A 57,671-nucleotide genomic window follows, 5' to 3' on the forward strand; every position below is an offset into this window, starting at 1 on the left:
CCACGCCGCGGTGGCCGGAGCACCCGTCACCGACCAGCTGCTCTACAGCAGCCATTGGCAGGAGCGCACGCTGGGCCTACCCCATGAAAACCCTGCGGGGTACGCGCAAGGCTCCCTGATCGCCGACGCCCCGAACCTGAGCCGCCCCCTGATGCTGATCCACGGTCTCCTCGACGACAACGTCCTCCCCGTCCACACGATGAAGTTGTCGGCGGCCCTGTTCGCGGCGGGCCGCCCGCACACGGTCCTCCCGCTTCCCGGAGCCACCCACATGGGTAACACCGCCGACCGCATGTGGGAGATGGAGCTGGCTTTCCTCCGCAACGCGCTCACCCACCCCGCCGCCGGTCCCGGCGTCCGCTGACCGGGTCGCTCACCCAGTCACGCCCAAGGTGGTGCACCCATCCCGCCGCCGGTCCCGGCGTTCACTGACCGCGGACCGGGTCGCTCATCCGGTCACACTCAAGGTGCGCCCACCCCGCGGCCGGTGCCGGCGTCCGCTGAATGCCCTCCGATCAACCGGTCGGGAGCTCCCACCCGAGGCGCGCAACACGTCCGTGCCCGCCTCGCCCAAGGTCCGGCAGACGTACCCAGTCGCATGATCGGGTGCGCCGGCAGCCCTCAGCCGCCGGTGGCCGCACCCGTCCAAAGGATTGGGTGCGCCCATCCGACCCGTCCCATCCCGAACGGTTGGCAGCCGCACCCAAGCCGGTCATCGGGTGCGCCGGCATCTCCAGTAAGCGGTGGCCGCACCCAACCAGGTGGCCGGGTGCGCCCGCCCGTCCCGGACGGGTGGCAGGAGCGCCCAGTCGCATGATCGGGTGCGTTGGCAGCTCACAGCCGCCGGTGGCTGCACCCGATCATGGGTTCGGGGGCGCTCACCTGTCTTGAATGGGTGGTAGGCATGCCCAGTCGCATGATCGGGTGCGCTGGCAACCTCAGCGGGTGGTGGCCGCACCCACTTACTTGATCGGGTGCGTCGGCAGCTCCAGAGGGCGGTGTGCGTCCCCGATCAGAGCTCGGGTGCGCTGACCGCTCCCGGGGGAGGCAGGCGTACCCAAGCTGGTTGTCGGGTGCGCTGACCGCTCCCGGGGGAGGCGGGCGTACCCAAGCTGGTTGTCGGGTGCGCTGACAGCTCCAGCGGGCGGTGAGTGCACCCGATCAAGAGATCGGGAGCGCGGGCCTGTCTTGAACGGGTGGCTGACGTACCCGGTCGCTTGATCGGGTGCGTCGGCAGCTCCAGCGGGCGGTGAACGTTCCCGATCAAGGGGTTGGGGGTGCTCACCTGTCTTGAATGGGTGGTGGGCGAACCCAGTTACGTGATCGGGTGCGCTGGCAGCTCCTCGCAGGCGGTGAGTGCACCCGATCAAGGGTGTGGGTTCGTTGGCCCGGCCTTGGCGGGCGGTGGGCGCACCCGATGATTGATCGGGCTACGTCACCGTCGTAGGCGCCCGCGATGACGCGCGTTTGGCCAGTGCTGGTGAGCGCATGGTTGACGGTGACGACGCGTATATGGCCAATGGTGGTGAGCGGATGGCTGACGGTGGTGACGCGCGTAGGTCCAGTGCTGGTGGTGAGCGGATGGCTGACGGTGGTGACGATCGCATACGCGCTGTTCGGTGCACTGAACGGGATGCGGTGGTGGCGTCGGCGGGGGAGGGCTGTGCGGCGCCGGGTTGTTGATGTCCGCTGTTCGCGGGTGAGACCGAGAGCGGGAACCGGACACGTTCAGTAATGGTGGCGCCCTGGGAGGAAGTCTTGTTCAGCGGTGGTGGCGGCCTGCGGGTGGTCGGGCTGGATGGGGCCTGTTCGGTAGTGGCGGCGGGTTCTGGTGGCGGCCTGCCGGTGGTCGGGCGGGGAGTGGGGCCTGTTCAGCGGTGGTGGCGGGTTCCGGTGCCGGCCAACGGGCGTTCGGCCCGGACGGTGGCCGGCACCATGGCGGCGGGGGTTGCCAGGATGGGCCGTAGGGCGGGTACCGCGCGCAGGAACGTCACCGCTCGGGTTGCGGGGCGCAGCACCAGCAGGGTGACCAGGGCTGTCAGGGTGGCGCCCAGGAAGAAGCCGGTCAGCACGTCGTGCGGGTAGTGCACGCCTACGAAGACGCGCGAGAACGCGGCCGACGTCCCCACGATCATCGCGGCGATGCCTAGGCGCCATGAGACGAGGAAGACGGCGATGAACAGTGCGCCGGCGATTGTCGAGTGGTTGCTGGGGAAGGACCAGTCGCCGACCGGTGGGCATTCGGCGGCGACGATCGGTAGGCCTACCGCGCGGCAGGGGCGTTCTTCGGTGAGGAAGGTTTTGGCGACTTCGCTGGTCAGGTAGGCGGTTACGCCGGCGGCCGGGCCGACCAGGGCCAGCGCCATCGTCGTCGCGGGGGCGCTGCGGGCGCGCCACCAGGCGGCGAGCCACAGCAGCATCAGCAGGATGATCGACAGTTCGGTGAAGTGGCGCATGAAGTCCTGCACCCAGGCTGGTGAGGCGGTTGCCACGCCGACGACGTCGCGGTAGAGCTCGGTGGAGAACGCCGGTGGCAGCAGACCCATGTCAGCCTTTCGTCCCAGGGGGCGATTTGCCTGGATCTTAATTGCTGTTCACCTGTGAGACACCTGGGGGTCGGCCCGGGGCGTCAACGAAAAATTGACAATGTGCGCGAGGATCCGCGGCTAGTTTGAGTATTCATGACTCAACTCCTGCGTAACAGGAATGCTGCCGTGTACCTCGGGGCTGTTCTCGTCTCCGGATTCGGCAGCACCGCGATGATCCTTGTCGCCGGAGTCTGGGTGATGTCACTGACCGGCTCCAGCAGCCTGGCCGCCGCCGTGGGCTTCCTGATGTACTCCCCGACACTGGTCGCACCCCTGCTCGGCGCCCTCGTCGACCGGACCCCGCACCGCCGGGCGGTGCTGGTCGGCGTCAACCTGGCGATGGGGCTGATCCTGTTCGGTCTTCTGCTGGTCCGCAGCGCCGACCAGGTCTGGCTGATCTTCGTGGTGATGCTGCTCTACGGCGTCAGCTTCGTCGTCCTCGACGCCGCCGAGACCGCGGTCCTGCCCGCCGCGGTCGACCGCGAGCTGCTCGGTGACGTCAACGGCCTGCGGATGTCGATCTCCGAGGGGGTGAAGCTGGTTGCGCCGCTGGTCGGCGCCGGTCTCTTCACGATCGCCGGCGGTGCCGGTGTCGCCGTCCTCGACGCGGTCACCTTCCTCTCTGCCGCGGCCCTGTGCCTCATGTTGCGCTTTCATCCTCGGGGGTACGACCGGAGCGTGCCGCAGTCCGCCGGCGGGCTTCGCGACTACCCGGCTCTGCACCGTCTCGTCCTCTGTGGGGCGGCGGTGACGTTCACCAGTGGCGTCAGCGGCGCGATGCTGTTCGCCGTGATCAAGGACGGTCTCGGGTACGCGCCGGCGTACGCCGGGGTGCTCTCCGCCGTGCAGGGGGCCGGTGCGATCGCGGGTGGCCTGCTCGCCGGTCCGCTGCAGCGCCGGTTCCGGGCGCAGGTGTTCGTCGGCGCGGCGATCGCCGTGTTCGCCCTGAGCCTGGGTCTGCGGGCGGTGCCGGCGACGGTCCCGGTGCTGGCGTCCGCCCTGCTGGCCGGGGTGTCCCTGCCGTGTGTGCTGATCGCGATCGCGACGACGGTGCAACGGGAGGTGCCCACCGAGCGTCTCGGACGGGTCGCCGGCGCCGTCAACCTGTTCACCTTCGTCCCGATCGCCGCCGGTCAGGCTCTCGGTGCCGTGCTGCTGTCCACGGTCGACCGGCGGATCGTGCTCGCCGCGGTGGCCGTCGTCGCCGCGTCTGCCGCCGCCGTCTGTCTGCGGCCCGTGCGTGCCACGGTTCCATCGGGGACGTGAACGTCCCCGATGGGCGGATGCGTGCCGGTGGCGTGACAGGCGCGCGGGTGACACCCCGGGGTGGACGGTCGTCCGGTCCGGCGCCCCGCTGAGCGTACGAATGGCGGGATCCGGTTCGAGGGCGACGGAAGGGTAATGCACGCCCGGCACCGCCCGGGACGTTTTCCGAATAATGTCGCGCATATCATCCGGTGTCCGCGGTGACCCCTGAAGTGTGGCCCACGGGCAATTTCGGAGTTGTCACGGCACACTGTGTTCCGAATGTCCTAGCATCGCGATCGGCCGGGCAAAGTCCGCCGTCTCGAGAAGCGGGGACGGCAGGGGTCAGAAAATCAGTCAAGGTCGACGGATTCCGCCCGTTCGGACATCGTGTTCAACCAGGCGCCGCGAGGCTTTCTGGGATTCATGACAAGGCGGGGGAACCGTGTCGGCTCCGACAGTTGCGCCCAGCACCGAGATGGTGACCGTTGCGGAGCGAAAGCTGCTCACCCATCACCAGATCTTCCCCGACGACTCTTCGTACAATCTCGCATTCGCCTACCGGGTGCGGGGCGCGGATCTGCCCCGTCTCACCGCCACCGCGGTCCGTCTTCTGGAATGTGTCGCCGCGTTCAACACCACCTTTCCTCTGCATCGGGGGCGGCTGGTGCGGCGGAGGCACGGGCCGGGCGGGCACCACGTCCAGGTGCGTCCGTTGCCCCCGGGTGGCGAGGCGGAGCTGCTGCGCCGGGTCTCCGCCCAGGTGGACGCTCCGATGCCACCGGACACGTTCCCGCTCGCGGCCGTCGAGTTGTACGGCGACGGCGGTGACCTGGTCTACCTGGTGATCCGGGCGGCGCACGTGGTGGCCGACGCGTACACGTACTACAACGTGTTCCGGCTGGCGTCGCGGCTCTACGACGACCTGGACGCCGACGTCAGCGACGCGCTGCTGGAGCCGCTGTCGTTCCCCGGCGTGCCGCGGAGCGACGTGGCGGAGGCGGTCGCGTTCTTCCGGGAGAACCTGCACGCGATCACCTCGCTCACGCCCGAGCAGCTGGCCGACCACCGGGGTCCGGACGGCACGATCCGGGGCCGCCGCCGTCAAATCCTGCTCGACAGCGCGCGTTCCGGCCGGCTGATCGGGTGGATGCAGGAGAACGGCATCGCCCGTTTCCCGTTCTTCCTGGCCGCGCAGGCGTTGTTGCAGGGTGCGCTGACGGGGCGTGACGACGTGGTGGTGGGTGTTCCGCTGGCGAATCGGCGTGGAAAGCGGCAGCGTGAGGCGTACGGGTATTTCGTGAACACGTTGCCGGTGGCGATCGACCTGAGTGTGTATCCGGATTTTCCGTCGCTGTGCCGGGCGCTCGCCGTGCACACGTCGCGGATGCTGCGGTACCAGGATTTCGACCTGACGGCGCATGCGGCTGAGGTGTTCGACAATCCGCCGGCACGGTTGACGGTGGCCAGCACGTTCACGTATTACAAGGAGGCGCTGGAGGTCCCGCTGACCGGTTGCACGGTGGAGCCGTTGTCACTGGACCGCAGCCAGGTGATGTTCCCGTTGACGGTGAATGTCGAGGAGCATGACGAGCGGATCTGGCTGCACGTCGAACACTCGCATCAGCTCGAGGCGGCCCGGCCGGTCGACCTGTACACGGCGGTGCTGGATGCGGTGACGGCCGGCCCTGCGGTGCCGTTGTCCGAGGTCTGTGCGGTGGGACCGGCGGAACTCGCCCGGATCGACGGGCTGTCCGGCGTGGCCGAGTTCGCGACCCCGCCGTCGCTGGCGGACGCCTTCGCCGCGGTGGTGCGCGAACATCCGGACCGTCCCGCGGTCGGCGACTGGACGTACCGCGAGCTGGACGACGCCTCGGACCGGATCGGGCACGAGCTCGTGCGTACCGTGACGGGGGAGTACATCGCGGTTCGGATGCAGCCGTCGCCGGAGTTGATCGCGACGCTGCTCGGGGTGTTGAAGGCCGGCAAGTGCTATGTGCCGCTGGACCCGCAGGCACCGTCGGCGCGGCTGGCCCACATCACCGCGCAGTTCGCCGACCTGCCGGTGGTGACCGGGGCGGATGCCGACCGGATGCTGGCGGTTCCGTCTCCGGGGCCGTTGTCGGTGGCGCCGTCCCGGCACGCTTATGTCATCTTCACGTCGGGGTCGACGGGTGTTCCCAAGGGTGTTCAGGTCACGCAGCGGAATGTGTTGCGGTTGTTCGCGGCGTCGGCGGAGCATTTCACGTTCGGTCCGGATGATGTGTGGTGTCTTTTTCATTCTTACGCGTTCGATTTCTCGGTGTGGGAGATGTACGGCGCGTTGTTGCATGGTGGTCGTCTGGAGATCGTGGGGGATCGGGTCCGGCGTAATCCGGCTGATTTCGCGGAGTTCCTGGTCAAGCGTGGTGTCACCGTCCTGAACCAGACCCCGTCGGCGTTCCGGCAGCTCCTGGGTGTGTTGACTCCGCAGCAGGCGGCCCGGTTGAAGGTCCGTGAGGTGGTCTTCGGTGGTGAGGCGCTGCCGTTCGGGTCGACGCGTCGCTGGTACGAGTTGATGGGTGATCGTGCCCGTCTGGTGAACATGTACGGCATCACGGAGACGACCGTCCACGTGACGTTCCAGGAGCTCACGCTGTCGTCGGTGGAGGAGACGCGGAGTCTGATCGGGCGTCCGCTGGCTGATTTGCGGGTGCGGATCGTCGACCGGCATCTGCGACCCTGCCCGATCGGCGTCGCCGGTGAACTGCTGGTCGCCGGGGACGGTGTCTCGGACGGTTATCTGGGTGATCCGGAGAAGACGGCGCAGCGGTTCCTGCCGGGTGGCTGGTATCGGACCGGTGACCTGGGAAGTCTGCTGCCGGACGGAACTCTGGTCTATCTGGGCCGGGCGGATCGCCAGGTTCAGTTGAAGGGATATCGGATCGAGCTGGGTGAAGTCGAGGCCGCGCTGCACGCCGTCCCTGGAGTGTCGGAATGCGTGGTGCGACTCGACGAGAAAGGCGCCGAACCGCGACTCGTCGCGTGGCTGGTGACCGGCGAACGGGACGACCGGGCGATCCGGGCGGCACTCAAGCCGCTGCTTCCCGCGTACATGATCCCCTCGCTCTTCTGCCGTGTGGAACGCCTCCCGCTGACCGCCAACGGCAAAGTCGACGACGCCGCACTGACCGTGTCCGTCCCGGAGGAGACGCGGGCGCCGTCCACCGGTGTGCCGCACGCCGACGAGATCGCCGAGATCTGGCGGCAGGTCATCGGGATCGAATCACTCTCCTACGACGACAACTTCTTCGACATCGGCGGCACGTCCATGCACGTCGCCGAGATCCACCGCCGCCTCGTCGACCGGTTCGTCGTGGACGACATCAAGATGGTGGACCTGTTCGAGTACCCGACCGTGAACTCCCTCGCCGGTTATCTCACGGATCTGCGGAACATCTGATTCCTCTCCTCTTCCACCGGAGAGAGAATTCCGCCGGGATATGTAATCCGCCCGGGGTAAACGCCGGAATGTCGAAATGCGCCGGACGGCGGGCGCGTGCGAATGTCTACCTGCAGTCGTGAGCCGGAAACCGGTCAGGGTCGACCGGATTTTCCCACTCGTTCCTCACGACCGCATTCCCCAGATGCCGAAGGGGCCCTGAGAGTTTGTATGTGACAAAAAGCGGGGGAACTGTGTCGACCTCAACAGTCGTGTCCAGCAACGACACTCTCACTGTTGCGCAACGAAAGCTTCTCACCCACCACCAGATCTTTCCCAAGGATTCCTCCTACAATCTCGCATTCGCCTACCGGGTGCGGGGCGCGGACCTGGCACGGCTGCGGAGGACCGCCGTGCGACTGCTCGAATGCGTGCAGGCGTTCAACACCACCTTTCCTCTGCACCGGGGGCAGCCGGTGCTGCTCCGGCACGGATCCGGCGAGCACCACGTCCCGGTCCGCCCGCTTCCCCCGGGTGGCGAGGCGGAACTGCTGCGCCGGGTCGCCGAGCAGGTGGACACCCCGATGCCGCCGGACATCTTCCCGCTGGCCGGGGTGGACCTGTACAGCGACGGCGGTGACCTGGTCTACCTGGTGATCCGGGCGGCGCACGTGGTGGCCGACGCGTACACGTACTACAACGTGTTCCGGCTGGCGTCGCGGCTCTACGACGACCTGGACGCCGACGTGCCGGAGACCAGGCTCGACCCGGCGTCCTTCCCGGCGCAGCCGTGCGACGACGCGGACGCCATCGCCTTCTTCCGCGACAATCTGCACGCGGTCACCTCGCTCACCCCCGAGCAGTTGGCCGGCCACCGCGGTCCGGACGGAACCATCCGCGGGCACCGGCGGCACGTGCTGCTGGAACCGGACCGGATGCGCCGGGTGACCGCGTGGATGGACGAGGCCGGGATCGGGCGTTTCCCGTTCTTCCTGGCCGCGCAGGCGTTGTTGCAGGGTGCGCTGACGGGGCGCGACGACGTGGTGGTGGGTGTCCCGCTGGCGAATCGGCGTGGAAAGCGGCAGCGTGAGGCGTACGGGTATTTCGTGAACACGCTGCCGGTGGCGATCGACCTGAGTGCGTATCCGGACTTCCCGTCGCTGTGCCGGGCGCTCGCGCTGCACACCTCGCGGATGCTGCGGTACCAGAACTTCGACCTGACCGCCCACGCCGCCGAGGTGTTCGACAACCCGCCGGCACGGCTGACGGTGGCTAGCACGTTCACGTACTACAAGGAGGCGCTGGAGGTCCCGCTGACCGGTTGCACGGTGGAGCCGTTGTCACTGGACCGCAGCCAGGTGATGTTCCCGCTCACCGTCAACGTCGAGGAGCACGACGAGCGGATCTGGCTGCACGTCGAACACTCGCACCAACTCGAGGCGGCCCGGCCGGTCGACCTGTACACGGCGGTGCTGGACGCGGTGACGGCCGGCCCCGCGGTGCCGTTGTCCGAGGTCTGTGCGGTGGGTCCGGCGGAACTCGCCCGGATCGACGGGCTGTCCGGCGTGGCCGAGTTCGCGACCCCGCCGTCGCTGGCGGACGCCTTCGCCGCGGTGGTGCGCGAACATCCGGACCGTCCCGCGGTCGGGGAATGGACGTACCGCGAGCTGGACGACGCCTCGGACCGGATCGGGCACGAGCTCGTGCGTACCGTGAAAGGGGAGTACGTCGCGGTTCGGATGCAGCCGTCGCCGGAGTTGATCGCGACGCTGCTCGGGGTGCTGAAAGCCGGCAAGTGTTATGTGCCGCTCGACCCGAACACGCCACCGCAGCGATTCGCCCACATCACCGCGCAGTTCGCCGAGCTGCCCGTGGTGACCCGCGAGGACACGGACCGGATGCTGGCCCTGCCGGACGCCGGGCCGTTGTCGGTGGCGCCGTCCCGGCACGCTTATGTCATCTTCACGTCGGGGTCGACGGGTGTTCCCAAGGGTGTTCAGGTCACGCAGCGGAATGTGTTGCGGTTGTTCGCGGCGTCGGCGGAGCATTTCACGTTCGGTCCGGATGATGTGTGGTGTCTTTTTCATTCTTACGCGTTCGATTTCTCGGTGTGGGAGATGTACGGCGCGTTGTTGCATGGTGGTCGTCTGGAGATCGTGGGGGATCGGGTCCGTCGTAATCCGGCTGATTTCGCGGAGTTCCTGGTCAAGCGTGGTGTCACCGTCCTGAACCAGACCCCGTCGGCGTTCCGGCAGCTCCTGGGCGTGTTGACTCCGCAGCAGGCGGCCCGGTTGAAGGTCCGTGAGGTGGTCTTCGGTGGTGAGGCGCTGCCGTTCGGTTCCACGCGTCGCTGGTACGAGTTGATGGGTGATCGTGCCCGTCTGGTGAACATGTACGGCATCACGGAGACGACCGTCCACGTGACGTTCCAGGAGCTCACGCCGTCGTCGGTGGAGGAGACCCGGAGTCTGATCGGTCGTCCGCTCGCTGATTTGCGGGTGCGGATCGTCGACCGGCATCTGCGACCCTGCCCGATCGGGGTTACCGGTGAACTGCTCGTCGCCGGGGACGGTGTCTCGGACGGTTATCTGGGGGATCCGGAGAAGACGGCGCAGCGGTTCCTGCCGGGTGGCTGGTATCGGACCGGTGACCTGGGAACCCTGCTGCCCGACGGCACCCTCGTCTACCTCGGACGTGCGGACCGCCAGGTGCAACTCAAGGGATACCGGATCGAACTCGGCGAGGTCGAAGCCGCGCTGCACGCCGTCCCTGGAGTGTCGGAATGCGTGGTGCGGCTCGACGAGAAAGGCGCCGAACCGCGACTCGTCGCCTGGCTCGTCGGCGACGAACTCGACGACCGGACCGTCCGGACAGCGCTGAAACCGCTGCTTCCCCCGTACATGATCCCCTCGCTCTTCTGCCGTCTCGATCGTCTCCCGCTGACCCTCAACGGCAAAGTCGACGACGCGGCCCTGACGATCCCCACCCAGACCATGCGCGCGGTGCCCGCATCCGTGGTGCCGCACGCCGACGAGATCGCCGAGATCTGGCGGCAGGTCATCGGCATCGACACCCTCTCCTACGACGACAACTTCTTCGACATCGGCGGCACCTCCATGCACGTCGCCGAGATCCACCGCCGCCTCGTCGACCGGTTCGTCATGGACGACATCTCGATGGTCGACCTGTTCGAGTACTCGACCATCAACGCGCTGGCCCGTTACCTGGCCGATCTGAAGGAGTCCCGGTGAACCGCATCGACATCGCCCTGGTCGGCATGGCCGGCCGCTTCCCCGGCGCTGCCGACGTCGCGGAGCTCTGGTCCACGGTCGTCGGCGGCCGGGAGACCATCCGGGACCTGACCGAGGACGAACTGCGCGCCGCCGGCGTCGACCCGGACGAGGCCGCCGAGCCCGGCTTCGTGCCGCGCGTCGCCGACCTCGCCGAACCCGACCGGTTCGACGCCGGGTTCTTCGGGATGTCCGCCCAGGAGGCGCGCCTGACGGACCCACAGCACCGGGTGTTCCTGGAATGTGCCTGGAGCGCACTGGAGAACGCCGCCCTCAACCCGGCCGACCTGGACGGCAACATCGGAGTCTGGGCCAGCACCAGCATGAGCAGCTACCTGATGAACCACCTGCTCGACGGGACCGAGAGTGAACTCGCGTACCCGATGCTGGTCGGCAACGACAAGGACTTCCTCGCCTCGCGGGTGGCGTACAAACTGGACCTGACCGGGCCCACCGTCGGCGTGCAGACCGCCTGCTCCAGCTCCCTGGTCGGGGTGCACCTGGCCGCGCAGGCGCTGCGGTCCGGCGACTGCGACGCGGCCCTGGCCGGCGGCGTCAGCATCACCCTGCCGCAGAACGCCGGGTACCGGCACAAGACCGGCGGCATCCTGTCACCGGACGGCCGGTGCCGCCCGTTCGACGCCGACTCGGCCGGCACGGTCAAGGGCAACGGCTGCGCGGTGGTCGTGCTGATGCGCCTCGACGACGCCATCGCCGGGCGGTACCCGATCCGTGCCGTGCTGCGCGGCAGCGCCGTCGGCAACGACGGAGCCCGCCGGGCCGGCTTCCCCGCGCCCAGCCCCCGCGGACAGAGCCGGATCATCGCGGAAGCCCTGGACCGGTCCGGGCTGCGGGCCGCCGACGTCGGCTACATCGAGGCACACGGCACCGGCACCGCCCTCGGCGACCCGATCGAGATCCGGGCGCTGACCCGGGCCTACGACGACGGCTCCGACCCGCGCGAACCCACCGCACTGGGCAGCATCAAAGCCAACGTCGGCCACCTCGACGCGGCGGCCGGAGTCACCGGGCTGATCAAGACGGTGCTGGTGCTGGAACACCAGACCATCCCGCCGCAGGTCAACCTGACCAGCCTGAACCCGGCGATCGAACTGGACGAGGAGCGGTACCGCATCCCGCTGCAGGCCACCGAACCGGAGACGCCGATCGAAGCGGCGGCGGTCAGCTCGTTCGGGCTCGGCGGCACCAACGTGCACTGTGTGCTCGCCGTCGCGCCGCCCGGACGGCCGGTCGTGCCGGACCACGAGCCGCGGCTGATCGTCCTCTCCGCCCGGGACCGGGCCGGCCTGGAACGCACCGCGGGCACCCTGCTCGAACACCTCGCCCGGCACACCGGCGTGCGGTTCGCCGACCTGTCGTACACCCTGCTGCGGGGCCGGGCCCGGCTGGCCCACCGTCTGGCGTTCGTCGCCCGCGACGTCGCGCACACCCGGCAGATCCTGACCGCGTTCGTCGCGGCCGGTGAGATCCCGGCAGCCCACCCGGACGCCGAACGGTGGCTCGCCGACGGGACCCTGCCGGAGGCGGCCCCGGACGCCCGGCGGATCCCGGTTCCGGGGTACGCGTTCCTGCGCGAACGCCACTGGGCGGAGGCGCAGGTCAAGGGCGGCGCCGGCGGACCGGCCGTGCCCGGCGACGTGGCCGCCACGGTGACCGAGGTGATGAGCCGCCACCTGGGCGTGCCCGGCCTGGACCCGGAAGGGGACTTCTACGACCTGGGCGGCGACTCGATGACCGCCGTGGAGATCGTGGCCGAACTGCGGGAACGACTCGACCGGGACATGTCGCTGCAGGACTTCGAGAACCTGCGCAGCCCGGCGTCGGTGATCCGGTTCCTGACCGCGCCCGCCGACCCGTCCGCCGAGCCGATCGAGGTCACCGCGATGCCGCGCCGGCGCCCGCTGGCCGTCGCCGAACGACTCCGGGTCGGCAGCGGCACGCCGATCTTCTTCTTCCCCCCGGCCGGCGGTACGAACTTCTGCTACTACCAGCTCGCCCGGCACCTCGACGGCACCGATCCGCTGTACACCCTGTCGTTCCCGATGGAACGGCTCGAAGAGGTGGCGAGCATCCGCGTCCTGGCCGAGCATTTCATCGACGCGATCCGGGCCGTTCAGCCCGAGGGCCCGTACCGGCTGGCCGGATATTCTTTCGGGGGGAACGTCGCGGTCGAGGTGGCGCTGCGGCTGCGGGCCTTCGGACAGAAGACGGAGGACCTGATCATGTTCGACGCGCACCCGCCGGAGGCGTACGTCGGTGGACGCATCGACGAGAGTGATGTGCTGGCCGCCTTCCCGCTGCTCATGCAGCAGATCTTCGGCATCACCGTGGACCCGGCGGCGGACCCGCCGGCGAGCGTGGACGAGGCGCTGAGCCTGCTCCGGCTGCCCGGGGCGGCATCACAGGTCCTCGGCGACTACCGGCGGTTCATGCGGGTGTGGCAGCACAACCACAGTGTCCTCAAGCGGTGGTACCCCGACGAGACGTACGACGGACCGGTCACCATCTTCGAGGCCAGCGACGCGGAGGACGCCGAACTGCTCGACCGGCTGCGCATCAAACGGGTCGGCAAGGGGCCGTGGCGTACCCACCTGACCGGCACCCTGCGCATCGAACCGGTGCCGGGTGACCACTACACGATGTTCGCCGACCCGTCGAACGTGAAAGCACTCGGCGAGGCCTGGAACCGGGTGCTGGAGGTCTGATGTCGATGGTCACCGCGAACCCCACCCGTACCGACCGGATGCCGCTGCTGGTGACCGCCGGCCTGTTCCTGGCGTGGTGCGTGCACGACGCCGAGGAACTGGCCACCGTCGGCGCCACCACCTCCGAGGTGAGCGACCGGCTGCCGTCCGCGGTGGCCGAACGGCTGGCGTCGACGACGCCGGGGGAGTTCGCGGTGGCCGTCGCCCTGGTCGGCGTGGTCATGGCGGTCGCTGCCGCCGACGGCATCCGCACCCGGGGCCGCGGATTCCTGTTCCAGCTGGGCGTCCTCGGCTTCGGCGTGCACGGCGTGGGCCACATCGCCTCGGCGGTGCTGCTCGGGGCGTACACGCCGGGGGTGGTGACGTCGGTCGTGGTGGTCGTGCCGTACAGCGTGGCGGCGGTGCTCTGGCTCCGCCGCCGCGGCCTCACCGACGGCCGTCGCCTGCTCACGGCGGCCGTCGCCGGCGCGCTGCTGTTCGTGCCGGTGGTCGCCCTCGCCCGCCTGGCCGCCTCCTACCTGGTAGGCCAGTAGTCCCCGTGGGATCGCGTCCGCTGATCTTGGGGCGCCACGCTCTTCGGCGTCCCAAGATCAGCATCATGGGCGCGATCCCCGCCGAGCGGAGCGAGGCCAGGCGACTCAGCGTAGAGGGCGAGCAGGCGCAGGTTGTCGTCCGACGGGCTGCCCGGGTCGGTGGTGTAGATGAACAGGGTCTGGTCCTCGTCACCGGGCAGGGTCAGGGCCTCGTAGCGGATGGTGATCGGGCCGACCGCGGGGTGCAGCATCCGCTTGGTGCCGTGCGTACGCTCGTGCACCGCCCGCCCGTTCCACCAGGTCCGGAACTCCGGGCTCTTGATGGTCAGCTCGCCGACCAGTTCGCTGAGCCGCGGGTCGTCCGGATACCGCCCGGCGTACAGCCGCAGTGTGCCCACCACGTCGGCGGCCACCGCCGGCCAGTCCGGGTACGCCGCGCGGGCCGCCGGGTCGAGGAACACCCAGCGGGTGTAGTTGCGGTGTTTCGGCGGGAGTGTCGTCCAGTCGGTGAGCAGCGCCTTGGCCAGGGTGTTCGCGTAGAGCACGTCGGTGCGCCGGCCGATGACGAACGCCGGGTGCCCGGTCATCGACGCGATCATCTGTTGCATCGCCGGGCGGACCCGCTGGGCCGGCGGGGTGGTGTCGCGGTGGCGCGGCGGGTGGGCCAGGTCGGCGAGGTGCGCCCGGCCGGCCTGGTCCAGGCCGAAGACCCGGCTCAGCGCTTCCAGCACCGCCTCCGACGGGCTGCTGTGCCGGCCCTGCTCGAGCCGGGTGTAGTAGTCGACGCTCACGCCGGCGAGTTGGGCCACCTCCTCGCGGCGCAGGCCGCGGACCCGGCGGGTGGCGAGCGTGCCGCCCACCGGGATGCCGGCCTGGTCGGGGGCGGTGTCGGCCCGGCATCGGCGCAGGAAGTCGCCCAGGTCCGCGTGCGTCATGCCTCCATCGTGACGCCGCCGGAGCCCGGTGGACAGGGCCTGGGTGGGCATGGCGTTCCCCGGCACGGCTGGGCCGGTCCGGCGGTGTCCGCGGGCCCCGGCCCGGACGCAGGATTCCCGGCATGAACTGGTTTGTCACTGGAACGTCCCGCGGTCTCGGCCTGGAGCTCGTCACGCAGCTCCTGGACCGGGGCGACAGCGTCACCGCCACCACCCGCTCGGCGCCCCGCCTGCTCGGGGCGCTGGGTGTCGAGAACCACGAGCGGCTGCTGCCGATCGAGCTGAATCTCGCCGACGAGCGGGCTGTCGCCGCCGCCGTCGCCGCGGCCGGCGAGCGTTTCGGCCCGGTCGACGTGGTGGTCAACAACGCCGGCTACGGCTTCCTCGGTGCTGTCGAGGAGGTCACCGACGCCGAGGCGCGGGCCATGTTTGACGTGCAGGTCTTCGGGGTCTGGAACGTGTTGCGCGCCGTCCTGCCCGGGTTCCGGGAGCGCCGGGCCGGGCACGTCGTCAACGTCTCGTCGATTCTCGGGCTGACCGCCTTCCCCGGCTGGGGTCTCTACTGCGCCGGCAAATACGCCCTGGAGGGCCTGACCGAGTCGCTGGCCGCCGAGGTGGCGGAGTTCGGCATCGAGGTCAACCTGGTGGAGCCGGGTTACACCCGGACCGACTTCCTGCGGGCCCACTCGCTGGGGTTGCCGGCGAGCACGGTCGAGGGGTACGCGGCGATCCGCGAGATGACCACCGCGCACCTGGCCATGCCGGGCACCCAGCTGGGCGACCCGGTCAAGGTGGCCGCCGCGATCATCGCGGTCGGCAGCGGGGGAGGCGCCCCGCTGCACCAGCTGCTCGGTTCGGACTCCCACGGCCTGGCCCAGGCCCGGATCAAGGCTCTCACCGAGGATGTCGAGGCGGGCCGGGCGCTGGCGCTGGGCACCGACGTCGGATAGGCGGAAGGCGCGGCCGGGCTCTCCCGGCCGCGCCTTCGGCGAAGGATCAGATGCGGTCAGCGACGATCATCAGGTAGTGGAAGCTGCCTTCCTTGTACGCGGTGAGGAACGGCTCCTCGATGCCGGTGGCGACCGACGACTTCGCGCGCAGCTCCCAGTACGGGATGGTGGCCGCGGTCAGGTCGATCACGTTGATCGGGACCAGTCCGTTGTCGGCCAGCGCCCTGAAGTACGCGCTGCGCGGGTGGATGTCGCAGGTGTAGTGCTCGTTGATCCGGCTGACCGACTTGGACCGCAGGCCGGTCACGTCGTTGGCGCATCCGGTGATGCACACGTACCGGCCGCCGAAGGTGAGCAGCCGGGCGAACTCGCGGTACAGGTCCTGCAGGTCGACGTACATGGTGGTCTCGTTGGTCCAGATCGCCTGCCGGGAGCCGGTCTCCAGCTTGCTCTCCAGCATGTTCCGGAAGTGGAAGCGGACCTTGTCGGCCACCTTCCGTTTCGCGGCCTGCTCGTTGGCGAACCCGACCTGGTACTCCGAGATGGACACGCCGTCCACCTCGCAGCCGAACCGCCGGTTGGCCATGATGCTGGTGCCGCCCCGGCCGGAGCCGCCGTCCAGGAGTTTGTGGTGCGGCTGGATCGGGCCGAGATGGTCGAGCAGCAGGTCGGCCTGGGCGCTCTCCAGCCGGTGCAGCTCGGCGATGATCCGCTCGTCGCGGGTGTCCGCCGGGCCCTCCAGCACGCTCAGGTCGGGCTCGCCGACGCCGTAGTGGTGGTGGTAGAGGTCGTCGACCTCGCCGAGGCGCAGGTTGACCGGGTCGATGCGGTTGGTGTTCCAGTACTCGGCGACGGACTTCTCGAAGTTCGTCCGCAGGACCGGGCTCTCAATCGTGCTGGTCATGGTCAGCTCCCGTCGTTGGTGGAGGAAGAAGCGGTGTTGTAGCGGCCGGTGGTGGCGTGCCACCGCCGGCTGCCGCCCAGCCAGGCCCAGGTGTCGGCCAGGAAGCGCCGCAGGTTCGGCGATCCGGTCGCGCTGAGCTGGGCGGCGAGCGAGACGAACGTCTGCATCAGCTCGTTGTGGATCTCGACCGTGCGCAGGACGGCCTCCCGCCTGCTCAGGCCCTCGTTGGCGATCAGGACCGTGGGCAGGTTGAAGTCGGTGTCCGACTCGCTCGATCCCGAGTACAGGTCGTTGACGAGCACCGCGGCGTTGCCGGCCGTGGTGAACGCCTTGCGGACCTGTGGGTGGTAGAACTCGTGCGCGGGCAGCTCGTAGCCGGCCAGCACGTCGATCAGGATCATCGGCGGCAGGTAGCTGTTGAGATGCCGTTGGACGAGGTACTCCCAGACCTCCGGCGTCCGGCGGTTGACGTGCCAGTCCGCCTCCTGGGTCCAGGCCAGGAAGAGGGTGGCCATCTGGTGCTGGAAACGGCCCAGCTGGGCCGTCGACGCGTACCGGGACAGGTGCTCGACGGCACTGCGGAAGGCCTCCGAGATCGGCTGCATCCGGTGGTACTCGTCCAGGTCCATGCCGTATCGCGGCACGAGCTGGGCCGGGTCGATCACCGTCAGCAGGTTGGCCAGGCGTGAGCCGACCACTGCCGGGTCGGCGCCCAACTCCACCTCGTCGATGTAGTAGTCGTCGGTGGCCCATTCGGCGACCAGGCATTTGGTGGCCGCGAGCAGCCGGTCCGGGTCGTTGACCGCCGGGTGGGCGAGGGTCATGTAGCGGCCGAACTGGCACGACCGCAGCTTGTCCAGCCGTCCGGGATAGATGCCGACCTGCTCGGCCCACGCCACCACCTGGTCGTCGACCAGGTCGGCGAGGAGCGGGTCCTCGCGCAGCGCGCCGGGGCAGAACAGTTCGCCCGGGACCGGGCCGGCCGCCAACGGCCCGAGGAAGGCCCGGGCCGCCGACGTGCCGACCCCGCCGGGCCGGCTCCATCCGGGCGGAACGAGCAGGCTCAGATCCCCTGGCGGAGCGCTGTCCAGGTTGGTGAGGATGGCGGACGCGAGTTCCTCGGTGCTGGACGGCGCGGCGCTCAGCGTCGCGGTGGACACGGCGTCAGTGGGAGAGCTCGACGTGTTCGAGCACCCCGACCGCGTCCGGCACCAGGATCGCCGCCGAGAAGTAGGCGCTCACCAGGTACGACATGATCGCCTCCTCGCTGATGCCCATGAAGCGGACGTTGAGGCCGGGCTGGTACTCGTCGGGCAGGCCGGTCTGGTGCAGGCCGATGACGCCCTGGTCCTGCTCGCCGACCCGCATGGCGAGGATGGACGTGGTGTGCGTGTCGCTGACCGGGATCTTGGAGCTGGGCAGGATCGGCACGCCGCGCCAGGACACCGGGACGGTGTGCCCGTCCATCTCCACCGGCGGCGCGTAGATGCCCCGGCTGTTGCACTCCCGCCCGAACGCGGCGATCGCCTTCGGGTGTGCCAGGAAGAACTTGGTCGAGCGGCGCATGCTGAGCAGCTCGTCGAAGTCGTCCGGGGTGGGCGGGCCGCCCCGGGTATGGATGCGCTGCCGCAGGTCGGCGTTGTGCAGCAGGCCGAACTCGCGGTTGTTGATCAGCTCGTGTTCCTGGCGCTCGCGCAGCGCCTCGACGGTCAGCCGCAGCTGCTGCTCGAGCTGGTTCATCGGCTCGTTGTAGAGGTCGGCGACCCGGGTGTGGACCCGCAGGACGGTCTGCGCGACGCTCAGTTCGTACTCGCGCGGGGCGAGCTCGTAGTCGACGTAGGTGCCGTCGAGGGGGTGCTCGCCCTTGTGGCCGGCGGCGACCGCGATCTCGGCCTCGCCGTGCTTGTTCTGCGGTCGGCGGGCCTTGTTGCGGAAGTTCTCGACGTGGTTGCGCAGCAGGTCGCTGTTCGCGGTCAGCTCGCGGAACGCGGTCCGCGGCATGACCAGCAGGGTCACCGCGGTCATCGCCCGGGCGGTGTAGTCCCAGATCGACTCGTCCTCGATCAGGATCTGCTCGCCGAACGTCTGGCCGTCGGCCAGCACTCCCAGGCTGACCGGGTCGCCGTACGCGCCGACACCGATCTTGTCGACCTTGCCGTGCGCGATCAGGTAGAGGTTGTCGGCCATCGAACCGAACTCGACGATCGACTGGCCGGGCTCGAACTCCTGCTGGACGAAGCGGCCGGCGATCGCGCCGAGCAGTTCCTCGTCCTCGATCGCGGTGAGCAGCGCCAGTTCACGCAGCTCGACCGGGACGACCTGCACGGTGGCGCCGGTGTTGGTGAAGGTGATGCGCCCGTCGCCGAGTTGATATGTCATTCGCCGGTTCACCCGGTAGGTACCGCCGTTGACCTCCACCCAGGGCAGCTTGCGCAGCAGCCACCGGGAGGTGATCTCCTGCATCTGCGGCACCGATTTGGTGGTGTGCGCCAGGTTCCGCGCTGCGGCGGTACTGAGGCTCTTGCGCTTCTGGTGCTCCTCCTGGAGCTCCTCCGGCGTTTTCAGGGAACTAGTCATGTGAGGCCCCGTTTCATACTGAATGTGGGCTTACGTCATGGCCGTTCTATCCCAGATCAGGCCCGGTTTGTCGGTTTTTGCACATATGGGCCTACTGGACCCTAGGCTCGGTGATCATGGAAGCCTCGGTCCCCGGCGGCGTCGCCCGCACGGTCGTACTCGCCGCTCCCCGATCCTTCTGCGCCGGTGTCGAGCGCGCTGTCGACATGGTCGAGCAGGCGCTGCGCCTGCGCGGGGCGCCCGTCTACGTACGCCGTCAGATCGTCCACAACACCCACGTCGTCACCGGCCTCGAGGCGCGCGGCGCGATCTTCGTCGACGAGCTGGACGAGGTGCCCGACGACGCCACGGTGGTGTTCTCCGCACACGGCGTCGCCCCGGCTGTGCGGACCGAGGCGGCCGACCGTGGACTCGACGTGATCGACGCGACCTGCCCGCTGGTCGCCAAGGTGCACACCGAGGCCCGCCGGTTCGCCGCCCGCGGCGACACCGTGCTCCTGATCGGGCACGCCGGGCACGACGAGGTGGAGGGCACCCTCGGACAGGTCCCCGGGATCCGGCTGGTGCAGGACGTGGCCGAAGCGCGGGAGGTCGCCGTCGGTGATCCGCGCCGGGTGTCCTACCTGACCCAGACCACCCTGGCGGTGCAGGAGAGCGACGCCGTGGTCGACGAGCTGCGGGCGCGGTTCCCGGAGCTGGCCGGACCGGACACCGACGACATCTGTTACGCCACGACCAACCGGCAGGAGGCGGTGGCCGCCATCGCCGACGAGTGCGACCTGGTGCTGGTGGTCGGCTCGGCGAATTCGTCGAACTCGCTGCGCCTGGTCGAGGTGGCGCAGCGCCGGGGCGTCGACGCGTACCTGATCGAGGACGCCGGCGACGTACGCCCGCAGTGGCTGGACGGGGTGCGGGCGGTCGGGCTGACCGCCGGGGCGTCGGCGCCACCGCACCTGGTCGACGAGGTGATCGCGAGACTCGCCGGACTCGGGCCGGTGACCGTCACCGAGCGCCGCACCAGCGAGGAGAACATCGTCTTCGTCCTGCCCCCGTCACTGCGCCCGGCCGGAGGGGACGGGACGGGGCTTTGACTCGTACACCGGAAGGTTCTGATGGGGTAGCGGCCGCTCGGACGCGGAGATGGCGTCGAGACTCTGGCGCAACGAGGTCTTGAGGGCGCCGGCCAGCGGGCGCTCCAGGAAGCGGTGCACCAGCCAGGACACCCCCAGCATGAGCACGATGGTGGCGAGGACCAGGACCCGGACCGGCAGCGTGGTGTGCTCGTAGGCGAACCGGATGATCGTCTGACCGATGTTCAGGTGCAGCAGGTAGAACGGGTAGGTCAGCGCACCCGCGACGGTCAGCCAGCGCCAGGTGATCCGGTCGGTCCAGCCGAGGGCGACGGCGAGCAGGATCGCGTAGGACCCGGTGATGATCAGGATCGCCGGCCAGTCCGGCACGTCGAACCCCGGGTTCAGCGTGGCGACCCGCTCCTGGACCCGGGCCACGCACACCAGCCAGGCCATGCCGGTGATGCCGAAGAGCAGCGGGCTCGGCCCGAACCGGTGGATCAGGTAGAGCGCGATGCCGCCGATGAAGTACGGCGCGAAGTCGCTCATCACCAGGAAGTCCACCGCCGGGCTGCCCAGTTGCGGAGCGATCACCGCGGCCGTCATCCAGACCGCGCAGAACAGCACCGCCCGCCGGTAGGTCAGTCCCCAGATCAGCACCACCCCGATGATCAGGTAGAAGCGCAGCTCCACGAAGAGCGTCCAGTAGACCCCGTCGACCAGCGGCACCCCGAGCGGCTGCTGGAGCATGGTCAGGTTGGCCAGCACGTCACCCAGTGACGGCGGCTCGTGCAGCAGCGGGAACATCACCCCGATGCTCGCCGTGATCAGCACCGCCGCCCAGTACGCCGGATAGAGCCGGCTGACCCGGGACACGAAGAACGCGCCGAGGCCGCGGCCCCACGTGCTCATGCAGATCACGAACCCGCTGATCAGGAAGAACAGCTCCACGCCGAGGAATCCGTAGATGGTGGCGTGCACGGTGTCCGGCAGGAAGTACTCCGGGACGCGGGATCCGTCGATGCGCCAGGCAACCGTGTAGTGATAGGCGGCCACGGCCAGTGCCGCGATCAGGCGAAGCCCGTCGATCGCGGCCAGACGGGGATTGCCCCGGGCAGATGTCCTGGTCAATGGCATGGTCGGCTCTCGCACGCGGGGAAGGCTACGGAACCTCGGCCGACACGGACAACCCGGCTTCGTGCCACGCCCGGATTGTCAGCCGGTCATTGCGCAGTGTCCTGGTCTCGACTTCCCCCATCCGGTGACCGGAAACGCTGTTCGATCGACCCTGTTCCATGTCGGCTGCTGCTGTTGTAACGTCACATTTCTTCGATCGTGTTCGTTTCTGGTCGAACATGTTTCCGGTGTGATCAGGGAGTGGTCATGCACTTGCGCGCCCTATCCGGATTTTTGGCGATGAGTCCGGCGTTCTGGGTCGCGTCGGCGGCCTCCATGATCGCGGTTTACGCTAAGGCGGTGCCCGCGTGAAGTTCGCTCTGGTCCTGGCCCTGGTCGCCGGACTGTTCTCGGTGCCGTCAGCAGCCGCTGAATCCGACGTCTACCGCTATCTCGAAGACCCCGGGATGACCGGGGAGGGTCAGCAGGAACCGCACGTCGACCTCCGGCCGTACGCGGACGTGGCCACCTCGGTGAAGGACGCGACCGAGCACGCCGCCGCCTCGCCGTGGATCGCCAGCCTCAACGGCAGCTGGCGGATGAAGCTCTACGACAAGCCGGAGGACGTCCCGTCCGGCTTCTCCGCCGCCGGCTACGACTCGTCGGCGTGGCCGAGCGTGACCGTGCCGCACACGTGGCAGTCGGACTTCATCGACCACCCGATGTTCCGCAACATCCCGGAGGAGGTCTGGCCGGACGACCCGCCGAACATCCCCCGCGACGTCAACCCGACCGGCGCGTACGTGAAGACCTTCGACGTCCCGCGGAACTGGGACGGCGGACGGATCTTCCTGCGGTTCGAGGGCGTCACCAGCGGCTGGTTCCTCTGGGTCAACGGCGAATACGCCGGGTACGACCAGGGCGGCTACACCCCGGCCGAGTTCGACGTGACCGATCTGGTCAAGGCCGGCCGCAACAGCATCGCGGTCCAGGTGCACCGGTGGGGATCCGGCAGTTACCTGGAGGACGTGGACCAGTGGCGGTACAGCGGCATCTTCCGGGACGTGTGGATGTACCGGACCGAGACGGTGCGGCTGCGCGACGCGTACATCACCAGCGATCTCGACGACGATCACCGGGACGCGCGGCTCTCGGCCCGGGTCGACGTCGCCCGCGCGGCCGGCACCGCGGCGGACGGTTACACCGTGCGCGGCACCCTGCGGGACGCGGCCGGCAAGACCGTGCTCACCACCAGCCAGCCGGTCGTGTTCACCGGTGACGCCACCGGCACACGGGTGACACTGGGCGCGGACGTCAGCGATCCGGCGAAGTGGACCGCGGAGGAACCGAACCTCTACACGCTCGGGCTGGAGCTGCTCGCCCCCGGCGGACGCGCGGCGCACATCGCCGCGCAGGCGATCGGGTTCCGGGACATCGCGATCCGCGACAGACAGTTGCAGGTCAACGGGGAACGCATCTTCGTCAAGGGCACGAACCGCGCGGACACCGATCCGGACACCGGCCGGCAGTCCACCCGGGAACGGCAGCGCAGCGACGTCTTCCTGATCAAACGGCTGCACATGAACGCGGTACGGACCTCGCATTACCCGTCGGATCCGTATCTGTACGACCTGGCGAACAGGTACGGGCTGTGGATCGACGACGAGGTGGACATCGAGACGCACGCCCACGAGGACTGCCCGCAGGACTGCCTGGCGTCGCGGCCGGAATGGGCGGCCGCGTTCGCCGACCGGTTCCAGGCGATGGTGGCCCGGGACAAGAACCATCCCAGCGTGCTGATGTGGGACACCGGTAACGAGGCGGGACTCGGCACCGCGCACTACACGATGGCGGAATGGGCGAAGGTCAACGAGCCGACCCGGCCGCTCTACCACCAGTCGAACCAGCCGGACGGTGACGCGCCGTTCGCGGACGTCAACGGCCCGCGCTATCCGACGCCGACGTCGTTGCTGGCCAAGGCCCGTGCGGCCACCAAGCCGATCATCATGGGCGAGTACGCCCACGCGATGGGCAACAGCATGGGCAACTTCGACGCGTTCTGGGAGATCGCCCGGACGGAACCGTCGGTGCAGGGCGGTTTCATCTGGGACTTCGCCGAACAGAATCTGCGGCAGCCCCTGATCCACACGCCGTCCGGGAACGGGATTCAGGCATTCCTGGTCGGTAAACCGACGGTGGTCGACGGGCATCAGGGTAAAGCGCTGTCGTTGTCCAGCCTCGACGATTTCGTGGACGTGTTCCGGGACCGGCGGCTGGATCTGACGTCGTCGGTGACGCTCGATGCCTGGGTGAAGCCGGGGCAGTGGGCCGGGTCGTTCCCGATCGTCACCAAGGGCCAGGCCTATGCGCTGCAGATGGCGTCGTCGTCGCGTCTCGAGTTCCGGATCGGGGACGCTGCTGTCTCGGCTGCGGTGCCCGACGATTGGTATTCGGAGTGGCACCGGGTTTCCGGGGTGTACGACGGCTCCTTGTTGAAGCTGTATATAGACGGTTTACTCATAGCTTCGATCGACAAATCCGGAAAAATCGACCCGGGGTTGTATGAAGTCAATATCGGGCGAAATGCTGAGACGCAGCAGGACAGTCTGGAAGGCCGGACCGCCCGGGGGATCATCGACTCCGTGCGGATCTACGGGTCGGCGCTGACCGATGACCAGCTCGCGGCCGACCCGGCGTCCGGGGCGGTCCTCGCGCTCGACTTCGACCGGTTCGACCGGCGCGGCGACTTCCTCAGCCTCGGCATCAGCCTGTCCGGAACCGACGGCATGGTCGGCTCCGACCGGACCCTCCAGCCGGAGACCGCCGAGGTGGCGTGGGCGCACTCGCCGGTGCGGTTCAGCTATGCCGACAAGGTGCTGACGGTCCACAACGAGCAGGCGACCGGGACGTTGCCGCTGCGGCTGGACTGGGCGGTGAAGGAGGTCGACCGGGTTCTGAAACGGGGCGGCCGTCCGTTGACGCTCGCACCCGGCCAGACCGTCACCGTGCCGATCCCGTCCGCCGGTGCCAACGCGGGGGACCGGGAACGCTGGCTGGACGTATCGGTCACGACCGCTTCCGATCTGCCGTGGGCCAAGCGTGGCTGGACGTTCGCCCAGGATCAGTTCGCTCTCGGCGGGCAGGTCGTACCAGGGATCGTGTCGGTCAGTAGAAATGGCGCGCCGCGCCTTTCCGCCGCCGGTGACGTGATCACGGTCCAGGGCGAGGGCTGGCGCTACCGGTTCGACGACGGCTCACTCGTCTCGCTCGCCGACGACGGCCGTGAACTGCTGAGATCCGGCCCGGCGCTGGACGTGTACCGGCCGCCGACCAGCAACGAGACCTACAGCTGGGGCACCGCTGACCGGACCCTGTGGCACGCCGCGGGCCTCGACGACCTGCACTACGGGGTCTCGTCGGTCACCTCGGCGATGTCCGGGCGCGACGCGGTGATCACGGTCGAGAGCACCGCGACCGGAAACGATCTGGAGTTCCGGCAGACGCAGACCTATCGCATCGACGCGGCGGGGACGATCACCCTCACCCACCAGGTGCAGGGCTCCGGATCGAGACTGGCCGGCCTGCCCTACCTGCCCCGGGTCGGCGTCGCCATGAAGGTCCCGGCAGATCTTTCGACCTTCGCCTGGTACGGGACCGGGCCGCAGGAGACGTACAACGACCGGCAGAGCGGGGCGACCGTGGACGTCTGGAAGTCCACGGTCGACGAGCAGTACGTCCGGTACTCCCGGCCGCAGGCGTACGGCAACCACACCGGCACCCGCTGGGCCACCCTCAGCGACGGGCGGGCCGGGATCCTGGTCGGCAGCCCGGCAGGGGAGTCCCTGGACGTCAGCGTGACCCGCTACGACGACCTGGACCGTGCCGAGTACGACCACCAGCTGCCCCTGGTCCGCAACAGGGACTGGGTCACGCTGCACGCGGCCACCGGCGAGACCGGCATGGGGGAGACCCCGAACTCGGTGCAGTCGCAGTACCGGGTGTCGCCGACCGCGGCGTACCGCTACGACCTGGTGCTCCGTCCGTTGACTGCCAAGGAGGCCCGGGCCGGCGGGGTGGTCGACTCCACAGCCGACGCGCCCTGCCCGCCGGACGTGGCGCTCACCGCCCCGGAGGAGATCACCGCCGGCGTGCCGACCCGGGTCGCGGTGGCCGTCACGGAGCGGTGCTCGGACGGCCTGCGTGACGTGTCGGTGCAGCTCGCCGCTCCGGACGGCTGGACGGTCACCCCGGCCGGCGACCGGGCCTTCGACGTCACGGCGCCGGCCGGGGCGGACTGGGGCACGCACACGCTGACCGCCACGGTCACCTCGGCCACGCCCGCCGGGTTCGTCAGCACCGTCACGGCCGCCGCCGCGGTCCGCACGCCGCTGCCCGCCGGCGGCCTCTGGGTGAGCGACCTGCCGTTCGCCGCCGAGACCAACGGCTGGGGGCCGGTCGAACGCGACCGCAGCAACGCCGAGCAGACCGCCGGTGACGGCCGGCCGCTGACCATCGGCCGCACGGTGTACGCGAAGGGGCTCGGGGCGCACGCCGTCTCGGCCGTCACCGTGGACCTGGCCGGCCGCGGGTGCACGTCGTTCCGGTCCGACGTGGGCGTGGACGACGAGATGGGCTCCTCCGGTTCGGTGGTCTTCGAGGTGTGGGCCGACGGCGTCCGTAAGGTCGCGTCGTCGGTGCTGACCGGTTCGGCCGGGGCGGAGCCGCTCGCGGCGGACGTCACCGGGGCGTCCCGTCTGGAGTTGCGTATCACGGACGCCGGCAACGGCAACGGCGCCGACCACGGCGACTGGGCTGCGGCGCGTCTCCTCTGCTCCTCCTCCTGAGGGTGTGCCGGTGCCGTCACCACCGTCCGGTGGCGGCACCGGCGCATCCGCCCCTGAGCGGTGCCGATCCGGGGGAGAGGCCTCGTATCAGCACCGCCTTCAATTGACATGAATCGATTTGCAGGCGCATGGTGCCGGGATGCGAATCCTGCTCGTCGCGGCTCTCGCTCTCTTCGCCGCGCCCATCCCCAGTGCTGTTGATTCCGTCGTTCTCCACGTCGCGCCCAACGGCAGCGACAGCAACGCCGGCACCCCGGCCGCGCCGCTGGCCACCATCCAGAAGGCGATCAGCCTGGTCGCCGCCGGCGACACCATCGCCGTCCGGGGCGGTACCTACGCCCTGAGCAGCAACATCCAGATCACCAAGAGCGGAACGTCGGCCGCCCCGATCACGCTGACCAACTACGGCTCCGAGCGGGTGATCATCGACGGCGAGGCCCTCGGCTACACCCCCGGCGCCGTCGGCTCGACGATCCCAGCCGCCCAGCGCGGCGCCATCCACATGGAGGCGTCCTACTGGCGGATCACCGGACTGGAGATCGCCAACGGGCCGTACGGTGTGTACTGCGCCAACTGCAACAACAACACCTTCGACCGGCTGGTCACCCGGGACAACTACGAGACCGGCTTTCAGCTGCAGAACACGTCGGCGAACAACCGGATCCTCAACCTCGACAGCTACGGCAACCGGGACCCGCGCAAGAACGGCGAGAGCGCCGACGGCCTCGGCATCAAGGAGGGCAGCGGCACCGGGAACGTGGTCCGCGGCGCCCGGCTGTGGAACAACGTCGACGACGGCTTCGACGCCTGGAGCTTCACCTCACCCATCACGATCCAGGACACCATCGCGTACGGCAACGGCTACAACCGGTGGAGCATCCCCGACTTCTCCGGCGACGGCAACGGCCTCAAACTGGGCGGCAGCAGCGGCACCGGTCCGGCCGCCGCCCACGCGGTCAGCAACAGCATGGCCTTCTCCAACGCGGCGCACGGCTTCACCGACAACGGCAACACCGGCGCGATCACCATCACCCGCAGCACCGCCTGGCAGAACGTCAAGACCGGGTTCGACGTCGACGGCGGCTCGACGACCCGGCTGACCGCGAACCTGGCCGTCGGCAACGCGACCGCGGTCGCCCTCGGATCGTCCACCGCCTCCGGCAACTCCTGGAACATCGGCGGCACCTGGACCCTGCTCAGCACCGACCCGTCGACGATCACCGGTCCGCGGACCGCCGCAGGTGCCATCCCGTCGTCGAACTTCCTCGTACCCGCCAACGGGCAGGCTGTCGGCGCCAAGATCTAGCCGGCACCGCGTGGCGGAGGTGCCGCCGCGCATGGCCCACCTGCGCGGCATCCTCCGCAAGCTGGACATCGCCTCCCGCCGCGAGCTGCGCGACCAGCCCGGCCTCGCCGGCCGATGATCAGCGGTTGGCGCGTTCCACCGAGCGGCGGACCAGGGTGCGGATGCCGGGCAGGGTCATGGCGCGGATCGTCAGGTCGTTCATCCGGACGTGGAAGTCGCTGGGCGGGGCGTACTGGACCATGCCCCGGCGGGCCAGCGCCTGCCGTTTGAGCACTTCCGGGCGCAGCGACGCCTCCCAGGCGGCCAGCGCGGACGGCACGTCGTCGTGGGCGAGCAGGGCGGCGCCGAGCTCGTCCGCGCCGGCCATGGCCAGCGCCGCGCCGTGCCCGGCGAACAGCGTGACGCACCAGGCGGCGTCGCCGACCAGCACGGTCCGCCCGGTGCTCCAGCGCGGCATCACCACCTGGCTGACCGCGTCGAAGTAGGTGTCCGGCCCGATGTGCCGCAGCGCGTCCGGCACCCCGCCGCCCAGGTCGCCGAACGCCGCGGTGAGTGCCTCGGCGGGACCCTTGCGCAGCTCGGCGGCCGGGTCGGCGCAGCGGTAGGTGAAGAACGCCGACGACCGTCCCGGCCCCAGAGCGACCACCGCGGCGGTACGCCCGGCGCCGATGAACGTGGTGGCCGAGTCGTCCGGAACCCCGGGAACCGGGTGCGGCAGGCCGAACGCCGCGACGACGTAGGGCAGGTCGACGACATGGTCCGGGCCCCGCGTCGACGAGTGCACACCGTCCGCACCTACCAGGAGGTCGGCGCTCACACTCGTACCATCGCTGAGGTTGATGTCTGCGTCGCCGGACGACGTGACCGTGACACCGAAGCGGATGTCGGCGTGGTCGCGGGCCGCCGCGAAGAGGGCGGATTCCAGATCGCCGCGGAAGACGGTCAGGGTGCGCGGTCCGAGGGCGGCTTCGGCGAGCGCCGCCGGCACGGTGAACTTGGGGCGCCCGTCGGCGCGGGTGAGGACCGTGGTGAACAGGCCCAGGGCGCGGGGCCGGAGCGCGGGCAGCAGGCCGAGGCGTTCCGCGGCGTCGTAGCCCCGGCCGATCAGGTTGACCATGTAGCCGCTGCTGCGCCGGGCGGGGCTGCGTTCGACGACGGTGACGTCCCAGCCGTCGCGGCCGAGCCGGAGCGCGGTGGCCAGCCCGGCGATCCCGGCGCCGACGACGACGGCTTTCCTCTTCGGTTTGAACATGTGCTCATACTGACCCGGTGCCACGGTTTGAGCAAGCGTTCAAACCGGGAGTAGACTGCGGGCATGCCCCGCGGAGTCGCCATCCCCGAAATCCGGCAGCAACTCTTCGCCGCCGCCGAGCGGGTGATCGCCGCCGACGGTCCGAGCCGCCTCACCGGCCGCGCGGTCACCGCCGAGGCAGGCGTCGCCACCGGCCTGCTGCACACGCATTTCCGCAGCTTCGAGGGGTTCCTGACGGCCTACGCGGTGGACCGGTCCTTCCAGCTCGCCGGTGAACTCGCGGGCCTGCCCGGCCAGGCCGGGTCGGGAACGGTGGGCGGCAATCTGCGTGCCGCCGCGCAGGCTCTCTCCGGGGGTACGCTGCGCGCCCTCACCCGTCTGATGGTGTTCCACCCCGGGCTCACCGCCGAGGTCGAGGCGGTGCTGGGAGCGGGGTCGGCCGGGGTGTCCGCCCTGGAACGCCCGTTCGCCACCTACCTCGCCGCCGAACAGGAACGCGGCCGGATCCCGGCCGGCGCCGACACGGGGACACTCGCGCTGGCCGTGGTCGGCACCGTGCACCACCTGGCCCTCACCGAGCAGTCCCTGACCCGGATGGAACCGCTTTTCAGCGCTGTCTGACCCGGCTCGCGTGCAGGGTGGCCAGCAACTGGAGACGGTCGGCGTCCGCGGAGCCCGGCTCGGCGGTGTAGACCAGCATGACCGGTCCCGGACTGCCCGGCAACGGATAGGTGTCCCAGGCCAGCTCGACGTCGCCGACCTCGGGCACCCGGAACGTCTTGGTGCCGCTGACCGACTCCCGCACGTCGTGCCGCGCCCACAACCGGCGGAACTCCGGACTGCGGATGCTCAACTCGCCCACCAGCGCGGTCGCCCGCGGATGCGCCGGATCGTCGGCGATCGCCGCCCGCAGCATCCCGATGTAATCCAGGGCCTGCCGTTCCCAGTCCGTGCACCGCCGCTGGTCGGTCGCGTCGTCGTCGAACATCAGCAGCAGCATGTTCAACCGGTCCGGTGGAAGACCGGCCGGATCACCCAGCAGCGCCTCCGCCATGGCGTTCCAGGCCAGCACATCCAGGTGGCGGCCGAGCACCACCGCCGGGGTGTGCAACGCCCGCAGCATCCGCCGGGTGCTCTCCGGCACCCGCTCCGGCTCCCGGCGGACCGGGCCGGGCGCGGGCCGCCGTGCCGCCCGGGCCAGGGTGAACAGGTGCCGGCGCTCCTCGTCGTCCAACTCCAGCGCGCCGGCCAGCGCCTCCAGCACGTCGTCCGACGGCCGGACCTCCCGGCCCTGCTCCATCCGCTGGTAGTAGTCGGTGCTCAGCCCGGCCAGCAACGCCAGCTCCTCCCGTCGCAGACCGGCCACCTTGCGCCGGCCGCCCGGCACCAGACCGACGTCCTGCGGGCGCAGCCGGCCCCGGCGGGCGCGCAGGAAATCACCGAGCTCACGAGCGTGGGGATGCATGCCGCCAGTGTGCCCCGGCCGGCTCGCCGCAGGGTAGGTCCACGGGTCCTAGGGAGACGAGAACGACCGGCCGCCCTCCATGAGCTCCTAGATTCCCTGGTCGACAGCAGATTTTCGTGGAGGGAGCCCACCATGACCGGATGGACCGCAGACCGGATCCCCGACCAGCGCGGCCGGCTGGCCGTCGTGACCGGCGCCAACTCGGGCCTCGGCCGGACCACCGCCACCGAACTCGCCCGGCACGGCGCCCGGGTGATCCTCGCCGTCCGCAACGTCGCCGCCGGTGAACAGGTGGCCCGCGAGATCGGCGGCGACGTGACCGTCCGCGAACTGGACCTGGCCTCACTGGCCTCGGTACGCGCGTTCGCCGCCACCGTCGACGAGCCGATCGACCTGCTCGTCAACAACGCCGGCCTGGTCGTGATCGGCCCCCGGAGCACCACCGCCGACGGCTTCGAACTGCACCTGGGCACCAACATGCTGGGCCACTTCGCGCTGACCGGCCTGCTCCTGCCGCACCTGGCCGCCGGCCGGGCCCCGCGGGTGGTCAGCCTCAGCTCGATCACGCACAAGCCCGCCCACCTCAACTTCGACGACCTGATGAACGAACGGTCGTACTCCTCGTCCCGTGTCTACGGCGAGTCGAAGCTGGCCACCACGATCTTCGGCCTGGAACTGCACCGCCGCCTGACCGCGACCGGCTCCCCGGTCCTGAGCGTGCTCGCCCACCCCGGCATGTCCCGCACCAACCTGACCCCGCGCGCCTGGGAACGCTTCGGCATCGCCGGTCGCGTCTTCTCCTGGCTCGGCCTGCTGGTCACCCAGCCGGTCGCCGAGGGCGCCCTGCCCCAGTTGTACGCGGCAACCGCCCCCGACGTACGCGGCGGCGCCTTCTTCGGCCCGTCCGGCCCGTGGGAGATGCGCGGCCGCGTCGTCCCGGTCCACCCCAGCAAGGAGGCCGCCGACCCGTTGGTGGGCAAGCGCCTGTGGTCGGCCGCCGAGACCCTGACCGCCGTCCGATACCTCTCCGAAAGATCCGTTTCCGCTGGCTAGAGTGGCCGCGTGCACATCAAGGAGATTCGTCTGTCAGCGGGACGACCGAGCCGGGCCGTAAAGCGTGGAGCGACAACCCGGAGGGCTGGCTTTGTGCGGCCTACGGCCCGTTTCGGCGGCTTTCAGGTGGCACGGGCGAAGCTCAGCGCCTGATGGCCGACCGGGGGCCGGCCGGGAGGATGGCCGGCCTGTTTCACGAGGACGTCTCGCTGACCGAAGGCGTCAGCTGGCTGATCGACCAGCATCTGCGCTCTTGGGAGAACCGTCCGGGAGCCGCTCGGCTCAAGCAAGTCGCGCTGGAGGTGCTCGATGACGGCCTGCTTCCCGACGGATACCGGGTCCGTGGCGTCGACTCCGAAGGTCTCTGGGTCGAGCACGGCGACCATCGTTTCCCTCTGCGGGAGATGAGCGACGGATATCGTACGGTCGCCGCGCTGGTCGTGGACCTGCTGAAACAGGTGCACGAGGCGTTCGGGGCGCTGGACACGCACGTGGTCGGCGGGGTGACCACGGTGCACGCCCCCGGTGTCGTGATCATCGACGAGGTGGACGCGCACCTGCACGTGTCCTGGCAGAAACGCATCGGCTTCAGCGGCATCTTCTCAGCGATGGCTCCGCAGGACACCCCCTACTCGGACCGGGCCGTCGCCCTTCGCCGCGAACTGGTCGACCTGGAGACCTCCGTACTCACCGGCCGGGCCGACGAGCAGGCTGTGGACCGCTACGAACAGTTGCGGGACCTGCTCACCAGCTCCCCGGCGGCCCGCGTCGACGAACTCGCGGCCCGGCTCGCGCGGGACCCGGGGCGCCCGCGGCCGTGATCCCGATCTCGCGCGAGCCGCTGCCCGCCGAGGTCGGCAGCCGCATGGCGGCCCTGACCGGTCGCATCGAGGACATGGTTCCGGTGCGGCGGGCCGAGGCGGCCCGGAAGTTGTGGCGATCGAGCGCCGAACGGCTCGCCGTGGTCGACCCGATCCGCACGGTGCTCCAGGCGATGCTCCGGCAGGCCGGGCAGCCGGGTGCCGCGATCGTGTTCGCGGAGATGGCCGACATCGTGCCCGTGCTGTGTGACCGGCGGGTTCGTGGGGCGCTGCTGCGACCCTCGGACGGCTAGGTAGGGGTGGAGTGCTCATCCCGTACGAGAGGAAGAGCGCAAGAGGAAGTCAAAGATCTTAATAAATCGGTTGCGTGGTGGGCGGCCATGTGAAACCTGCTCTTGACATCCCAAACTTAAGCGACTTAATAATGTCCCCGTCGATGTGATCGCGCTCCCAAAAACCCGATCGCGAGGGACCACGCTGATGTCTGATCTTTTGCCCCGCCGTGGACGGCGTGCCGGGGTGGCCCTGGCGGCGGTTGCCGCGATGGCCCTCACCCTGACCGCCTGTTCCGCAGACGATGGCGGCGACAAGAAGAACGCTGCCGACAGCCAGATAACGATCTTCAACGGTTCGACCGGGACGATCGTGGAGAACTGGAATCCGTTCAGTCCCACGTTCCTGCAGCCCACGAACGGTCTGATCTACGAGCCGTTGTATTACTACAACTTCGCGGCGCCGGCTGAGCCCGCGCCGATGCTCGCCACCGCGCACTCGTGGAGCCCGGACGGCAAGCAGCTCACCATCACCACCCGCGAGGGGGTGACGTGGTCGGACGGCACGGCGTTCTCGGCGAAGGACGTGGCCTTCACGTTCGACCTGATCCGGAAGACGCCGTCGATCAACGCGTCCGGTCTGAAGATCACGTCGTCGGAGGCGACCGACGACAAGACCGCGGTGATCACGTTCCCCGAGACGTCGTATGCGAACGAGGCCGCCATCGTCGCGAACACGCCGATCATCGCCGAGCACATCTGGGGCAAGGTCGACGACCCGGCGAAGACGATCAACCAGAACCCGGTCGGGACCGGGCCCTACAAGTTGAAGACGTTCTCCGCGCAGAGCTACGTGATGGAGAAGAACGCCTCCTACTGGCAGCCGGACAAGCCGCAGATCCAAAACGTCCGCTACATCGCGCTGGCCACCGCGGACGCCGCGAGCGCCGCGCTGATCGCCGGCCAGGTCGACTGGATGAGCGCCTTCCTGCCCGGCCTGGAGCAGCTGCTCGCCGGGCAGAAGAACCTGACGTACGTGAACACGCCCGCCCTCACCACGTCGATCTTCACCTGTGCGAACAAGGATCTCGGCTGCTCCGGTCCGCAGACCGACGTCGCCGTCCGGCAGGCGATCTACCACGCGCTCAACCGGGACCAGCTGAACAAGCTGGCCGGTGGCGGGTTCGCCGGCACCGCGTCGCCGACCATGCTGCCGCCCGAGCGGGACGCCAAGTGGATCGGTGACCAGGCGAACGCCACCATTCCCGGCGCGGCCGACGTCGCCAAGGCCAACCAGCTGCTGGACACGGCCGGGTGGGCCAAGGGTGCCGACGGCATCCGGGCCAAGGGCGGCGAGCGGCTGTCGCTGACCATCCAGACGGTGACCGGCTGGAGCGACTACATCTCGCTCAACGACGCGATGACCCAGCAGCTCAAGGAGGTCGGCATCGAGCTGAAGCCGAGCCAGCTGTCCTGGAACGAGTGGAACAACAACCAGGTGCAGGGCAAGTACCAGCTGTCGCTGGACTCGATCGGCCTGGGCGCGTCGACCAACCCGTACGCGACGTACAGCCTGAAGTACGTCACCAAGGCCACCGCGAAGGTCGGCGAGGCGGCCGGCACCAGCGGCAACTACTCCCGGTACAGCAACCCGGTGGTGGACAAGGCGGTCGAGGCGGCGGCCGGGACCAACGACGAGGCCGCGCAGAAGGCCCAGTACACGATCATCCAGCAGGAGATCGTGCGTGACCTGCCGTACATCCCGATCTACGTGAACTCGATGCTCACCGAGTTCAGCACCGCCAACGCGACCGGCTGGCCGACCAACGAGAACAAGTACGCCCTGCCCGCCTCCTGGAAACAGTGGGACAACGGCGTCATCCTGTCGAATCTGACGCCGGCGAAGTAAGTCATGTTCCTGCTCCGGAAGGCCGGGTTCTACCTGGTCGCCCTCTGGGCCGCGCTGACCGTCAACTTCTTCATCCCGCGGCTCATGCCCGGCGACCCGGTCGAGATCATGATCTCGAAGCTCGGCCAGAAGGGGCCGGTCTCGCCGGAGACCCGGGCGTCCATCGAGGCGCTGCTGGGTGTCGGCACCAGCAAGTCGTGGTGGGCGCAGTACACCGAGTATCTGTCCAGTCTCGCCCACGGCGACCTGGGGATGTCGGTCACGTACTTCCCGGCCTCGGTCAGCTCGATCATCGGGCAGACACTGCCCTGGACGATCGGGCTGATCGGGCTCGCCACGATCGTCTCGTTCCTGGCCGGCGTGGGTCTGGGCACCCTCGCCGGCTGGAAACGGGGCTCCTGGCTGGACAGCCTGATCCCGGTCACCACGATGTTCCAGTCGGTGCCGTACTTCTGGCTGGCCCTGATCCTGCTCTTCCTGCTCGGCAGCGTGTGGCCGTTCTTCCCGCTCAACGGCGGGTACGACGTCTACAACGTGACGCCGGGCTGGAACGGGCCGTTCCTCGGCTCGGTGCTGTACTACGGCACCCTGCCCGCGTTGACGATCATCCTGTCGTCGGTCGGCGGCTGGATGCTCGGCATGCGCAACATGATGGTGTCCACCCTGTCCGAGGACTACATGGTCACCGCCGAGGCCAAGGGCCTGCGACCGGGCCGGATCATGCGGCGGTACGCGGCCCGCAACGCCGTCCTGCCGTCGGTGTCCGGTTTCGCGATCTCGCTCGGTTTCGTGGTGGCCGGGTCGATCGTCACCGAGGCGGTGTTCTCCTACCCCGGCATCGGGTCGGCGCTGCTGCAGGCGGTCGGCGGCGCCGACTACGCCCTCATGCAGGGCATCTTCCTGATCATCACACTGTCGGTGCTGGGCGCGAACCTGCTGGTCGACCTCCTGTACGGCTTCATCGACCCGCGCATCCGGGAGGAGAAGGCATGACCGGCAAACTGGTCGCCGGCCTCGTCGTCGGCATTCCGATCCTGCTCTTCGGGCTGCTCGGGCCGTTCGTCGTGCAGGACCCGTCGCTGGTGAGCGACATCGGGCTGGGCGGGCCCACCGGCGAGCACCTGCTCGGCACCACGCAGACCGGGCAGGACGTGCTCGCGCAACTCGCGTACGCGACCCGCGGCTCGCTGACCGTCGGTGCGATCGTCGGCGCCCTGACCCTGTTCCTGTCCGCGTTCTTCGGGGTCGTCGGCGCGTACGCCGGAGGCTGGGTCGACGAGGTGTTCTCGCTGTTCACCAACGTCATGCTGGTGCTGCCCGGCCTGCCCCTGGTCATCGTGATCTCCAGTTACGTGCCGGACAAGAGCATCCTGCTGGTCTCGGTGGTCCTGGCCATCACCAGCTGGGCCGGGTCGGCCCGGGTGCTGCGCGGATCCACGCTCAGTCTGCGGAACCGGGACTACGTGCTGGCGTGCCGGGTCGCCGGCGAGAAGAATTGGCGGATCCTGGCCGTGGAGATCCTGCCGAACCTGGTCCCGCTGCTCGCCGCGCAGGTGATCTTCGCGGTCATCTTCGCGATCCTCGGCGAGGCCGGACTGTCCTATCTCGGTCTCGGCGCCAGCGGCTCGTTCACCTGGGGCACCATGCTCTACTTCGCGCAGAACGGCCTGGCCCTGCGCCTCGGCGCGTGGTGGTGGTTCGTGCCGCCCGGCCTGATGCTCGCCGCGTTCGGCGCCGCCCTGTCCCTGATCAACTTCTCGATCGACGAGATCGTCAACCCGAAGCTGCGCGACCAGACCCGCTCCGCCCGCAAAGGCTGGCGGATGTCACGGGACCAGCTGGCCAAGGCCAAGGAGGCGACGGTATGAACGCGGTGCTGACCGTCGAGGACTTCAGCGTCGACTACCTGGTCGACCCGGTGGTCCATGCGGTGCGCAACGTGTCGTTCCAGCTGGAGCGGGGCGAGGTGCTCGGTCTGGCCGGCGAGAGCGGATGCGGGAAGACCACCCTCGCGTACGGGCTGGTGCGGCTCCTGAAACCGCCGGCGGCGATCACCTCCGGACATGCGGTGTTTCACGCCGCGGACGGGGACGTCGACTGGAACCAGCTGCACGCCGAGGAACTCCGGGCGAACCGCTGGGACCGGATCTCGATGGTGTTCCAGGGCGCGATGAACTCGCTCAACCCGGTGATCTCCATTCTCGACCAGATGGAGGACATCTTCACCACGCACCGGCCTTCCCTCTCTCGCCGGGCACGCCGGCAGAAGTGCGGGGAACTGCTGGAACGCGTCGGGGTGCCGGCGGCGCGACTGCACTCGTACCCGCATCAGCTCTCCGGCGGCATGCGGCAACGCGTCATGATCGCGATGGCGATGGCCCTGGAACCCCAGATCATGATCATGGACGAGCCGACGACCGCGCTCGACGTCGTCGTCCAGCGAGAGATCCTCCGGGAGATCAGCCGGCTGCGCGACGAACTCGGATTCGCCGTCATCTTCATCACCCACGACCTGCCGCTGTTACTGGAGATCAGTGACCGGATCGCGGTGATGCGCTCCGGCGAGATCGTCGAGCTGGACAACGCGTACACGCTGTACACCAACCCGTCGCACGACTACACCCGGCAGCTGCTCGCGTCGTTCCCCAGCCTCACCGGGGACCGCGGATCGTTCGTGCGGGGTGCCATGGACGATCGGCTTCTGGCCTTGGACGCCATCGAAGGGAGCACGGCGTGACGACTCTGGAAGTGCGAGGGTTACGCAAGGACTATCTCTTGCGCCATGGTTTCCGTACGCAGAAAGTCCGCGCCGTCGACGACGTGAACATCACCCTCGACCACGGCCGGACGGTCGCACTGGTCGGACAGTCCGGCAGTGGCAAGTCCACCATCGCCAAACTGCTCCTCCAGCTGGAACGCCCCACGGCGGGGCAGATCCTGCTCGACGGGGAACCGGTACCCCGCCGCGGGCCGGGGCTGGCCCGCTATCGGCGTACCGTGCAGATGGTCTTTCAGGACCCGTTCGCCTCGCTGAACCCCTACCACACGGTCGAACACCACCTGGCCCGGCCGATCCGGCTGCACCACCCGCAGATGTCGGACAAGGAAGTGCGCGCCCGGGTGTTGCAGCTGCTGGAGCGGGTACGCCTGACCCCGGCCGACGTGGTGGCACGGCGCCGCCCGCACGAACTCTCCGGCGGGCAACGGCAGCGGGTGGCCATCGCGCGGGCGCTCGCCCCCGAACCGGGCGTGCTGATCGCCGACGAACCGGTGTCGATGCTGGACGTGTCGATCCGCCTCGGCGTGCTCAACCTGCTCGCCACCCTGCAACGCGAGGAAGACCTCGGCGTCCTCTACATCACGCACGACCTGGCGACGGCCCGGCACTTCTCCGACGAGATCCTGGTGATGTACCAGGGTCGCATCGTCGAGCGCGGCCCGGCCGACGAGGTGATCCTGAATCCGCAGAACCCTTACACGAAGACGTTGGCGGAGGCGGCCCCCAACCCCGAGCGCCGCCTGAACGAGCTGCGCCGCTGACCCTGCGCCGCCGACGCCGCCCTGTCGGGTCGCGGTCTTGGCGTGCCTACCCGTGAAGCGTTGGCGTGCCTACCCGTGAAGCGTTGGCGTGCCTACCCGTGAAGCGTTGGCGTGCCCACCCGTGAAGCGTTGGCGTGCCCACCCGTGAAGCGTTGGCGTGCCCACCCGTGAAGCGTTGGCGCGCGCACCCGTAAGACTTGGCGCGCGCGCACCCGATCACGGTTTTGGGTGTTGTCGCCGTCTTTCCGGGGTTGGTGGCTGCACCCAACCGCATGATCGGGCGCGCCTGCCGCGTGATCGGGCGCCCCTACCGCCGGATTGGGGGCGCCTACTGCCGCAGTGGTGGGGCGCAGCAGGGCGGTAAGTGCACCCGGCTGTTTTGATCGGGTGCACCCGCCGCAGCGGTGGGGCGGTGGGGCGGTAGGTGCACCCGGCTTTTTGATCGGGTGCACCCGCCGCGGGATTGAAGCGTGGGCGGGCGGCGAGCGCACCCGATCGCGTGATCGGCAGGCGCCTTTTGGGGCATTAGTGCGTATTGCATTTTATAGGTGCATTTCGGGGGCGGCGAGCGCACCCACGTGTCTTCGTACCTGCACCCGATCAAGGGTTTGGGGGCGGTCGCCGTCCCTTTCGGGGTGGTGGTTGTGCCCGATCGCTTGATCGGGTGCGGCCACCACTGGGTCGTGAGGTGGGTAGCGGTGAGGGCACCCGATCAAGCGGTCGGGTGCGCCTGCCGCCTGCCGAGGCGCGGACGGACTGGCGGACGGGCTGACGGGCGGACGGGCGGACGGAGGGGCGGACGGGCGGAGGGGCGGAAAGCGAACTCGATCGCGTGATCTGCCGCCCGCCCCTCGGCACTCGCGGGTTTGGGGCGTGGCGGGGGCGGTGACCGCACCCGATCACGTGATTGAATCCGTCCGCCGTCCGCCGTCCGCCGTCCGCCGTCCGCCGTCCGCCGTCCGGCGCTCGACGCCCGTGGGTTTGGGCCGTGGCGGGGGCAGTGGCCGCACCCGATCACGCGATTGGGCGCGCCTGTCGCCGGGCCGGGCCGACGTGGGCGGGGCTGGGCCGAGGCGGGGCGGGGCTGGGCGGGACGGGCCGAGGTAGGGCGGAGACGGGGCTATGGAACGGGCGTGGGGGAGAGGACTCCGCGGCGGATCAGGGTGGTCACGGCCTCTCGGCCGGCCCGGTTGGCGCCGACCGTGGACTGGGACGGACCGAAACCGATCAGGTGGATGCGCGGGTCGGCGGTCACCGCCGTGCCGGTCAGCTGGATGCCGCTCTGTTCGTTGCGCAGGTGCAGCGGGTCCAGGTGTGCCAGGGACGCCTTGAAGCCGGTCGCCCAGAGGATCGCGTTCACCGAGGTGAAGGAGCCGTCGGCTTCGCGGACACCGTACGGCTCGATCGCGGTGAACATGGGCCGGCGTTCCAGGGCGCCCCGGTCTCGGGCGGCCTGCGCGTACGGGGTCCAGATCAGACCTGTGTAGGAGACCACGCTGCCGGTCGGGCGGCCCGCCTCGACGTCCGCCGTAACCTTGGCGATCGTGTCGCGGCCGGCGCCTTCCGGGGTGAAGTCGCCGTCCAAGAATACCGGTTCGCGGCGGGTGTACCAGAACGTCGTCGCCACCCGGGAGATCTCCTCGAGCTGTTGCAGCGCCGAGATGCCGCCGCCGACGATCGCCACCCGTTTCCCGGCGAACTGATCGGCCGACACGTAGTCGCGGGTGTGCACCTGCGGTCCGGTGAACGTCTCCTGACCCGGGTAGTGCGGGCGCACCGGGTTGTCCCACGTGCCGGTGGCGTTGATGACGGCATCCGTGACCCAGTTTCCCCGGTCGGTCTCGACGGTCAGGCGTTCGCCCGGGCCCGAGTGGACGGCGGTGACCCGTACCGGACGGAGGATCGGCAGGCCGGACGCCTGCTCGAAGCCCGCGAAGTATCGTGGCACGGCCGTGCGGCTGGGTTCGTCCGGGTCGAGGGGTGGTTTCGGGAACCCGGGCAGGTCGAAGATGCCGTTGACGGTGGCCATCCGCAGCGACTCCCACCGCTCCCGCCACGCCCCTCCGGGTGCCTGCGCGGCGTCGAGGATGACGAACGGGACGCCGCGCCGTTTCAGGTGGTATCCCGCCGACAGTCCCGACTGTCCGCCCCCGATGACCACCACGGTCGTGCTGCGTTCGTCCACGAGCATGCCAACCCGCATGATCACCGGGTTATTTCACCGGCGGAAGGTGCGGCGGTACGTCTCCGGTGGCACTCCCAGTTGCCGGCTGAAGTGGCGGCGCAGGGTGGTGGCGGTGCCCATGCCGGTGCGGGCGGCGATCTGCTCCACCGACAGCGCCGACGTCTCCAGCAACTCTTGAGCACGGTGGAGGCGCTGGGTGAGCAGCCACCGCAGTGGGCTGCTGCCGGTGACCGCGTGGAAGTGGCGGGCCAGGTTCCGTTCGCTCATGCCGGCCCGGCGGGCCAGGTCACGGACGGTCAACGGCTCGGTCAGGTGCTCGACGGCCCACGGCAGCACCTGTTCCAGGGCGTGGGTCGGGCCGTGGGACACCGGTGCCGGGATGAACTGGGCCTGTCCGCCGGTCCGGTGCGGCGGCACCACCAGGGTGCGGGCCAGGGCGTTCGCCACGGCGGTGCCGTGGTCGGTGCGGACCAGGTGCAGGCACAGGTCCATGGCGGCGGACTTGCCGGCTGACGTCAGCACGTCACCCTCGTCGATGTAGAGGACGTCCGGGTCGACGCGTACGCCGTGGTGCAGGGTCCGTAGCAGATCGGTGTGCGCCCAGTGTGTGGTCGCGCGGCGGCCGTCCAGCAGCCCCGCCTCGGCGAGCACGAACGCGCCGGTGCACAGTGCCGCCACCCGCGCGCCGGCCCGGTGTGCCTCGCGGACCGCCTCGACCAGGGCCGGCAGTGATGCCGTCTCGGGATCCCGGATGGACGGGACGATCACGGTGTCCGCGGTGACCAGCGCGTCCAGCCCGTGTCCGATGCCGGCCCGCAGCCAGCCGCCGACCAGGCCACCGTCGTCGCCGCAGATCCGGAAGTCGTACCACCACGATGCCAGCTCCCGGTCGACGCCGAAGACTTCGCAGGCGGTGGCCAGCTCGAACAGCGGGGTGCCGTCGGTGACGGCCAGGGCGACGGACGGCATGTCTGAAACTGTACGGGCCATGGCGTTCCGGACACTGGTTCGGCCGGGTCGTACCGGCCAGGCTGAACGGCGTGAACAAGCGAGTAGCCGTCCCCGGAGCGGGCGGGCACACCGGCACCTTCGTCCAGGCCGAACTGCGGTCGCGGGGCCTCACCCCGATCCCGTGCGACCGGAACACCGACCTCGACCAGGCGTTCCGGCAGGCCGACGCGGTGATCAACTGTGCCGGGCCGTTCGCGGCGACCGCCCGGCCGACGATCGAGGCGGCGATCCGGGCGGGCGTCCCCTATCTGGACGTGACGGCCGAGGTCGAGGTGATCGGCGAGACGCTGACCGATTTTGCCGACGCGCCGATTCCGATCGTGCCGGCGGTCGCCTTCTACGGCGGGCTGGGCGACCTGCTGGCTACCGCACTGCTCGGGGACGGATCAGGCGCGGAGCGGCTGCTCATCGCGTACACCCTCAGTGATTGGCATCCGACCCGCGGGACGCGCGCCACCGGGCTGGTGTCGGCGCAGCGCCGCGGGGGTCGCCGGATCGTGTGGGCCGGTGGTCGCTGGGTGTTCCGGGACGGGGACGCGCCGGTCACCACTTGGGCATTTCCGGACACGGAGCGGACGGTAGTGGGGGAGTTCACGATGGCCGACAGCGTTACCGTCCCGGCTCATCTCACCATTCCCGATATTTCCACGTTCATGACGATGAATGCCGTCGCCGACCTGCGTGATCCGGACACCGGTGCACCCGTCGCGGCCGACGAGTCCGGGCGCTCGGCGCAGACGTTCCTGGTCGACGTGATCGCCGAGACCGGCGGGACGCGACGGCGGATGATCGCGAGCGGACGTGACATCTACGCGATCACCGCGCCGCTGGTCGTCGAGGCGGCCACCCGCATCCTGGACGGCACGGGCGCCGCGCCGGGTGCGATCCCGGCCGGCGCCCGCTTCGACGCCGAGGACTTCCTGATCTCTATCGGTCCTCAGCGGTTGGTCCTCGATCGTCAGTAGACGACCTTGACCCCGGCTTCCTTGCACGCGGCGGTCAGGGCGGCACCGGCCTTCTCGGCCTCCTTGGTGTCGCCGTCCTCGACCGGGTTCGCCGAGGCGGCGCCCTTCGCGGCCTCGTCAGCCATCTGCTTCATCGCGGTCGCGACGGCGCTGTCGCCACTGCCGGCCGCCTCGCTGAGACCCGTGGCGAGCTGGGTGTAGAGCTTCTTGCCCACCTCAGGCGTCACATCGCCGCCGCTCTTGAAGACCTCGAGGATCTCGTTCTTGAACTCCTTGCTGACCTTCTCAGCGGCGGCGCAGAGTTCCTTGTCGGAAGCCGCGGGGGCGGCGGCAGCGGCACTGGTGGTGGCCTCGGCGGCCGGAGCGGCGGCCGAGGTGGTGGCGGTGGGAGCGGCGGCGTCGGTCGACGTCGTGTCGGTGCCACCACAGGCGGACAGGGCAAAAACGGACACGCCGATAAGGATGGCGGAAATACGTGCGTTGATCACAGGCGCGGACGGTAGCCGATGCTGTCAAGCACGGTTCACAGTGGAATTCTCCGGCGATCCGGGTGCGACGTCCGCCTCCGCTCCTTTGCGGGTACGCGCCGCGCCGACTCCCGTGGCCGCGGGCGACGCGAGGCCTCTGCCCGCTCCCGCCCGCTGCCCGCGATGCCGGCTCCGATCAGTGGTCCCGCTCGTGGTCAGACCTGGTCAAACGCCGGTTCAGCAGTGTGCGGGCGGCCGGCCACTCGTCGTCGACCAGGGAGTAGAGGACGGTGTCGCGCCAACTGCCGTCCGACCGTCGACGGTGTTTGCGCAGCACGCCCTCACGGGTCGCGCCGATGCGTTCGATGGCGGTCTGAGCTCGTACATTAAGAATGTCGGTGACCAGGGTGACCCGGACCGCGGACAGGGTCTCGAAGGCGAACGTGAGCATGAGAAGTTTCGACTCGACGTTCGCGCCGGTGCCCTGCCACGCCCGGCCCAGCCAGGTGTAGCCGATCGTCAGACTGCGCAGCCCCGGATCCGGGTCCGCGAACGACGTCGTCCCGGCGAACGCGCCCGTGACGGCGTCGATCTGCGCGTAGGGGAGCCGTGTGCCGCGGGCCCGGGCGGCGAGCGCCGACGTGATGTGTGCACGGGCGTCGTCCACGGCGGCCGGAACCGTCAGCGCACCGCCGGCGGGACTCTGCCAGCGGAAGATGTCCGCCGACTCCTGTGGGGTGCCGGCCGCGGCCAGGTATCCGGGGGCGTGCTCGATCGTCAGCGGTTCCAGGCGGATCCGGCGGCCGGTGAGGGTGGGCAGCGCGAACCAGAGATCAGCATCGGTCACCGCCGGATGGTTCCAGTTTTCGCGGCGGTTGTCTCTCAGAATGGGCGTGACCAGGGGCTGGCCAGGGCGCGCTCGAGGATCGGCCGCAGCCAGGGTTGGGGGGCCTGCGTTTGGAGGGTGCTCAGGGCGTACCCGAAAAGGTCGCCGTCCGGGGTGAAGAGTCTCGATGCCGTCAGGGGTCCCGGGCCGGTGCGCTGGGCCTGGAGGCTGCGGCGGGACGGGTGATATGCGGGGTACGCCCAGATTTCCCACGGCAGCGGCGCCACTCGTGGCCCGGGGCCGGCGTCCCACACCTCGCCGGTCTGCGGATGCCACGGGACCAGGACGATGTCGGCCTCCGGAGCGGAGCGTCCGGGACCGGCGAGCGCGACAGTGCACGGGGTGGACGGCGATGAGGGCTGCGGATGCAGCACGTCGAGCGCCGGCCGGAAGACCTCACTGAGCACCCCGCCGGGCAGCTCGATCGGACGGCCGCCGGAGTGCGCCAACAGATACGCGAGGGCGTGCCCGGCCGCCGCCTGCCAGATCGGGTTCCACCAGCCGGGTTCGTCGACCGGCGGCAGACCGGGGCGGGTGGCGACCAGCTCGTCCCAGGTCAGGACCGGTGCCACATCGTCGCCGACCGGGCGGGTCGCCTCGGCGTGCAGCCAGACGACCTGCCACTCGCCGCAGTCGTCGACGCGAGTGGCCACCGGGGTCCGGCAGGCTTCACAGAGCAGATTGGGGGTGCCGGCCCCGGCCACGCCACAGCACCCATAGCCGTCGGCGACCGGGACGATGATCGTGCCGTGGACGTCGCCGGGAGCCACCGCGACGCCGCGATCCGGGTCGGCGGCGTAGGTGCCGTGTGCCATCAGAGTGTCGTCGAAGGGGTTGGCGTACCGCCTGCGGGACTGGATCGGCAGGGCCACCCGGGACAGGGGGACGGTGAGGACGGCGTCACAGCCGTGGCAGGTGAAGACGGTCAAATTTACTCTCCGGCCTGGGGGTTCGGACGGTAGTCGATGCCGTCCATCAAGATCAAAGTAGACTCCCGTCCTCGTGAGATCACGTATCAGCGTCCTGGTCGCCACTTCGGCGATCCTTCTGTCCGCCTGCTCCGGCAATTCCTCCACCGAGACGGCCCCCGATCCGGCCGTCTCCAGCGTCGCCCCGGCCGCCGCGGGGGCCGCCGAGGCCGGCCGGGTCGGCGAAGCCGGCTCCGACTGTCCGATGCCGATCAGTGTCGGCCTGGCCGAGGGCTACACCGCGAAGGCTGTGGTCCTGTCCGAGGACGACGAGCTGGCCGCCCTCGCCCGCCGCGGCACCCTCACCATGGTGTGCGAGATCGACGCCAAGCCGGCCGGCAACATCGGCTACCTGCGTGTCTACACCGGCAAGGGCACCGACCTCAAGACCACGCTGACCGCCTTCATCGGCGAGAAGGCGCTGACCCCGGCGTTCACCGAACTCACCATCGGCGGGCAGCCGGCGATCGAGGCCGTCTACACCGAGAAGAGCCAGCTCGACGACACCATCGAGCCGGAACGCGCCTTCGTCGTCAAGGCCGGGGACGGCATCACGGCGGTCTCCCTCGAGAGCCTGGACGGCGACGAACACCAGGCGATGCTGCCGGCCTACGAACTCGCGAAGTCCGCCCTGAAGCTCACCGCCTGACAGTCGGACTCGGTCCGGGCGCCGGGTCGTCCCGCATCGAGTCGTGTCACGTGTCCGAGGGGTCCGGCGCGTCGGGTCGTCCCGCATCGAAGCGCGTCACGTGTCCGAAGGGCCCGGTAGTCGAGTTATCCCGCATGTAGAGCCATCCGGTGCATCGATCGCCCGTCACGTCGTGGTGTCCCGTGATCGTGCCGCCCGCCTGATGAGGGGCGGTCGACGCACCCGAACCGCGATCGGGGACGCCCACCATCCCGACAAGGGCGGCAGTCGCACCCGAACCCTTGATCGGGTGCGGCTACCGCCCCAGTCGCGTCCGGCCGCTCCCGATCGAGTCCCGTAGCCCGGTCCAGCGAACCACCGGCATCACGACGAGAGCCGGGAACCCGCCCAGCCGTTGCTGACGGCTGCCCAAGCGATGCAAGTCCTTGCTGACGGCTGCCCAAGCGATGCAAGCCGTTGCTGACGGCTGCCCAGGCGACGCAAAGTCGTAGGTCTACGTCCGCGATACCGCTGTTCTCGACTGTCCCGCCGTTGCCCCTCGCCCGTCATGCCGCGGTTCTCGACTGGAAACCGCCGTCGTCGATCACCAAGCAGGCTCTGCCGTCGTCAACGGCTGAGTTTGGCCTTCTGGTCAGCCGCGATTGACGGCTCGGGCTGTCGGGCCGTGGGCTGTGGTCGGTTGGTGGGCTGAGTGTGGCCGTGGGCGACGGCCGGTGTCGGTGAGCCGTCGTTGAGGGCTGATTTTCGCCTCCTGGTCAGCCGCGATCGACGGCTCGGGCGGTCGAGCCGTGGCCTGTGGTCGGTTCGCGAGCCGGAAACGACCACAGGCGACGGCCGAGCGACCGTAAGCCGTTGCGGGCGAACACCTGTGACGGCTGGGCTGCCTGTGACGGCTGGGCTGTCGACTGTGGCCCGTCTGCGCGCCGAAAGACGACCCTGGAGCACGGCTGGGGTGGGCTCGGCCGTCGTGTGTGGTTCCTGGGGAGGACTGGAGCGACCGTGGGCGAAGAACCGGCCGGATGACGGCAGGTGTTCGGACGCCGGCGGAGGTCTCCCGGCACCTGGGCCCGGCGGACGCTCCGGTGAGCTCGAGTGGCACCCTGATCGCGCGGCAGCCACGGTTCTCCCGCCGACGCGTACAAGATGATGAGACGACGGCGGCTGACGCGCCGCACGCGGGTCTCCACCGCCTTGCCCGCGCCGTTAGCGCAGCGTCAGGCGGAGGCGGGCGACCGGGATGGCGGATCGTCAGCGGCGCAGGTGGGACTGCAGGACCAGGGCGGCCGCCCCCGTGGCCGAGGCCGTCGCCGCGGCCAGTGACACCGTGACGGTGACCGAGCGGCGCCAGGTCCGGGCGTCTGCGGCGGCCATCCGGCGCTGGATGGCCGGGCCGTAGACGAAGCTGGCCGCGGCGAAACCCGGTCCGGTGAGTACCACCAGGTCGATGTCGAGCAGGTTGACCACCGATTCGGCGGCCGCCGCCACGTAGCGGGCGGAGTCTTCGAGCAGGGCCAGGCAGCGTGGGGCTCCCGCCCATGCGGCGCGGGCGACGGCGGCGAAGTCGGCGGGGACGCTGCGGCGGCCGGTGGGGTCGAGGCCCGCTTCGGCGGCGGTGGCCGGGTCGGCGAGGGCCGCGGCTGTCACCGTTCGTGGGCCGGCCAGCACTTCCAGGCATCCGCGGCTGCCGCACCAGCATTCCGGGCCGTCGACCTGGACGCAGACGTGGCCGAATTCGCCGGCTGCGCCGTGGCCGCCGCGCATGGCCCGGCCTTCGACGATGATGCCGGCGCCGAGCCCGCCGCCCATGTAGAGGGCGGCGAACGCCTGTTCCGGTCCGACCCGGGCCACCCAGTATTCGCCGATCGCGGCGGCGGTGGCGTCGTTCTCCACCAGTACGGGCCAGCCGGTCGTGGCGCCGAGTCGCCGGCCGAGGTCGTCGGGGTCCCAGCCGCGTAGCCGGGGTGGGCCTTCCTCGGTGGAGCCGCCGCGCGGGCCGGGCCAGACCACGCCGATGCCCAGGCAGCGGGCCCGGTCGACGCCGGAGCCGGCCAGGAGTACGTCGACGTCGGCGGTCAGGTCGGCGAGGAGGGAACCGGAGACGTCGGTGGCGGGCCGGGCCAGGCGGGAGATGACGCCGCCGGTCTGGCCGGTCAGGACGTACGTGGTGGTGTCCTGGTCGAGGTAGACGCCGACGGCGAGGCGGGCGGCCGGGTCGAGGCGCAGCAGGGTGCGGGGTTTGCCGCCGGTGGGGGCGCGACCGGTTTCGACGACCAGGCCCTCTTCGAGGAGGCGGCGGACGGTCATCGAAACGGCGGCTTCGGTCAGGCCGGTCAGCGCGGCCAGTTCGACCCGGCTGAGCGGTTCGGACGCGCGGATGGCGTCGAGGATGCTCTCGCGGGCGCCGGGCCGGCGGGCGCGGCCTGGTCTGCCGTTCGGCGCGGCGTCGCCGACCGGTTGTCTCACTCGGTCACCACCCTGTCAGGCAGATCGGCCACGGCCGTGGCGCGCACGAGCAAGACGCGATCCGGGAACATCACCGGCAGCCGCAGGCCGGAGGCCCCGAGGGTGCGCCCGGTGAGGTGGACGCCCTGCGGCGTGCACCAGGGTAACGCAGCGCCCCAGGCTGCGGCGTTCCCGTCCGCCACGTCGCCGGGCGGTTGCGGGCGGACGTGGTAGCGCAGGCCGGGGTCGAGTCCGGGCAGCGGCACGGATCCCGGCGGGTAGGACGCGCTGGTCGCGGTGGCGATCACCATGAAGAGCGAATCCGAAAAATCCGGCGCTACCACCCCTGTCACGCTATAGGCGTCATCGGCTACGTCGGCATGCACCAGCGTCCCCGAGTGCAGCAGCCCCCGCACCGACTTGTAGAGCGACACCCACCCGGCCAGCGAAGCCGACTCTGCCGCCGACAACCCCGACAGATCCCATTCAATGCCGAGGTGTCCGAAGATGGCGGTCCCGGCCTGGAAGGCGAGTGGCAGCGCCCGTTGTGTCGTGTGCGCCACCGGCGATCCCACATGAGAACCCATCAATTCCAGGGGTACGAGAAGACTCGTCCACCGCTGAATCGGAACCCTCTCGTGCGCGTCGATGCAATCCGACGCCCACACCCGTTCGGTCCGTTCCAGGATCTCCAGGTCGACCCGCCCGCCCCCGGACGAACACGACTCGATCTCGACCGCAGGGTGCCGTTCCCGCAACGTGTCCAGCAGCCGATAGGCGGCGTAGGTCTGGTCGTGAACGCCCGCACGCCCGTTCAGCGGATGCCCGGCGTCGACCAGGTCCCGATTGTGGTCCCATTTCAGATAGGCGATGTCATAGGTGCTCAGCAGGTCGTCCAGCCGCTGCAGGATGTAGTCGAAAGCGGCCGGATTCCCCAGGTCGAGAACCTGTTGGGAACGGGCCGGCGGCGGCAACCGTTCGCCGGCCGCCATCATCCATTCCGGATGCTCCCGGGCGACGTCGGAATCGGGGTTCACCATCTCCGGTTCGACCCACAGGCCGAATTCCATGCCGAGTCCCCGGACCACCTCGATCAGCGGGTGCAGTCCGTCCGGCCACACCGCGTCGGAGACCACCCAGTCGCCGAGCCCCGACGTGTCGTCCCGCCGGGAACCGAACCATCCGTCGTCCAGCACGAACCGTTCCGCGCCGACCTCCGCGGCGGCCCGTGCGAGCGCGCTCAGCCGGTCCAGGGAATGGTCGAAGTAGACCGCCTCCCACGTGTTCACCACGACCGGCCGGTCCCGTTGCGGATGCTGTGGTCGGGCCCGCAGATGGGTGTGGAAGCGTTCCGAGATCCCGTCCAGCCCCCGGTCCGACCAGCACCCGTACAACCACGGTGACGTGTAGGACTCGCCGGCCGCCAGACCGATCTCGCCGGGCAGCAGCAGTTCCCCGCCGCCGAGCGCGGAATGCCCGTGGTAGTTGCGTTCGGCGAGGGTCCGCGAATTCCCGGAGAACGCGGTGTGCAGCCCCCACACCTCGCCGTGCCGATTGCCGAATCCGGGCGTTCCGGCGCACATCAGGAACGCGTTGTCGTATCCCGTCCGGCCGGTCCGGTTCTCCCGCAGCCGCAATCCGTGCGTGAACGCGGTCCGCTGCGGCGCCCGTTCCCGCAGATGATGTCCGGTGAAGTCGAGCAATTCCGTGGCCGCCGCCGGCACCGGCAGGAACAGTGTCAGATGTTCGAGCCGATAGATCCCGTCGCCGGCATTCGTCAGCGTCGCGCGGGTCCGGACCACCCCGGCCGGCCGCATCTCGATCTCGAGGTGCAGCGCCAGCCGGGCATCGTCGTCAAAGCTTGTGAGGTGTACGCCGTGCGCCTGCCGAAGTACCTCGACGGTCCGGAACGCGCTGGACCAGGCCCGCCCGCCCCGGTGCCCGGCGAGTCCCGGATGCCCCAGCCAGCCGGTCGACTGTTCGGGGAGGATCGCCGGGCGGACCGTCCCGTCGGCGGAGAAGCCGATCGGTTGCGGCGCGACGGCCAGTGCCAGCTCGGCCAGGTCCTCGTCGCCGGGGTCGGCACCCCAGTGCACGACGACGGGCAGTCCGGGCCCGCGGCAGTCGAGGACGAGGGCCGTCCCGGCGGCGCTGAGCCGCAGCAGCCCGCCCTCCGCGGTGTTCGTTCCGGGCCGCATCGCGCCTCCGCTCCGCCGTCGTTGACCTACTTCGTTCAGTAGCTTAAGAATGTTAGCGGCCCGGCCGTTTCTGACGAGGGAGAGCCGCGATGCTCAAGATCGAGCTGCATGAGGGCTGGACGGTCCGAGCGGTCGGCGGCCGGGTGCCCGAGACGATCGCCGGTGCCGTACTGCCCGCCGCGGTCCCCGGCACCGTGCACGTCGACCTGCTGGCCGCGGGCCTGATCGACGACCCCTACCGGGGCGTCAACGAGAGCGCGCTGACCTGGTTCCACCGGTCCGCCTGGCGTTACGAGACGGTCCTGACCGCAGCCCCGGCCGAGCCCGGCGAACGCGTCGACCTGGTCTTCGACGGGCTGGACACGGTGGCGACCGTCGAGTTGGACGGCGCCGAGCTGGGACGCACCGCGAACATGCACCGGGCGTACCGGTTCGACGTCCGCGAGCTGCTGAGCGCCGACGGCGTACCCCTGAATGTGCGTTTTGATTCCGCCCTTGAGCACGCCGAGCAGGTGGAGAAGGAGATCGGCGCGCGTCCGAGCGCCTACGACCACCCGTTCAACGCGATCCGCAAGATGGCCTGCTCGTTCGGCTGGGACTGGGGCCCCGACCTGCAGACCGCCGGCATCTGGAAGCCGGTACGCCTGGAACGCTGGCGGACCGCCCGGCTGGCCGCGGTCCGCCCACTCGCCACCCGGGACCGGCTCACCGTGCACGTCGAGATCGAGCGGGACGCCCCGGCCGACCTCGTCGTGGTGGTGAGCGTGCTGGGGCGTACCGAAGAGGTCGCGGTGACCGGCGACCGGGCGACCGTCACGATCGCCGTCCCGGACGCGCCCACCTGGTGGCCGGCCGGGTACGGCGACCAGCCCCTGGTCCCGGTCGAGGTGACACTGCGGGCCGGGGACGAGACGCTGGACGAGCACCACGCCCGGGCCGGGTTCCGCGACGTCCGCCTCGACGAGAGCCCCGACGAGATCGGCAGCCGGTTCACCCTGCTGGTCAACGACGTCGAGGTGTTCGTGCTCGGGCTCAACTGGATCCCCGAGGACCACCTGCTCACCCGGATCACCCGCGCGGACCTTGCCGCGGCGGTCGACCGGGCCGTGGCCGCCAACGCCAACCTGCTGCGCGTCTGGGGCGGCGGCATCTGGGAGTCCGACGACTTCTACGACGTCTGCGACGAACGGGGCGTGCTGGTCTGGCAGGACTTCCCGCTGGCCTGCGCGGCGTACGCCGAGGAGGACCCGATCCGCGCCGAACTGCTCGCCGAGGCCCGGCAGAACGTCACCCGCCTCGCCCCGCACCCGTCGTTGGCGGTGTGGAACGGCGGCAACGAGAACATCTGGGGCCACGAGGACTGGCACTGGAAGCCCCGACTCGGCGACCTGACCTGGGGCGCCGGCTACTACTACCGGGACTTCCCGGAGTTGCTGTCCGAGCTGGACCCGACCCGGCCGTACCACCCCGGCAGCCCGTCCAGCCCGGGACACGACCCGGAGGTGGTGCACCCCAACGACCAGCGGTACGGCACCCGCCACGAGTGGGAGGCGTGGAACCGCGAGGACTACACGTACCACGACGGGTTCGTGCCGCGTTTCTGCTCCGAGTTCGGCTGGCAGGCACCCCCGGCCTGGGCCACCCTGGTCGCCACCCTCGACCCGGGCGACCTGCGCAAGGACTCGGACGCGTTCCTGCTGCACCAGAAGGCCGAGGACGGCAACGGCAAACTGGAGCGCGGTCTCGCCCACCACCTGCCGATCCCGGACGACTTCGCCGCCTGGCACTGGGCCACCCAGCTCAACCAGGCGCGGGCGACGGCGTACGCGATCGGCCACCTCCGTGGGCACGCGCCACGGACCATGGGCAGCATCCTGTGGCAGCTCAACGACTGCTGGCCGGTGACCTCGTGGGCCGTCGTCGACGGCGAGAGCCGCCTCAAACCCGCTTGGTACGCCCTGCGCCGGGCGTACGCGCCAAGAACGGTCTCCTGGCAGAACCGCGACGGGGGCACCCGGCTCGTGGCGGTCAACGACACCGATCTGCCCTGGCGGGCGCCGGTCGCGGTGCGGCGGCTGCGGTTCGACGGCACCGAGCTGGCCGCCACCGAGGTCAGCCTGCACGTCGCGCCCCGGTCGGTGCAGGTCCTGAACCCGCCGCCGGCGCTGCTGGCCGCGGCCGACCCGGACCGTGAGGTGCTGGTGGCCGACGCCGGGGAGTTGCGCGCCACGCACCTGTTCGCCGAGGACACCGTGTTGCGCTACGACCCGGCCGCGGTCCGGGCGCACACCGTGGTCGTCGACGGCGGATACTCGGTCACCGTGACCGCCGCCTCGTTCGCCCGTGACGTCGCCGTGCTCGCCGACCGGGTCGCCCCGGACGCGGTCGTCGACGACATGCTCGTCGATCTGCTGCCCGGCGAGACGCGCACCTTCACCGTCACCACCGAGGCGTCCGTCGACGCGGAGGTCTTCTCCGCGCCGGAGGTGCTGCGGTCGGCGAACGCCCTGGCAGCGCCCACCCGGGTCGGCTGAGATGACGGCCGGCGGCCTGATCGGGCTGGTGCTGACCGGCGACGCCGCGCGGGTCGGCGTCGAGCCGTTCTTCATGGAGCTGATCGCCGGCATGGAGGAGGCCCTGGCACCGGACGGGGTCACCGTCCTGCTGCTGGTGGTGCCGGACCGGGACGCCGAACTGGCCACCTACCGGCGCTGGGCCGGCGACCGCACCGTACGCGCGGTGGTCGTCGTCAACCTGGTGCACGACGACGTGCGCCCTGCCCACCTGGCCCGTCTCGGCCTGCCCGCGGTGCTGGCCGGCCGGTCCGGTCCGCCGGGGTTCGCCCGGGTGGTGACCGACGACGCCGGGGCGATGACGGCGGCCGTCGACTTGCTGGCGTCCCTGGGCCACCGGGTGATCGGGCGGGTCAGCGGGCCGGCCGACCTGGTGCACACCACGGACCGGTCGTCGGCGATGCTCGCCGCGGCGGGCCGGCACGGCGTACGGGTCCGGATCGTCGAGGGCGACTACAGCGCCCGTTCCGGGGCGGACGGGGTCCGTGAGCTGCTCGCCGGGGAACCGGCGCCGACCGCGGTGGTCTTCGACAACGACGTGATGGCGATCGCCGCCGAGCACGAGTTGCAGCGTTCCGGCGTGCCGGTGCCGGGGCGGGTGAGCCTGCTCGCCTACGACCACTCGCCGCTGTGTGAACTGGCGGTGCCGCCGCTCTCCGCGCTCAGCATCGACGTGCACGAGCACGGCCTGACCTTGGGCCGGGCCGTGCTCGCCGTGCTGGGCGGGGCCGCTCCCCGGGAGATCCCCGGCCCGCCGATCCGCGTCCTGCGCCGGGGGAGCACCGGCCCCGCACCGGTCAGTTGCTGACCAGCACCCGCGTCGAACTCATCCCGGACAGCTCCTCGACCAGCTTGGTCGCGGTCTTGAGGACCTCCCGTTCGCGGCCCTCCTCGCTGAAGTCGCGTCCCGGCCGGTGTACGACGACGAAGTTCTCCGCCTTGTGCACCAGGCGCAGCAGGTCGGCGACCGCACCCGGGTGCTCCCGGCACAGCTTCACCGCGATCCGCAGGCGACGCTCGGTGGTCCCGGCACCGGCCAGGTACTCCGGCATCCCGGCCTCCCAGGCCGGCGGGTAGACGAGGTACCCGGCGGGCAGGTGACCCGGGCCGCCGGCCACGGCGAGGACCTTGGTGCGGTCGGTCAGCAGCGGCGGCGCCTTCACCCCGGTGTACGCGAGACCGACGACGGCCAGCGCCACCAGGATCCCGAACGCGAAGACCGGATTGCCGGTGCCCGCCGTCACGATCATCGACAGGGCGGCCAGGACCAGCCCGCCGGCCACCACCGCACCGCCGTGACCGCCGTCCGAAGCGCGCCGCCTCGACTCCGCGATGCACTTGTCGATCACACTGTTGAGCAGCGCATCGGTGGGCTGCCAGCGGTCGTCCCGCGTGGGCACCTGAGGTGTGGTCGACGGCGTGGTGGGCACGGGTTCCCCTTCCGTGGCTCGCAGAGCCCCGAGAGATCGGGTCCGGGATGACCGCGATGTCTCCGGAATTGCAGCGGAGATCGGTTGTCCGGGGGCACCGCTGAAGGGGTTGTGCGTTGTATTACGGGTGCCGGCCCACCGAGGCGGCCAGCACGGTCGCCACGGCCACGCACGGCACCACGAAGAAGAGCCCGAACACCCCGTGCTCGGGCAGCAGCACCAGGGCCAGGCCGGCCGCGAGCACGTTCGCCAGGGTGGCCAGAATGATGATCACTTTGCGCCGGGTGGACCAGACCGGCGGCGGCTGCGGCGTGTCCGACCAGCCGGCCACCAGCACGTCGAACGGATCGGGGCGGAGGTCGTCGAACGCGGCCCGGGTCAGGCGGAGCCGGTTGCAGATGTCCACGACGCCCGGGGTGTCACGGACCAGTGCGGCGGCGACGGCCCGGACGTGCGGTGCGGTGACCGAGCCGGTCAGCGTCACCACCCGGTTCTGCGTCTCGACGGTGATCCGTTCCTGCCGCAGTTCGGGGCTCTCCAGTAGACGCTCCACCACCTGGCCGGTCAGGCGCAGGTCGGGGTCGCTCGCCGCGCCGGTGCCACGGTCGAACCACGAGCCGTCGTCGTAGGGAAGAGGCCACACAGGTCAGTCACTCCGTACTCGCCGTCTCCCGGTGTGGGGTGGTGCGAACCCCACACCGGGCGACGGCGCCCGAAACCGGTACGCCGCCACCGGGCGCGGTCCCTGAAGTCTTGGACGCCCCCGCGACGGTTCCGACCCGGTTCCATGACAGCCGGATGACGATTACCGTTCCTCAGCCGCAGGCGGTGCCGTTCAGCTTGACCGCGGCCGGGGCGGACGCCGTGCCGTCGGCGGTGAACCCGATGGTCACCGCACTCGCGGCGGGCAGCGACGGCGAGTGGGACGGTGCCGCCGCGGTAACTGTAGTACCGCTCTGTGTGACCGTTGCGTTCCACCCACTGGCGAGGGTGACACCCGACGGCCAGGTCCAGGTCACCTGCCACGGGTTGACCGCCGCGCCGCCGGTGTTGGTGACCTTCAGCGAGCCCTGGAAGCCGCCCGCCCACGAACCGTCCTGGGTGTACACGGTGGTGCACTTATTGGAGGGCGTTGGGCTTGAGGGGTCTCCACCGGGCGCGACCGGGGCGACCAGATACGGCTGCAGGATCGCCTGCTTCGCTGTGTTGATCGTGGTCCAGTCGTCGTTGGCGATGCCGCCGGTGTCGCCGGAGTTGGGGTTCCACGCCCAATAGGTGAAGGACATCCCATTGGTGTACGCCATCAGACTCTGCAACCACACCTTGTCGATGTCACTGGCCAGGGTGGTGCCGAACTCGCCCATCATGATCGGGGCGATGTTCTGCTTGTAGAGGTAGCCCCAGTATTTGTCCCAGATGGCCGGCATGTTCGCCGGGTACGTGGGGTCGTCGAACCAGGCCTGGTGGTAGACGCTGGTGGCGTACTCGTGCGGGGAGTAGACCAGCCGGTTCGCCACGTTCAGCCGGACCGGGAACTCACCGGCCTTGGACAGGTTGCCACCCCACCAGCCGCAGTCCTCGTCGTTGCCGGGGTCGTTGTCCCAGACGTTGGAGAGGCCCCCGCTCGGGCAGCTCACCCCCTCCACGAAGATCAGCCAGTTGGGCTGCACCGACAGGATCGCGTTGCCGGCCCGCTCGGCGGCCAGCCGCCAGTCCCGGGCGGTGTCGCCGCACCCCCAGCAGGAACCGGTCGCGTTCGGGTTGGTGCCCTCGGCGTGCGGCTCGTTGTGCAGGTCGGCGCCGATCACCGTGGTGTTGCCGGCGTAGCGGCGGGCCAGTGCCTGCCAGTTCGCGATCCAGGTGCTCTCCGGGACCGCGGCGGTGTACCAGAGCGCGGTCTGCCCGGCGGCGGTCGGCCGGTGCCGGTCCAGGATCACCCGCATGCCCTTCGACCCGGCGTGCTCGATGACCTTGTCCAGGATCTGCAGTGGGGACAGCCCGATCAGATCCGGGTTGACGTAGTCGTTGATGCTCGTCGCCGCCGCGTCGCTCTTGAGCGCGTCGTCGGAGAACGGGATGCGCAGCGTGTTGTAGCCCAGCGAGGCCATCGTGTCGACCTGGTTGCGCCACGGGTTGCTGGACCAGAGGCCGTGGAACGTCTTGTTGTCGGTCTCCATGCCGAACCAGTTGATGCCGGTGAGCCGGACGGTGGCCCCGGTGCTGTCGACGATCTTGTTGCCGCTGGTGTGCAGATAGCCGGTTCCGGTGCCGGCCGCGGAGGCCGGGCCCGCACCGGCGACGATCGCGACGACCGAGGCGACGGCGACCGCTGATCCGGTGAGCAGCGCTGAGAGACGGCGGGGAAGGGGCATGGGGGACTCCTTCGATGACGGTGGATGTCCATCGTGACATGGGAGCGCTCCCATTGGTGGTTCTTCCTCTCATCGCGTACGCCGCACAGCGCTCCGCCCCCGCAGAGCCCCGGCTAAGTCCCACCGGGCGCGTGCCGACAAGGCAGGCATGGAACGTCGCATGATTGGCGTGCTCCGCTGGCTGGTGCTCGGCCTCAGCCTGAGCTTCGCCGTCATGCACCTCGCCCGGCTCTACCCGGTCACACCCCAGTGGGTGACCGCCGTCCTGATCCTCGGCGTGTACGGCGGCGCCACCCTGCTCGTGCTCCTCCGGGCGCTCCGACATCCGGTCCGGGCCGTCGCCTGGCGCTGGATGGCCGCCGGACTGTTCTGCTACACCGCCGGGACGACCTACTCCTGGATCCACACCTGGAACGGCGCGATCCTGCCGTTCCCGTCGCCGTCCGACATCCTGTGGCTCAGCTTCTACCCGCTCGCCTACATCGGCAGCCTGGAATTCCTCCGCGAACGCGACACGCCCCGCCGCACCCTGCTCGACGGTGCCATCGCCGGACTGGGCGGCGCCACCGTCTTCTCCGCCTTCGTCGTCGACCTGCTGATCGACCCGGCCGGCACCGGCGGGCTCGCCAACTACGTCGCCCTGGCCTACCCCCTGGGCGACTCGCTGCTGGTCGGCACCCTGCTGGCGCGGGCCGCCCTGGGCAGCTGGACCGGCGCCCCCAGCGCCCTCATCATGGCCGGCTTCAGCACCTTCATCGCCGCCGACACCGGCTACATCTACCAGGTGTCGCACGGCAGCTACGACCCCGGCTCGATCGTCAACCTGCTGTACGTCCTCGGCCTCGCCATGATCGGCCAAGCCGCGTGGCAGCACCCCACCCCGGTCCGTCCCGCCCTCGACGACCACCACCGCCTCGGCGCCTCGGTGATCTTCGCCTGGGCGACCCTGGTCATCCTCCTGCTGGGCAACCGGGTACGCCTGTCCGCCCTCACCGTGGGCCTGGCCGGCCTCAGCCTGATCATGGTGGTGCTGCGGACCATGGTCTCGATCCGCGAACTGGAGGCGGTCAGCCGCGCCCGCCACCTCGAAGCCCGCCGCGACGCCCTGACCGGCCTCGCCAACCGCAGGGCCGTGATGGAACACCTGGACGGCCTGCTGGACCGGCCCGACCCGCCGCCGATCGCGCTACTGCTGATGGACCTGAACCGCTTCAAATTCGTCAACGACACCTACGGCCATCAGGTGGGCGACCGGCTCCTGGAAGCCGCGTCGGAACGCCTGCAGCAGACGACCCGCGCCGAGGACGTCCTCGCCCGGCTGGGCGGCGACGAATTCGTGGTGGTGCTGGCCGGCCCGCAGGTCGCCGAGCCGGCGGCGGCCGGCCTGGCGACACGCATCCGCGAGCGGCTGTCCGGCCTGTTCCACATCGAGGGCCTGGACATCGAGATCGACGTGAGCATCGGCATAGCGCTGCGCTCCGGCGACGACGACGCCAACCTGCTCCTCCAACACGCCGACATCGCGATGTACGAGGCGAAGCGCGCCGGCGGCGGCCACATGATCTTCCACAGGCGCTTGCTGGACGTCCCGCCGTCGATCGACACCCCCACCCCGGCCGTCCCGCCGTCCCCCTCACCGGCGTCCTCCTCGCCGGCCTGACAGACCCCACCCCGGCCCGCGTTTCCGCGCCCGCCTGACAGACCACCC

The 57,671-nt window shown here is 70.0% G+C and carries 42 protein-coding genes (1 of these 42 only partly in view); 24 read left to right on the forward strand and 18 right to left on the reverse strand.

Annotated elements, in window-relative coordinates; all coding sequences use genetic code 11:
* On the forward strand, nucleotides 1-364 hold the final stretch of the coding sequence (locus QSK32_RS35835; protein ID WP_285474418.1) for a S9 family peptidase. 1,832 nt of this gene lie to the left of the window's left edge; the window shows 364 of its 2,196 coding nt (coding positions 1,833-2,196); its start codon lies off the left edge, out of view; its stop codon occupies nucleotides 362-364.
* A 1,507-nt stretch (nucleotides 365-1,871) separates the two neighbouring features.
* Here the strand turns inward: QSK32_RS35835 and QSK32_RS35840 are convergent.
* Entirely contained in the window at nucleotides 1,872-2,546 is a 675-nt protein-coding gene (locus QSK32_RS35840) for a phosphatase PAP2 family protein (RefSeq protein ID WP_285474419.1), read from the reverse strand.
* Between the two features lie 135 nt (nucleotides 2,547-2,681).
* Between QSK32_RS35840 and QSK32_RS35845 the strand changes: the two genes are divergently transcribed.
* The 5 genes from QSK32_RS35845 (at nucleotide 2,682) to QSK32_RS35865 (ending at nucleotide 13,803) form a co-directional block, all read left to right on the forward strand.
* A complete protein-coding gene (locus QSK32_RS35845) occupies nucleotides 2,682-3,854 on the forward strand; it encodes an MFS transporter (RefSeq protein ID WP_285474420.1) in 1,173 nt (390 codons plus the stop codon).
* 424 nt (nucleotides 3,855-4,278) lie between these two features.
* A complete protein-coding gene (locus QSK32_RS35850) occupies nucleotides 4,279-7,275 on the forward strand; it encodes a non-ribosomal peptide synthetase (protein ID WP_285474421.1) in 2,997 nt (998 codons plus the stop codon).
* 251 nt (nucleotides 7,276-7,526) lie between these two features.
* Nucleotides 7,527-10,505 carry a non-ribosomal peptide synthetase gene (locus tag QSK32_RS35855; protein ID WP_285474422.1) on the forward strand — a complete coding sequence of 993 codons (2,979 nt, stop codon included), beginning with the start codon at nucleotides 7,527-7,529 and terminating at the stop codon, nucleotides 10,503-10,505.
* Entirely contained in the window at nucleotides 10,502-13,270 is a 2,769-nt protein-coding gene (locus QSK32_RS35860; protein WP_285474423.1) for a beta-ketoacyl synthase N-terminal-like domain-containing protein, read from the forward strand. Before QSK32_RS35855 ends, QSK32_RS35860 begins: the two co-directional genes overlap by 4 nt.
* Entirely contained in the window at nucleotides 13,270-13,803 is a 534-nt protein-coding gene (locus tag QSK32_RS35865; protein ID WP_285474424.1) for an HXXEE domain-containing protein, read from the forward strand. Before QSK32_RS35860 ends, QSK32_RS35865 begins: the two co-directional genes overlap by 1 nt.
* Here the strand turns inward: QSK32_RS35865 and QSK32_RS35870 are convergent.
* Nucleotides 13,785-14,738, reverse strand: coding sequence for a helix-turn-helix transcriptional regulator (locus QSK32_RS35870; RefSeq protein ID WP_285474425.1), 954 nt, complete (start codon nucleotides 14,736-14,738; stop codon nucleotides 13,785-13,787). The genes QSK32_RS35865 and QSK32_RS35870 overlap by 19 nt on opposite strands.
* Before the next feature lie 122 nt (nucleotides 14,739-14,860).
* Between QSK32_RS35870 and QSK32_RS35875 the strand changes: the two genes are divergently transcribed.
* Nucleotides 14,861-15,688 (forward strand): SDR family NAD(P)-dependent oxidoreductase, encoded by an 828-nt coding sequence (locus tag QSK32_RS35875; RefSeq protein WP_285474426.1) that lies wholly within the window; start codon nucleotides 14,861-14,863, stop codon nucleotides 15,686-15,688.
* Between the two features lie 46 nt (nucleotides 15,689-15,734).
* On the opposite strand, the gene QSK32_RS35880 is transcribed toward QSK32_RS35875, so the two are convergent.
* Genes QSK32_RS35880 through QSK32_RS35890 form a run of 3 tightly spaced genes read right to left on the reverse strand, consistent with a single transcriptional unit; the run spans nucleotide 15,735 to nucleotide 19,169 of the window.
* Entirely contained in the window at nucleotides 15,735-16,592 is an 858-nt protein-coding gene (locus QSK32_RS35880) for a geranyl diphosphate 2-C-methyltransferase (RefSeq protein WP_211275573.1), read from the reverse strand.
* 2 nt (nucleotides 16,593-16,594) lie between these two features.
* Entirely contained in the window at nucleotides 16,595-17,752 is a 1,158-nt protein-coding gene (locus QSK32_RS35885) for a family 2 encapsulin nanocompartment cargo protein terpene cyclase (RefSeq protein ID WP_045746949.1), read from the reverse strand.
* A gap of 4 nt (nucleotides 17,753-17,756) precedes the next feature.
* Complete coding sequence (locus tag QSK32_RS35890) at nucleotides 17,757-19,169, reverse strand: family 2B encapsulin nanocompartment shell protein (protein ID WP_285474427.1); 1,413 nt, start codon at nucleotides 19,167-19,169, stop codon at nucleotides 17,757-17,759.
* A 116-nt stretch (nucleotides 19,170-19,285) separates the two neighbouring features.
* On the opposite strand from QSK32_RS35890, the gene ispH reads away from it, so the two are divergent.
* Nucleotides 19,286-20,260, forward strand: a complete 975-nt coding sequence (ispH, locus tag QSK32_RS35895; protein WP_045746947.1) for a 4-hydroxy-3-methylbut-2-enyl diphosphate reductase — start codon at nucleotides 19,286-19,288, stop codon at nucleotides 20,258-20,260.
* Here the strand turns inward: ispH and QSK32_RS35900 are convergent.
* A complete protein-coding gene (locus tag QSK32_RS35900) occupies nucleotides 20,222-21,391 on the reverse strand; it encodes an acyltransferase family protein (RefSeq protein ID WP_285474428.1) in 1,170 nt (389 codons plus the stop codon). The two genes, ispH and QSK32_RS35900, sit on opposite strands and share 39 nt — an antisense overlap.
* 332 nt (nucleotides 21,392-21,723) lie before the next feature.
* On the opposite strand from QSK32_RS35900, the gene QSK32_RS35905 reads away from it, so the two are divergent.
* Both QSK32_RS35905 and QSK32_RS35910 read left to right on the forward strand, forming a co-directional pair.
* Complete coding sequence (locus QSK32_RS35905) at nucleotides 21,724-26,199, forward strand: glycoside hydrolase family 2 TIM barrel-domain containing protein (protein ID WP_285474429.1); 4,476 nt, start codon at nucleotides 21,724-21,726, stop codon at nucleotides 26,197-26,199.
* A gap of 139 nt (nucleotides 26,200-26,338) precedes the next feature.
* A complete protein-coding gene (locus QSK32_RS35910; protein WP_285474430.1) occupies nucleotides 26,339-27,505 on the forward strand; it encodes a right-handed parallel beta-helix repeat-containing protein in 1,167 nt (388 codons plus the stop codon).
* Between the two features lie 118 nt (nucleotides 27,506-27,623).
* On the opposite strand, the gene QSK32_RS35915 is transcribed toward QSK32_RS35910, so the two are convergent.
* On the reverse strand, nucleotides 27,624-28,757 hold the full coding sequence (locus QSK32_RS35915) for an FAD-dependent oxidoreductase (RefSeq protein ID WP_285474431.1): 1,134 nt from the start codon (nucleotides 28,755-28,757) through the stop codon (nucleotides 27,624-27,626).
* A gap of 63 nt (nucleotides 28,758-28,820) precedes the next feature.
* Between QSK32_RS35915 and QSK32_RS35920 the strand changes: the two genes are divergently transcribed.
* Nucleotides 28,821-29,378 (forward strand): TetR/AcrR family transcriptional regulator, encoded by a 558-nt coding sequence (locus tag QSK32_RS35920; RefSeq protein WP_285474432.1) that lies wholly within the window; start codon nucleotides 28,821-28,823, stop codon nucleotides 29,376-29,378.
* Here QSK32_RS35920 and QSK32_RS35925 read toward each other — a convergent pair.
* Nucleotides 29,365-30,222, reverse strand: a complete 858-nt coding sequence (locus QSK32_RS35925; protein ID WP_045746944.1) for a helix-turn-helix transcriptional regulator — start codon at nucleotides 30,220-30,222, stop codon at nucleotides 29,365-29,367. The genes QSK32_RS35920 and QSK32_RS35925 overlap by 14 nt on opposite strands.
* Nucleotides 30,223-30,354: 132 nt before the next feature.
* Here QSK32_RS35925 and QSK32_RS35930 point away from each other — a divergent pair, with 132 nt between their 5' ends.
* The 8 genes from QSK32_RS35930 (at nucleotide 30,355) to QSK32_RS35965 (ending at nucleotide 37,817) form a co-directional block, all read left to right on the forward strand.
* Nucleotides 30,355-31,275 carry an oxidoreductase gene (locus QSK32_RS35930; protein WP_045746943.1) on the forward strand — a complete coding sequence of 307 codons (921 nt, stop codon included), beginning with the start codon at nucleotides 30,355-30,357 and terminating at the stop codon, nucleotides 31,273-31,275.
* A 179-nt stretch (nucleotides 31,276-31,454) separates the two neighbouring features.
* Entirely contained in the window at nucleotides 31,455-32,096 is a 642-nt protein-coding gene (locus tag QSK32_RS35935) for an AAA family ATPase (RefSeq protein ID WP_285474433.1), read from the forward strand.
* Complete coding sequence (locus QSK32_RS35940) at nucleotides 32,093-32,389, forward strand: hypothetical protein (RefSeq protein ID WP_285474434.1); 297 nt, start codon at nucleotides 32,093-32,095, stop codon at nucleotides 32,387-32,389. The genes QSK32_RS35935 and QSK32_RS35940 overlap by 4 nt, the downstream gene beginning before the upstream one ends.
* Nucleotides 32,390-32,576: 187 nt before the next feature.
* Nucleotides 32,577-34,277 (forward strand): ABC transporter substrate-binding protein, encoded by a 1,701-nt coding sequence (locus tag QSK32_RS35945; protein ID WP_045746941.1) that lies wholly within the window; start codon nucleotides 32,577-32,579, stop codon nucleotides 34,275-34,277.
* A 3-nt stretch (nucleotides 34,278-34,280) separates the two neighbouring features.
* Complete coding sequence (locus QSK32_RS35950; protein WP_045746940.1) at nucleotides 34,281-35,270, forward strand: ABC transporter permease; 990 nt, start codon at nucleotides 34,281-34,283, stop codon at nucleotides 35,268-35,270.
* Nucleotides 35,267-36,145 (forward strand): ABC transporter permease, encoded by an 879-nt coding sequence (locus QSK32_RS35955; RefSeq protein ID WP_045746939.1) that lies wholly within the window; start codon nucleotides 35,267-35,269, stop codon nucleotides 36,143-36,145. The genes QSK32_RS35950 and QSK32_RS35955 overlap by 4 nt, the downstream gene beginning before the upstream one ends.
* Nucleotides 36,142-37,014, forward strand: coding sequence for an ABC transporter ATP-binding protein (locus tag QSK32_RS35960; protein ID WP_045746938.1), 873 nt, complete (start codon nucleotides 36,142-36,144; stop codon nucleotides 37,012-37,014). The genes QSK32_RS35955 and QSK32_RS35960 overlap by 4 nt, the downstream gene beginning before the upstream one ends.
* Nucleotides 37,011-37,817 (forward strand): ABC transporter ATP-binding protein, encoded by an 807-nt coding sequence (locus QSK32_RS35965; protein ID WP_285474435.1) that lies wholly within the window; start codon nucleotides 37,011-37,013, stop codon nucleotides 37,815-37,817. Before QSK32_RS35960 ends, QSK32_RS35965 begins: the two co-directional genes overlap by 4 nt.
* Before the next feature lie 1,120 nt (nucleotides 37,818-38,937).
* On the opposite strand, the gene QSK32_RS35970 is transcribed toward QSK32_RS35965, so the two are convergent.
* Together QSK32_RS35970 and QSK32_RS35975 are read right to left on the reverse strand one after the other, a co-directional pair.
* Nucleotides 38,938-40,020 carry a flavin-containing monooxygenase gene (locus QSK32_RS35970; RefSeq protein WP_285474486.1) on the reverse strand — a complete coding sequence of 361 codons (1,083 nt, stop codon included), beginning with the start codon at nucleotides 40,018-40,020 and terminating at the stop codon, nucleotides 38,938-38,940.
* Nucleotides 40,021-40,035: 15 nt separating this feature from the next.
* Nucleotides 40,036-40,971 (reverse strand): helix-turn-helix domain-containing protein, encoded by a 936-nt coding sequence (locus QSK32_RS35975; RefSeq protein WP_045744031.1) that lies wholly within the window; start codon nucleotides 40,969-40,971, stop codon nucleotides 40,036-40,038.
* A gap of 71 nt (nucleotides 40,972-41,042) precedes the next feature.
* Between QSK32_RS35975 and QSK32_RS35980 the strand changes: the two genes are divergently transcribed.
* The gene (locus QSK32_RS35980) at nucleotides 41,043-41,978 is read left to right on the forward strand and encodes a saccharopine dehydrogenase NADP-binding domain-containing protein (protein ID WP_285474436.1); all 936 of its coding nucleotides are present in this window, start codon (nucleotides 41,043-41,045) and stop codon (nucleotides 41,976-41,978) included.
* Here the strand turns inward: QSK32_RS35980 and QSK32_RS35985 are convergent.
* The 3 genes from QSK32_RS35985 to QSK32_RS35995 all read right to left on the reverse strand — a co-directional run bounded on the left by QSK32_RS35985 (nucleotide 41,972) and on the right by QSK32_RS35995 (nucleotide 44,260).
* The gene (locus tag QSK32_RS35985; protein WP_285474437.1) at nucleotides 41,972-42,430 is read right to left on the reverse strand and encodes a hypothetical protein; all 459 of its coding nucleotides are present in this window, start codon (nucleotides 42,428-42,430) and stop codon (nucleotides 41,972-41,974) included. The two genes, QSK32_RS35980 and QSK32_RS35985, sit on opposite strands and share 7 nt — an antisense overlap.
* A gap of 211 nt (nucleotides 42,431-42,641) precedes the next feature.
* The gene (locus QSK32_RS35990; RefSeq protein ID WP_285474438.1) at nucleotides 42,642-43,292 is read right to left on the reverse strand and encodes a GNAT family N-acetyltransferase; all 651 of its coding nucleotides are present in this window, start codon (nucleotides 43,290-43,292) and stop codon (nucleotides 42,642-42,644) included.
* Between the two features lie 35 nt (nucleotides 43,293-43,327).
* The gene (locus QSK32_RS35995; protein WP_045744027.1) at nucleotides 43,328-44,260 is read right to left on the reverse strand and encodes a hypothetical protein; all 933 of its coding nucleotides are present in this window, start codon (nucleotides 44,258-44,260) and stop codon (nucleotides 43,328-43,330) included.
* 73 nt (nucleotides 44,261-44,333) lie between these two features.
* Between QSK32_RS35995 and QSK32_RS36000 the strand changes: the two genes are divergently transcribed.
* Nucleotides 44,334-44,948 (forward strand): lipoprotein, encoded by a 615-nt coding sequence (locus tag QSK32_RS36000; protein ID WP_045744026.1) that lies wholly within the window; start codon nucleotides 44,334-44,336, stop codon nucleotides 44,946-44,948.
* A gap of 1,248 nt (nucleotides 44,949-46,196) precedes the next feature.
* On the opposite strand, the gene QSK32_RS36005 is transcribed toward QSK32_RS36000, so the two are convergent.
* Both QSK32_RS36005 and QSK32_RS36010 read right to left on the reverse strand, forming a co-directional pair.
* Nucleotides 46,197-47,411: an ROK family transcriptional regulator gene (locus QSK32_RS36005; RefSeq protein WP_285474439.1), complete on the reverse strand. Its 1,215-nt coding sequence runs from the start codon at nucleotides 47,409-47,411 to the stop codon at nucleotides 46,197-46,199.
* On the reverse strand, nucleotides 47,408-49,588 hold the full coding sequence (locus tag QSK32_RS36010) for an alpha-galactosidase (RefSeq protein ID WP_285474440.1): 2,181 nt from the start codon (nucleotides 49,586-49,588) through the stop codon (nucleotides 47,408-47,410). Before QSK32_RS36010 ends, QSK32_RS36005 begins: the two co-directional genes overlap by 4 nt.
* Nucleotides 49,589-49,677: 89 nt before the next feature.
* On the opposite strand from QSK32_RS36010, the gene QSK32_RS36015 reads away from it, so the two are divergent.
* Together QSK32_RS36015 and QSK32_RS36020 are read left to right on the forward strand one after the other, a co-directional pair.
* A complete protein-coding gene (locus QSK32_RS36015; protein ID WP_285474441.1) occupies nucleotides 49,678-52,122 on the forward strand; it encodes a glycoside hydrolase family 2 protein in 2,445 nt (814 codons plus the stop codon).
* Nucleotide 52,123: 1 nt separating this feature from the next.
* Nucleotides 52,124-52,969 carry a LacI family DNA-binding transcriptional regulator gene (locus QSK32_RS36020; RefSeq protein ID WP_285474442.1) on the forward strand — a complete coding sequence of 282 codons (846 nt, stop codon included), beginning with the start codon at nucleotides 52,124-52,126 and terminating at the stop codon, nucleotides 52,967-52,969.
* Here the strand turns inward: QSK32_RS36020 and QSK32_RS36025 are convergent.
* The 3 genes from QSK32_RS36025 to QSK32_RS36035 all read right to left on the reverse strand — a co-directional run bounded on the left by QSK32_RS36025 (nucleotide 52,959) and on the right by QSK32_RS36035 (nucleotide 55,963).
* Nucleotides 52,959-53,591, reverse strand: a complete 633-nt coding sequence (locus tag QSK32_RS36025; RefSeq protein WP_045744022.1) for a hypothetical protein — start codon at nucleotides 53,589-53,591, stop codon at nucleotides 52,959-52,961. The two genes, QSK32_RS36020 and QSK32_RS36025, sit on opposite strands and share 11 nt — an antisense overlap.
* Nucleotides 53,592-53,712: 121 nt before the next feature.
* Nucleotides 53,713-54,234 (reverse strand): BON domain-containing protein, encoded by a 522-nt coding sequence (locus QSK32_RS36030; protein WP_285474443.1) that lies wholly within the window; start codon nucleotides 54,232-54,234, stop codon nucleotides 53,713-53,715.
* Between the two features lie 172 nt (nucleotides 54,235-54,406).
* Nucleotides 54,407-55,963, reverse strand: coding sequence for a cellulase family glycosylhydrolase (locus tag QSK32_RS36035; protein ID WP_285474444.1), 1,557 nt, complete (start codon nucleotides 55,961-55,963; stop codon nucleotides 54,407-54,409).
* A 160-nt stretch (nucleotides 55,964-56,123) separates the two neighbouring features.
* Between QSK32_RS36035 and QSK32_RS36040 the strand changes: the two genes are divergently transcribed.
* The gene (locus tag QSK32_RS36040; protein ID WP_285474445.1) at nucleotides 56,124-57,623 is read left to right on the forward strand and encodes a GGDEF domain-containing protein; all 1,500 of its coding nucleotides are present in this window, start codon (nucleotides 56,124-56,126) and stop codon (nucleotides 57,621-57,623) included.
* Nucleotides 57,624-57,671: the final 48 nt, after the last annotated feature.

The sequence above is a fragment of the Actinoplanes sp. NBRC 101535 genome (assembly GCF_030269225.1).
In the GTDB taxonomy this organism is placed as follows: Bacteria; Actinomycetota; Actinomycetes; order Mycobacteriales; family Micromonosporaceae; genus Actinoplanes; species Actinoplanes rectilineatus.

Excerpts from the sequence above, each read along its gene's own strand:
- QSK32_RS35840 (WP_285474419.1), bottom strand. The coding sequence starts at position 2,546 with ATGGGTCTGCTGCCACCGGCGTTCTCCACCGAGCTCTACCGCGACGTC.
- QSK32_RS35845 (WP_285474420.1), top strand. The coding sequence starts at position 2,682 with ATGACTCAACTCCTGCGTAACAGGAATGCTGCCGTGTACCTCGGGGCT.
- QSK32_RS35865 (WP_285474424.1), top strand. The coding sequence starts at position 13,270 with ATGTCGATGGTCACCGCGAACCCCACCCGTACCGACCGGATGCCGCTG.
- QSK32_RS35870 (WP_285474425.1), bottom strand. The coding sequence starts at position 14,738 with ATGACGCACGCGGACCTGGGCGACTTCCTGCGCCGATGCCGGGCCGAC.
- QSK32_RS35875 (WP_285474426.1), top strand. The coding sequence starts at position 14,861 with ATGAACTGGTTTGTCACTGGAACGTCCCGCGGTCTCGGCCTGGAGCTC.
- QSK32_RS35880 (WP_211275573.1), bottom strand. The coding sequence starts at position 16,592 with ATGACCAGCACGATTGAGAGCCCGGTCCTGCGGACGAACTTCGAGAAG.
- QSK32_RS35890 (WP_285474427.1), bottom strand. The coding sequence starts at position 19,169 with ATGACTAGTTCCCTGAAAACGCCGGAGGAGCTCCAGGAGGAGCACCAG.
- ispH (WP_045746947.1), top strand. The coding sequence starts at position 19,286 with ATGGAAGCCTCGGTCCCCGGCGGCGTCGCCCGCACGGTCGTACTCGCC.
- QSK32_RS35910 (WP_285474430.1), top strand. The coding sequence starts at position 26,339 with ATGCGAATCCTGCTCGTCGCGGCTCTCGCTCTCTTCGCCGCGCCCATC.
- QSK32_RS35915 (WP_285474431.1), bottom strand. The coding sequence starts at position 28,757 with ATGTTCAAACCGAAGAGGAAAGCCGTCGTCGTCGGCGCCGGGATCGCC.
- QSK32_RS35920 (WP_285474432.1), top strand. The coding sequence starts at position 28,821 with ATGCCCCGCGGAGTCGCCATCCCCGAAATCCGGCAGCAACTCTTCGCC.
- QSK32_RS35925 (WP_045746944.1), bottom strand. The coding sequence starts at position 30,222 with ATGCATCCCCACGCTCGTGAGCTCGGTGATTTCCTGCGCGCCCGCCGG.
- QSK32_RS35930 (WP_045746943.1), top strand. The coding sequence starts at position 30,355 with ATGACCGGATGGACCGCAGACCGGATCCCCGACCAGCGCGGCCGGCTG.
- QSK32_RS35935 (WP_285474433.1), top strand. The coding sequence starts at position 31,455 with ATGGCCGGCCTGTTTCACGAGGACGTCTCGCTGACCGAAGGCGTCAGC.
- QSK32_RS35945 (WP_045746941.1), top strand. The coding sequence starts at position 32,577 with ATGTCTGATCTTTTGCCCCGCCGTGGACGGCGTGCCGGGGTGGCCCTG.
- QSK32_RS35950 (WP_045746940.1), top strand. The coding sequence starts at position 34,281 with ATGTTCCTGCTCCGGAAGGCCGGGTTCTACCTGGTCGCCCTCTGGGCC.
- QSK32_RS35955 (WP_045746939.1), top strand. The coding sequence starts at position 35,267 with ATGACCGGCAAACTGGTCGCCGGCCTCGTCGTCGGCATTCCGATCCTG.
- QSK32_RS35960 (WP_045746938.1), top strand. The coding sequence starts at position 36,142 with ATGAACGCGGTGCTGACCGTCGAGGACTTCAGCGTCGACTACCTGGTC.
- QSK32_RS35970 (WP_285474486.1), bottom strand. The coding sequence starts at position 40,020 with ATGCGGGTTGGCATGCTCGTGGACGAACGCAGCACGACCGTGGTGGTC.
- QSK32_RS35975 (WP_045744031.1), bottom strand. The coding sequence starts at position 40,971 with ATGCCGTCCGTCGCCCTGGCCGTCACCGACGGCACCCCGCTGTTCGAG.
- QSK32_RS36010 (WP_285474440.1), bottom strand. The coding sequence starts at position 49,588 with ATGCGGCCCGGAACGAACACCGCGGAGGGCGGGCTGCTGCGGCTCAGC.
- QSK32_RS36015 (WP_285474441.1), top strand. The coding sequence starts at position 49,678 with ATGCTCAAGATCGAGCTGCATGAGGGCTGGACGGTCCGAGCGGTCGGC.
- QSK32_RS36020 (WP_285474442.1), top strand. The coding sequence starts at position 52,124 with ATGACGGCCGGCGGCCTGATCGGGCTGGTGCTGACCGGCGACGCCGCG.
- QSK32_RS36035 (WP_285474444.1), bottom strand. The coding sequence starts at position 55,963 with ATGCCCCTTCCCCGCCGTCTCTCAGCGCTGCTCACCGGATCAGCGGTC.
- QSK32_RS36040 (WP_285474445.1), top strand. The coding sequence starts at position 56,124 with ATGATTGGCGTGCTCCGCTGGCTGGTGCTCGGCCTCAGCCTGAGCTTC.